At 54.1% G+C, this 56,662-nt stretch carries 53 protein-coding genes (1 of these 53 cut by a window edge); 41 read left to right on the top strand and 12 right to left on the bottom strand.

Annotation, left to right across the window (positions count from 1 at the left end; all coding sequences use genetic code 11):
* The 6 genes from gltB to FE848_RS15855 form a co-directional block, all read left to right on the top strand.
* A protein-coding gene (gltB, locus tag FE848_RS15880) for a glutamate synthase large subunit (protein ID WP_200204840.1) crosses the window boundary here: on the top strand, positions 1-159 show its 3' end. 4,290 nt of this gene lie to the left of the window's left edge; 159 of the gene's 4,449 nt are visible here — the last part of the coding sequence; its start codon lies beyond the left edge, outside the window; it ends in the stop codon at positions 157-159.
* A 90-nt stretch (positions 160-249) separates the two neighbouring features.
* A complete protein-coding gene (locus FE848_RS15875) occupies positions 250-1,668 on the top strand; it encodes an FAD-dependent oxidoreductase (protein WP_200204839.1) in 1,419 nt (472 codons plus the stop codon).
* Between the two features lie 128 nt (positions 1,669-1,796).
* Positions 1,797-2,861, top strand: coding sequence for a uroporphyrinogen decarboxylase (gene hemE / locus FE848_RS15870; RefSeq protein ID WP_200204838.1), 1,065 nt, complete (start codon positions 1,797-1,799; stop codon positions 2,859-2,861).
* A 15-nt stretch (positions 2,862-2,876) separates the two neighbouring features.
* Positions 2,877-3,389 carry a hypothetical protein gene (locus tag FE848_RS15865; protein WP_200204837.1) on the top strand — a complete coding sequence of 171 codons (513 nt, stop codon included), beginning with the start codon at positions 2,877-2,879 and terminating at the stop codon, positions 3,387-3,389.
* Positions 3,352-3,555, top strand: a complete 204-nt coding sequence (locus tag FE848_RS15860; protein WP_200204836.1) for a hypothetical protein — start codon at positions 3,352-3,354, stop codon at positions 3,553-3,555. The genes FE848_RS15865 and FE848_RS15860 overlap by 38 nt, the downstream gene beginning before the upstream one ends.
* Positions 3,556-3,669: 114 nt before the next feature.
* Positions 3,670-4,038, top strand: a complete 369-nt coding sequence (locus tag FE848_RS15855; RefSeq protein WP_227715397.1) for a PilZ domain-containing protein — start codon at positions 3,670-3,672, stop codon at positions 4,036-4,038.
* 173 nt (positions 4,039-4,211) lie between these two features.
* Here FE848_RS15855 and radA read toward each other — a convergent pair whose 3' ends face one another.
* Together radA and ettA are read right to left on the bottom strand one after the other, a co-directional pair.
* On the bottom strand, positions 4,212-5,588 hold the full coding sequence (radA, locus tag FE848_RS15850) for a DNA repair protein RadA (protein WP_200204834.1): 1,377 nt from the start codon (positions 5,586-5,588) through the stop codon (positions 4,212-4,214).
* On the bottom strand, positions 5,588-7,249 hold the full coding sequence (ettA, locus tag FE848_RS15845; protein WP_200204833.1) for an energy-dependent translational throttle protein EttA: 1,662 nt from the start codon (positions 7,247-7,249) through the stop codon (positions 5,588-5,590). Before ettA ends, radA begins: the two co-directional genes overlap by 1 nt.
* A 304-nt stretch (positions 7,250-7,553) precedes the next feature.
* Here ettA and glyA point away from each other — a divergent pair, with 304 nt between their 5' ends.
* The 8 genes from glyA to FE848_RS15805 all read left to right on the top strand — a co-directional run bounded on the left by glyA (position 7,554) and on the right by FE848_RS15805 (position 14,185).
* Positions 7,554-8,807 carry a serine hydroxymethyltransferase gene (gene glyA / locus FE848_RS15840; protein WP_200204832.1) on the top strand — a complete coding sequence of 418 codons (1,254 nt, stop codon included), beginning with the start codon at positions 7,554-7,556 and terminating at the stop codon, positions 8,805-8,807.
* 71 nt (positions 8,808-8,878) lie between these two features.
* The gene (gene nrdR / locus FE848_RS15835) at positions 8,879-9,397 is read left to right on the top strand and encodes a transcriptional regulator NrdR (protein WP_200204831.1); all 519 of its coding nucleotides are present in this window, start codon (positions 8,879-8,881) and stop codon (positions 9,395-9,397) included.
* The gene (ribD, locus tag FE848_RS15830; RefSeq protein WP_200204830.1) at positions 9,394-10,509 is read left to right on the top strand and encodes a bifunctional diaminohydroxyphosphoribosylaminopyrimidine deaminase/5-amino-6-(5-phosphoribosylamino)uracil reductase RibD; all 1,116 of its coding nucleotides are present in this window, start codon (positions 9,394-9,396) and stop codon (positions 10,507-10,509) included. Before nrdR ends, ribD begins: the two co-directional genes overlap by 4 nt.
* Before the next feature lie 76 nt (positions 10,510-10,585).
* Positions 10,586-11,701: a bifunctional 3,4-dihydroxy-2-butanone-4-phosphate synthase/GTP cyclohydrolase II gene (gene ribBA / locus FE848_RS15825; protein WP_200204829.1), complete on the top strand. Its 1,116-nt coding sequence runs from the start codon at positions 10,586-10,588 to the stop codon at positions 11,699-11,701.
* Between the two features lie 47 nt (positions 11,702-11,748).
* On the top strand, positions 11,749-12,225 hold the full coding sequence (gene ribE / locus FE848_RS15820) for a 6,7-dimethyl-8-ribityllumazine synthase (RefSeq protein ID WP_200204828.1): 477 nt from the start codon (positions 11,749-11,751) through the stop codon (positions 12,223-12,225).
* Entirely contained in the window at positions 12,225-12,701 is a 477-nt protein-coding gene (gene nusB / locus FE848_RS15815) for a transcription antitermination factor NusB (RefSeq protein WP_200204827.1), read from the top strand. The genes ribE and nusB overlap by 1 nt, the downstream gene beginning before the upstream one ends.
* 3 nt (positions 12,702-12,704) lie before the next feature.
* Positions 12,705-13,661 carry a thiamine-phosphate kinase gene (gene thiL / locus FE848_RS15810; protein ID WP_200204826.1) on the top strand — a complete coding sequence of 319 codons (957 nt, stop codon included), beginning with the start codon at positions 12,705-12,707 and terminating at the stop codon, positions 13,659-13,661.
* The gene (locus tag FE848_RS15805; protein ID WP_200204825.1) at positions 13,658-14,185 is read left to right on the top strand and encodes a phosphatidylglycerophosphatase A; all 528 of its coding nucleotides are present in this window, start codon (positions 13,658-13,660) and stop codon (positions 14,183-14,185) included. Before thiL ends, FE848_RS15805 begins: the two co-directional genes overlap by 4 nt.
* 45 nt (positions 14,186-14,230) lie before the next feature.
* Here FE848_RS15805 and FE848_RS18805 read toward each other — a convergent pair whose 3' ends face one another.
* Complete coding sequence (locus FE848_RS18805) at positions 14,231-14,434, bottom strand: DUF6316 family protein (protein ID WP_200371757.1); 204 nt, start codon at positions 14,432-14,434, stop codon at positions 14,231-14,233.
* Between the two features lie 249 nt (positions 14,435-14,683).
* Between FE848_RS18805 and FE848_RS15800 the strand changes: the two genes are divergently transcribed.
* Positions 14,684-15,376, top strand: a complete 693-nt coding sequence (locus FE848_RS15800) for a DUF2057 family protein (protein ID WP_200204824.1) — start codon at positions 14,684-14,686, stop codon at positions 15,374-15,376.
* Positions 15,377-15,399: 23 nt separating this feature from the next.
* Here FE848_RS15800 and FE848_RS15795 read toward each other — a convergent pair whose 3' ends face one another.
* Together FE848_RS15795 and FE848_RS15790 are read right to left on the bottom strand one after the other, a co-directional pair.
* Positions 15,400-16,929 carry a WS/DGAT/MGAT family O-acyltransferase gene (locus tag FE848_RS15795; protein ID WP_200204823.1) on the bottom strand — a complete coding sequence of 510 codons (1,530 nt, stop codon included), beginning with the start codon at positions 16,927-16,929 and terminating at the stop codon, positions 15,400-15,402.
* Positions 16,930-17,054: 125 nt separating this feature from the next.
* Positions 17,055-17,966 (bottom strand): LysR substrate-binding domain-containing protein, encoded by a 912-nt coding sequence (locus FE848_RS15790; protein ID WP_200204822.1) that lies wholly within the window; start codon positions 17,964-17,966, stop codon positions 17,055-17,057.
* A 118-nt stretch (positions 17,967-18,084) separates the two neighbouring features.
* On the opposite strand from FE848_RS15790, the gene FE848_RS15785 reads away from it, so the two are divergent.
* A complete protein-coding gene (locus FE848_RS15785) occupies positions 18,085-19,068 on the top strand; it encodes a glutathione S-transferase family protein (protein ID WP_200204821.1) in 984 nt (327 codons plus the stop codon).
* A 7-nt stretch (positions 19,069-19,075) separates the two neighbouring features.
* Here the strand turns inward: FE848_RS15785 and ispB are convergent, their stop codons facing one another.
* Positions 19,076-20,044 (bottom strand): octaprenyl diphosphate synthase, encoded by a 969-nt coding sequence (ispB, locus tag FE848_RS15780; RefSeq protein WP_200204820.1) that lies wholly within the window; start codon positions 20,042-20,044, stop codon positions 19,076-19,078.
* Positions 20,045-20,294: 250 nt separating this feature from the next.
* Here ispB and rplU point away from each other — a divergent pair, with 250 nt between their 5' ends.
* From rplU to proB, 4 genes are all read left to right on the top strand, one after another.
* The gene (gene rplU / locus FE848_RS15775) at positions 20,295-20,606 is read left to right on the top strand and encodes a 50S ribosomal protein L21 (protein ID WP_071265462.1); all 312 of its coding nucleotides are present in this window, start codon (positions 20,295-20,297) and stop codon (positions 20,604-20,606) included.
* Positions 20,607-20,641: 35 nt separating this feature from the next.
* Entirely contained in the window at positions 20,642-20,905 is a 264-nt protein-coding gene (gene rpmA, locus FE848_RS15770; protein ID WP_200204819.1) for a 50S ribosomal protein L27, read from the top strand.
* Positions 20,906-20,994: 89 nt separating this feature from the next.
* A complete protein-coding gene (gene cgtA, locus FE848_RS15765) occupies positions 20,995-22,194 on the top strand; it encodes an Obg family GTPase CgtA (RefSeq protein WP_200204818.1) in 1,200 nt (399 codons plus the stop codon).
* 58 nt (positions 22,195-22,252) lie between these two features.
* Positions 22,253-23,377 carry a glutamate 5-kinase gene (gene proB, locus FE848_RS15760; RefSeq protein WP_200204817.1) on the top strand — a complete coding sequence of 375 codons (1,125 nt, stop codon included), beginning with the start codon at positions 22,253-22,255 and terminating at the stop codon, positions 23,375-23,377.
* A gap of 85 nt (positions 23,378-23,462) precedes the next feature.
* Here the strand turns inward: proB and rpsT are convergent, their stop codons facing one another.
* Positions 23,463-23,732, bottom strand: a complete 270-nt coding sequence (gene rpsT, locus FE848_RS15755) for a 30S ribosomal protein S20 (protein WP_200204816.1) — start codon at positions 23,730-23,732, stop codon at positions 23,463-23,465.
* 310 nt (positions 23,733-24,042) lie between these two features.
* Here rpsT and murJ point away from each other — a divergent pair, with 310 nt between their 5' ends.
* From murJ to FE848_RS15690, 13 genes are all read left to right on the top strand, one after another.
* On the top strand, positions 24,043-25,623 hold the full coding sequence (gene murJ / locus FE848_RS15750) for a murein biosynthesis integral membrane protein MurJ (protein ID WP_200204929.1): 1,581 nt from the start codon (positions 24,043-24,045) through the stop codon (positions 25,621-25,623).
* 83 nt (positions 25,624-25,706) lie between these two features.
* A complete protein-coding gene (ribF, locus tag FE848_RS15745; RefSeq protein ID WP_200204815.1) occupies positions 25,707-26,696 on the top strand; it encodes a bifunctional riboflavin kinase/FAD synthetase in 990 nt (329 codons plus the stop codon).
* Positions 26,683-29,502: an isoleucine--tRNA ligase gene (ileS, locus tag FE848_RS15740; RefSeq protein WP_200204814.1), complete on the top strand. Its 2,820-nt coding sequence runs from the start codon at positions 26,683-26,685 to the stop codon at positions 29,500-29,502. Before ribF ends, ileS begins: the two co-directional genes overlap by 14 nt.
* Positions 29,502-30,026, top strand: coding sequence for a signal peptidase II (lspA, locus tag FE848_RS15735; RefSeq protein ID WP_200204813.1), 525 nt, complete (start codon positions 29,502-29,504; stop codon positions 30,024-30,026). The genes ileS and lspA overlap by 1 nt, the downstream gene beginning before the upstream one ends.
* Before the next feature lie 5 nt (positions 30,027-30,031).
* The gene (fkpB, locus tag FE848_RS15730) at positions 30,032-30,484 is read left to right on the top strand and encodes an FKBP-type peptidyl-prolyl cis-trans isomerase (protein ID WP_200204812.1); all 453 of its coding nucleotides are present in this window, start codon (positions 30,032-30,034) and stop codon (positions 30,482-30,484) included.
* Between the two features lie 2 nt (positions 30,485-30,486).
* The gene (gene ispH, locus FE848_RS15725; protein ID WP_200204811.1) at positions 30,487-31,440 is read left to right on the top strand and encodes a 4-hydroxy-3-methylbut-2-enyl diphosphate reductase; all 954 of its coding nucleotides are present in this window, start codon (positions 30,487-30,489) and stop codon (positions 31,438-31,440) included.
* Positions 31,441-31,581: 141 nt separating this feature from the next.
* Positions 31,582-32,157, top strand: coding sequence for a GspH/FimT family pseudopilin (locus FE848_RS15720; protein WP_200204928.1), 576 nt, complete (start codon positions 31,582-31,584; stop codon positions 32,155-32,157).
* Positions 32,158-32,194: 37 nt separating this feature from the next.
* Positions 32,195-32,713 (top strand): type IV pilus modification protein PilV, encoded by a 519-nt coding sequence (gene pilV / locus FE848_RS15715; protein ID WP_200204810.1) that lies wholly within the window; start codon positions 32,195-32,197, stop codon positions 32,711-32,713.
* Positions 32,714-32,723: 10 nt separating this feature from the next.
* Positions 32,724-33,794: a PilW family protein gene (locus FE848_RS15710; RefSeq protein ID WP_200204809.1), complete on the top strand. Its 1,071-nt coding sequence runs from the start codon at positions 32,724-32,726 to the stop codon at positions 33,792-33,794.
* An 8-nt stretch (positions 33,795-33,802) separates the two neighbouring features.
* Positions 33,803-34,402 (top strand): PilX N-terminal domain-containing pilus assembly protein, encoded by a 600-nt coding sequence (locus FE848_RS15705; RefSeq protein ID WP_200204808.1) that lies wholly within the window; start codon positions 33,803-33,805, stop codon positions 34,400-34,402.
* A 30-nt stretch (positions 34,403-34,432) separates the two neighbouring features.
* Entirely contained in the window at positions 34,433-34,759 is a 327-nt protein-coding gene (locus FE848_RS15700; RefSeq protein WP_200204807.1) for a hypothetical protein, read from the top strand.
* 31 nt (positions 34,760-34,790) lie between these two features.
* Positions 34,791-39,590 carry a transcriptional regulator gene (locus tag FE848_RS15695; protein ID WP_200204806.1) on the top strand — a complete coding sequence of 1,600 codons (4,800 nt, stop codon included), beginning with the start codon at positions 34,791-34,793 and terminating at the stop codon, positions 39,588-39,590.
* Between the two features lie 44 nt (positions 39,591-39,634).
* Positions 39,635-40,054, top strand: a complete 420-nt coding sequence (locus FE848_RS15690; RefSeq protein WP_200204805.1) for a type IV pilin protein — start codon at positions 39,635-39,637, stop codon at positions 40,052-40,054.
* Positions 40,055-40,084: 30 nt separating this feature from the next.
* On the opposite strand, the gene FE848_RS15685 is transcribed toward FE848_RS15690, so the two are convergent.
* The 3 genes from FE848_RS15685 to FE848_RS15675 all read right to left on the bottom strand — a co-directional run bounded on the left by FE848_RS15685 (position 40,085) and on the right by FE848_RS15675 (position 43,803).
* Entirely contained in the window at positions 40,085-40,648 is a 564-nt protein-coding gene (locus FE848_RS15685) for a GspH/FimT family pseudopilin (RefSeq protein WP_200204804.1), read from the bottom strand.
* A 111-nt stretch (positions 40,649-40,759) separates the two neighbouring features.
* Positions 40,760-42,142, bottom strand: coding sequence for a sigma-54-dependent transcriptional regulator (locus FE848_RS15680; protein ID WP_200204803.1), 1,383 nt, complete (start codon positions 42,140-42,142; stop codon positions 40,760-40,762).
* 20 nt (positions 42,143-42,162) lie between these two features.
* On the bottom strand, positions 42,163-43,803 hold the full coding sequence (locus tag FE848_RS15675; protein WP_200204802.1) for a sensor histidine kinase: 1,641 nt from the start codon (positions 43,801-43,803) through the stop codon (positions 42,163-42,165).
* A gap of 93 nt (positions 43,804-43,896) precedes the next feature.
* Between FE848_RS15675 and FE848_RS15670 the strand changes: the two genes are divergently transcribed.
* The gene (locus tag FE848_RS15670; protein WP_200204801.1) at positions 43,897-45,561 is read left to right on the top strand and encodes an NAD+ synthase; all 1,665 of its coding nucleotides are present in this window, start codon (positions 43,897-43,899) and stop codon (positions 45,559-45,561) included.
* Positions 45,562-45,573: 12 nt separating this feature from the next.
* On the opposite strand, the gene FE848_RS15665 is transcribed toward FE848_RS15670, so the two are convergent.
* A complete protein-coding gene (locus FE848_RS15665) occupies positions 45,574-46,407 on the bottom strand; it encodes an outer membrane protein assembly factor BamD (protein WP_200204800.1) in 834 nt (277 codons plus the stop codon).
* Positions 46,408-46,572: 165 nt separating this feature from the next.
* On the opposite strand from FE848_RS15665, the gene rluD reads away from it, so the two are divergent.
* From rluD to clpB, 3 genes are all read left to right on the top strand, one after another.
* Positions 46,573-47,550: a 23S rRNA pseudouridine(1911/1915/1917) synthase RluD gene (gene rluD / locus FE848_RS15660; protein ID WP_200204799.1), complete on the top strand. Its 978-nt coding sequence runs from the start codon at positions 46,573-46,575 to the stop codon at positions 47,548-47,550.
* Positions 47,540-48,307, top strand: coding sequence for a peptidoglycan editing factor PgeF (pgeF, locus tag FE848_RS15655; protein ID WP_200204798.1), 768 nt, complete (start codon positions 47,540-47,542; stop codon positions 48,305-48,307). The genes rluD and pgeF overlap by 11 nt, the downstream gene beginning before the upstream one ends.
* A 134-nt stretch (positions 48,308-48,441) precedes the next feature.
* Positions 48,442-51,018, top strand: coding sequence for an ATP-dependent chaperone ClpB (gene clpB / locus FE848_RS15650; RefSeq protein ID WP_200204797.1), 2,577 nt, complete (start codon positions 48,442-48,444; stop codon positions 51,016-51,018).
* A gap of 74 nt (positions 51,019-51,092) precedes the next feature.
* Here clpB and FE848_RS15645 read toward each other — a convergent pair whose 3' ends face one another.
* Positions 51,093-51,557 carry a DUF4124 domain-containing protein gene (locus tag FE848_RS15645; protein WP_200204796.1) on the bottom strand — a complete coding sequence of 155 codons (465 nt, stop codon included), beginning with the start codon at positions 51,555-51,557 and terminating at the stop codon, positions 51,093-51,095.
* A 461-nt stretch (positions 51,558-52,018) separates the two neighbouring features.
* Between FE848_RS15645 and FE848_RS15640 the strand changes: the two genes are divergently transcribed.
* The 4 genes from FE848_RS15640 (at position 52,019) to pssA (ending at position 56,256) form a co-directional block, all read left to right on the top strand.
* Complete coding sequence (locus FE848_RS15640; protein ID WP_200204795.1) at positions 52,019-53,737, top strand: acetolactate synthase 3 large subunit; 1,719 nt, start codon at positions 52,019-52,021, stop codon at positions 53,735-53,737.
* A 2-nt stretch (positions 53,738-53,739) separates the two neighbouring features.
* Positions 53,740-54,231, top strand: coding sequence for an acetolactate synthase small subunit (gene ilvN / locus FE848_RS15635; protein ID WP_200204794.1), 492 nt, complete (start codon positions 53,740-53,742; stop codon positions 54,229-54,231).
* A gap of 67 nt (positions 54,232-54,298) precedes the next feature.
* Positions 54,299-55,315, top strand: a complete 1,017-nt coding sequence (gene ilvC / locus FE848_RS15630) for a ketol-acid reductoisomerase (protein ID WP_200204793.1) — start codon at positions 54,299-54,301, stop codon at positions 55,313-55,315.
* 89 nt (positions 55,316-55,404) lie between these two features.
* On the top strand, positions 55,405-56,256 hold the full coding sequence (gene pssA, locus FE848_RS15625) for a CDP-diacylglycerol--serine O-phosphatidyltransferase (protein ID WP_200204792.1): 852 nt from the start codon (positions 55,405-55,407) through the stop codon (positions 56,254-56,256).
* Positions 56,257-56,662 lie beyond the last annotated feature (406 nt).

Genomic DNA, 56,662 nt, shown 5'->3' with positions numbered 1-56,662 from the left:
CGCAGCGTGATTCGTGAGCACATATCGGAAACCGGCAGTGTTTGGGCCGAGCATATTCTTGAAGATTTCGACGACTACATTGGCCGCTTCTGGCTGGTGAAACCCAAGGCTGCAAGTTTGCGCAGCTTGTTGGCAAGTACCCGTGCGCGCCCTGAATAAGCGCTGTGTTTTTAAGCTGGTTACTTGCGAGGGTTCAGGGTTGCCGAGTGGTGCAGCCCCTGTCGAAATTGAGTTGATGAGAGCGCCAACATGAAAGAAAGACTTAGTAACGATTTTCAGTTTGTAGAAGTAGGGCGGGCAGATCCGAAAAAAGTCCCTGCGAAGAAACGCAAAAAGGAGTTTGGTGAAATCTACCACCCGTTCACTGCCGATAGCGCAGCATCCCAGTCCCACCGGTGTCTGGAATGCGGCAATCCCTATTGTGAGTGGAAGTGCCCGGTTCACAACTACATTCCCAATTGGCTGAAGCTGGTTGCGGAAGGCAACATCATGAAGGCGGTTGAGTTGTGTCATCAAACTAACTCACTACCCGAGGTCTGCGGCCGTGTTTGCCCGCAAGACCGCCTGTGCGAAGGTGCTTGCACCCTCAACGACGGCTTCGGTGCCGTGACCATTGGTTCGGTTGAAAAATACATCACCGACACGGCGTTTGCTTTGGGCTGGAAGCCGGATATGTCTGCGGTCAAGTGGACGGATAAAAAGGTGGCGGTAATTGGCGCTGGCCCGGCAGGCCTTGGTTGTGCCGATGTGCTGGTTCGCCACGGTGTGAAGCCAGTGGTGTTCGATATCTACCCGGAAATCGGCGGTCTGCTCACATTTGGCATTCCCGAATTCAAACTGGAAAAGTCCGTTATGGCCCGCCGGCGCCAGGTTTTTGAAGAAATGGGTGTAGAGTTCCGCTTGTCCACCGAGGTGGGTAAGGATGTGCAGATGCAGGAACTCCTTGATGACTACGATGCCGTGTTTATGGGTATGGGTACCTATAACTACATGAAGGGCGGATTCCCGGGGGAAGACCTTCCGGGTGTTTACGATGCTTTGCCTTTCCTTGTCTCCAATGTGAATCGTCGTCTAGGTTTCGAAAGAGATGCTGCTGACTTCATTGATATGAAAGGCAAGAGGGTGGTGGTACTCGGTGGCGGTGATACCGCGATGGACTGCAACAGAACCTCCATCCGCCAACAGGCGGAGAGTGTGGCCTGTGCTTATCGTCGCGACCAGGCAAATATGCCGGGCTCACGCCGAGAGGTGTCCAACGCCAAAGAAGAGGGGGTAAAATTCCTGTTCAATCGCCAGCCCATTGCCATTGTTGGTGAGGGTCAGGTTGAAGGTGTAAAAGTAGTATCGACGCAGCTCGGTGAACCGGATGAAAACGGCCGTCGCCGCCCGGAAGTGATTCCCGGTAGCGAAGAAGTCATTCCAGCCGATGCCGTGCTCGTGGCTTTCGGCTTCCGGCCCAGCCCGGCCGACTGGTTTGCTGACCATGCAATTAACATCGACGAATCGGGCCGGGTCACCGCCCCGGAAAAGGCAGAGTTTGGTTTCCAGACCAGCAATCCCAAGATATTCGCTGGTGGCGACATGGTTCGGGGTTCTGATCTGGTGGTTACGGCAATCTGGGAAGGTCGCCAGGCAGCCGAAGGCATCATGGATTATCTTGATATTTGATTAAGGCTGTATCATGACTCGACAGGCCGGCTGACTAAGGGTAAGCCGGCCTTTTTTATTATGATAAACGGGGTATCATTGCATCCGTTCTACAAAGACCATCTGAAAGAGACAACGTTGGGATCCCTATGACCGAGTTGAAGAATGACCGCTTTCTGCGCGCCTTGATGCGCCAGCCTGTTGATCGTACCCCGGTATGGATGATGCGCCAGGCCGGACGCTATCTACCCGAGTATCGTGCTACCCGGGAGAAAGCTGGCGATTTCCTCAGCTTGTGCAAGAACACGCCGCTGGCATGTGAAGTAACACTTCAGCCCCTTGAGCGTTTTCCGTTGGACGCCGCGATTCTGTTTTCGGATATTCTCACCATTCCGGATGCTCTCGGCCTGGGGTTGTATTTTGAAACGGGTGAAGGCCCCAAGTTCAAGCACCCCATACGCTCCAAAGCAGACTTGGATGCCCTGCCAGCTATCAAGGCAGAAACCGACCTCGACTACGTAATGAATGCGGTCTCCACCATCCGTGGCGCACTCAATGGCCGCGTTCCTTTGATTGGATTCTCCGGAAGCCCCTGGACACTGGCAACCTACATGGTTGAAGGCGGATCCTCCAAAGACTTCCGCGAAGCCAAAAAACTGATGTACAGCGAGCCTGAGGTTATGCACCGCCTGCTGGACATGCTTGCCGATATCGTAATTGATTACCTCAATGGCCAGATTAAGGCAGGCGCCCAGGCTGTTCAGATATTTGATACCTGGGGCGGACTCTTGAGCACTTGGGCCTATAAAGAGTTCTCGCTGAATTACATGCAGAAGATCGTGGATAACCTGATCCGTGAACACGATGGTCGCCGCGTTCCAGTGATTCTGTTCACCAAAAATGGTGGTCAGTGGCTGGAGTCCATCGCAGATACAGGAGCCGATGCTGTTGGGCTGGACTGGACCACGGATATCGGCGACGCCCGTGCCCGTATAGGCGACCGTGTCGCTCTGCAGGGCAACATGGACCCGACTATGCTGTACGCTTCACCGGCACGGATCCGCGAGGAAGTGGGTGACATCCTGCGTCGTTATGGTTCAGGCCCCGGGCACGTCTTCAATCTTGGGCACGGTATCACTCCTGAAGTGAAGCCCGAGAACGCCAAAGCCTTCATTGAAGCCGTTGTTGAATTGAGCCCGGAATACCACAGCTAAAAAAGAGCTGAGCCAATGGGTGACTACCGGACAATGGTGCGAAGCGTAAGCGAGATTCTTGTCTCGGTACGTCCCCTATTGGGCGGTACGGCCGCCCTGATCGTGTTGTCTCTAATACCCGTTGCCATGACCAGCCTGGGAGAGCCAAATCTCAGCGAAAGCCGCGCACTCAATCTGAAAACTCTTTATGCAGCATCACCGGTTGGCATGGTCGGGGCAGTGGTGTCGGGGGTAATGATTGGCTCCTTCTACGCTTTGGGCGTGGTCTTCGCCCGTAGAATCGGCCTGAGCGTGGCTGAATCCGCCATGTTCATGAGCGTGGTAGTTCTGGGCGGCTTGGTCTTCCAACTACCCATTGGCGCGTTGGCAGACAGGCTTGACCGGCGACTGGTTATGTCGGTTGCGCTTATATTGGTTGGCGGCTCCTGGGCCGTATTGCTGAGCCTGCTCGCTTCAGGCGTACCCTTTGCCACTACTCGCAGCAGGACTCATGGCAGTTTCTGGCCCCTTCAGTTTCTTCGTGTTTGAGTCGGCAGTGGCATTGATCTACGCCATGTATGTGCTCATGCGCGTATACAAGAAACCGGCCGCACCCGAAGAACAAAAAGAAAAAATCGTCCCCCTGCCAGATGCCGCTCCCATGGCAACAGACCTCGACCCACGATGCCAAGAGGAAAACGGAGAGGATTGTTAATCCATCCTCCTGCTTGAGCTCCGATTGCCGCTGCCATTAAAGCCTGTATGGATGCGTGACCCCGTTCCGGCTATAGTCGTATCAGACGTACCGACAATAAAAAGGAGCAATCCCTTGCCTGCCAAAGCATCCGAAAAACGGAAGTTCCACCGCATAAGCTTCGATGCCCCGTGCGAGCTCCATGCTCTCGAAAGCCAGTGGACAACCGAAGTGCTGGATATCTCCCTGAAAGGCGTGCTGGTCAAACGCCCGCAAAGCTGGGATGTGCCCCTGAATCAACCCTGCGAAGTGGTTGTTCATCTTGATGGGGAGAAGGTAGGAATTGTTATGGCGGTTGAGCTAAAACACATTGAAGCCCACAGGCTGGGCTTCAAATGCCAGTACATAGACCTGGAGAGCGCAACGCACCTGAGGCGTCTTGTTGAATTAAACCTGGGGGATCAGGTTCTTCTTGAGAGGGAGTTGGCCCACTTAATTGACTAGTTTGATCAGCGACTAAGTTGGAGGTTTTGCGTCTGCGTCTGCAGGCGGGGTTAGGCTTTACCGTCCAAAAATGTCGTAGGCCAAGGACGGCCGAAGACAAGCGCACATGGATGTGCTCGTAGCGGTTTTTGGACGGTAAAGCCTAACCCTGCCGTAAACTCAGAAGATCGAGGTCAAAGCTCTTCCAGGGCAGTAATCGCCTCACTAAGCTTGGTCACCGGAATCACCTTCATACCCGCAATAGCCTTACGCGGCGCATTGGCTTTAGGCACCAGGGCGCGAGTAAACCCATGCTTCGCCGCCTCATTTATCCGTTCCTGACCACTGGGTACCGGCCGAATTTCCCCCGATAACCCAACTTCCCCAAAAATCACCAAATCTTGCGGCAAAGCCCGATCACGAAACGAAGACACAATGGCAGCGAGCAACGCCAAATCCGCACTGGTCTCATTCACCTTCACGCCACCCACCACGTTCACAAATACATCCTGATCCGATACATGCAAGCCGCCATGCCGGTGCAAAACAGCAAGAAGCATCGCAAGGCGATTCTGATCCAGACCAACCGCCACACGCCTCGGGTATCCACCCTGAGCCATATCAACCAACGCCTGAATCTCCACCAGCATCGGCCGGGTGCCTTCCCACACCACCATGACCACACTGCCAGGCGCGGCCTCTTCACCGCGGTTCAGGAAAATCGCACTGGGGTTTTTAACTTCCTTCAGGCCCTGCTCAAGCATGGCAAACACGCCCAGCTCATTCACGGCGCCAAAACGATTCTTGATGCCTCGCAGCGTCCGGTAACGGCTGTCACTGGAACCTTCCAGCAGGATAGAGCAGTCAATCATATGCTCCAGAACCTTGGGTCCAGCCAGGCTGCCATCCTTGGTAACATGACCCACAAGGAACAGAATCGTGCCCGTTTGCTTGGCAAAACGGGTCAGAAATGCAGCGCTTTCACGAACCTGAGAAACAGAGCCGGGAGCAGATTCAATATCTGCAACATGCATCACCTGAATACTGTCCACCACCAGAATTCGTGGTTTCTCAGCTTCAGCCACCTGAATCAGTCGCTCGACACTGGTCTCAGAGAGCATTTTCAAATCTTTGGTGGGCAAGCCAAGGCGCTTGGCGCGCATGGCTACTTGCTGCAGTGACTCTTCACCAGTTACGTATAACGCGGGAACGCTGGCGGCCAGATGACACACTGCCTGAAGCAGCAAGGTGCTTTTGCCGGCGCCAGGGTGACCGCCCATTAGCACAGCAGAACCTTCTACAAGCCCGCCGCCTAAAACCCGGTCGAACTCCTGCATGCCAGTACTGATGCGTTCCTGCTCGGCAAGGCTAACGTCATCCAGGCTCTGGACGGCCGACAGGCTGCCGGCGAAACCTTCAAAGCGAACCCCGCGAGCGCCTTTGGCATTACTGCTAACGCCACGAACTTCACTGACAGTGTTCCAGGTTTGGCAGGACGTACACTGACCCTGCCATTTGGAATAGTCTGCACCGCACTCGGTGCAGACATAAGCGGTTTTGGCTTTTGCCATCAGGCCAGCTTCTTGTACTTCATGCGCTGGGGCACCATGGCGGAATCCCCTTTACGCTTCTTGTGGTCTTCGTCGTATTCGGCGAAGTTACCCTCGAAGTACACCACCTCACCATCATCCTCAAACGCCAGAATGTGCGTGGCTACACGGTCAAGGAACCAGCGGTCGTGAGAAATAACCATGGCTGAGCCAGGGAAACTCAGCAGGGCTTCTTCCAGGGCACGCAGGGTTTCTACATCCAGGTCGTTGGTAGGTTCGTCCAGCAGCAATACGTTGCCGCCTTCCTTCAGCAGCTTGGCCAGGTGCAAGCGGTTACGCTCACCACCCGACAAATCGCCCACGCGCTTCTGCTGATCCGAGCCCTTGAAGTTAAAGCGGCCGGCATAGGCTCTCGAAGGGGTTTCATAGTTGCCTACTTTAATCATGTCCTGCCCGTCACTGAGCAGCTCCCACACGGTTTTCGAGCCATCCAGATCGCGGCTTTGGTCTACATAGGCCAACTGTACCGTTTCGCCCACGGTAATACTGCCCGAGGTCGGCTCGTCCTGGCCGGCGATCATGCGGAACAGGGTGGATTTACCCGCACCGTTACCACCGATAATGCCCACAATAGCGCCTGGCGGCACAGTGAAGGACACATCTTCGTAGAGCAAGCGGTCACCAAAGGCTTTACTGATACCTTCCACTTCGATGACCTTATCGCCCAAGCGGGGGCCGGGTGGAATGTAGATTTCGTTGGTTTCGTTACGCTTCTGGAACTCCTGAGAGCTCATTTCCTCGAAGCGGGCAAGGCGGGCCTTGCTCTTGGACTGGCGGCCTTTTGCGTTGCTGCGCACCCATTCCAGTTCCTGCTTCATGGCTTTCTGGTGTGAGGCTTCCTGTTTGGCTTCGGTGCTCAAACGCTGCTGTTTGTTCTCAAGCCACTGGCTGTAGTTGCCTTCAAACGGGATGCCCTGGCCCCGGTCGAGTTCCAGAATCCAGCCAGCCACGTTATCAAGGAAGTAGCGGTCGTGAGTGATGGCAACCACAGTGCCTTCATAGTCGTGCAGGAAGCGCTCCAGCCAGGCTACGGACTCTGCGTCCAGGTGGTTGGTGGGCTCGTCGAGCAGCAGCATGTCCGGGCCGGAGAGGAGCAAGCGGCATAGAGCCACACGGCGGCGTTCACCACCCGAAAGGTTCTTTACCGGCTGGTCCCAGGCGGGTAGGCGCAGGGCGTCTGCCGCAACTTCCATTTTGCGTTCTATGTCATGGCCGTCGGTGGCCTGAATCAGTGCTTCCAGTTGGCCCTGCTTCTTGGCCAGAGCGTCGAAATCCGCATCCGGCTCAGCATAGGCTGCATAAACCTTGTCCAGTTCGGCAAGTGCGTCATGAACTTCAGAAACCGCCTCGTCGACAATCTCTTTCACGGTTTTGGTATCGTCCAGTTCCGGCTCCTGAGGCAGGTAGCCCACCTTGATGCCGGGCTGGGGGCGGGCTTCACCGATGTAATCCTGGTCCACACCCGCCATAATGCGTAGGAGGGTGGATTTACCAGAACCGTTCAGGCCGAGTACGCCAATCTTGGCGCCCGGGAAGAAGCTCAGGGAAATATCCTTGAGGATTTCGCGCTTGGGCGGAACCACCTTGCCAACGCGATTCATGCTGTAAACGTACTGAGCCATAAAGGCATTACCCTCTTTTCAAACAGGATGTGGCAGGTTTCGGAGGCGCTTTTCGCTGTTTTTCGCTATAGCTCCATGGAACCTTGTAAACAGGAATAAATAGTTGGGTTTGTAAGGTATCGAAACAAGGGGGCTATAGCAATTTCAGGAAAACCGCCGATATATGCATGACGGTATCTGCGCACAGCATAAAGGATGATTTCCAACCCGGTAATGGGCTAGAATAGCGGCCCGAATTTTAAGGGATTCCGGAGGCATTCCCAAGACCCTCCGGGCCAGTCAAGCACACAGGGGCAGCGCACCGATGTTTAATCGTGATATGAAGATCGCCGGTTTCGACGACGAACTCTGGAACGCCATGCAGGCGGAAAGCAAGCGTCAGGAGGCTCATATTGAGCTGATTGCATCAGAGAACTACACCAGCCCCAGGGTTATGGAAGCACAGGGTAGTGATCTGACCAACAAATACGCCGAGGGTTATCCCGGCAAGCGCTACTACGGTGGCTGCGAGTTTGTTGATATTGCTGAGCAGTTGGCGATCGATCGCGCCAAGGAACTGTTCGGCGCCGCTTATGCCAACGTGCAGCCACATTCTGGTTCCCAAGCCAACTCTGCCGTTTTCATGGCGCTGGTTGAACCGGGTGATACGGTTCTGGGTATGAGTCTTGCGCATGGCGGCCATCTTACCCACGGCGCCAGCGTTAACTTTTCCGGCAAGATCTACAATGCTGTGCAGTATGGTATCAACACAGATACTGGCTTGATTGATTACGACGAGCTGGAAGCTATGGCCGTTGAGCACAAGCCGAAGATGATCATTGCCGGCTTCTCCGCCTATTCGCAGGAACTGGATTTCGCCCGCTTCCGCGCCATTGCCGACAAGGTTGGTGCTTACCTGTTCGTGGATATGGCCCATGTGGCCGGTCTGGTTGCGGCGGGCGTGTATCCCGATCCGATGCCCCACGCACACGTGGTAACTACCACAACTCACAAAACTTTGCGTGGACCCCGTGGCGGCCTGATTCTGGCCTGCGACGACGAAGCTCTGCACAAGAAGCTGAACTCGGCTGTTTTCCCGGGCGGCCAAGGTGGCCCTCTGATGCACGTGATTGCCGCCAAGGCAATTTGCTTCAAAGAAGCCATGAGCGACGAGTTCAAAGCCTATCAGCAGCAAGTGGTCAAGAATGCGTCAGCCATGGCGAACGTGTTTGTTGATCGTGGCTACGATGTGGTTTCCGGCGGTACCATGAACCATCTGTTCCTGGTGAGCCTGATCAAGCAGGACATCACCGGTAAAGATGCCGACGCCGCCCTGGGTCGTGCGCACATTACCGTCAACAAGAACGCGGTTCCCAACGATCCACGCTCGCCGTTTGTGACCTCTGGCCTGCGCATGGGTACGCCCGCGATCACTACCCGTGGTTTTGGTGTGGCGGAATGCCGTGAGCTTGCAGGATGGATCTGCGATATCCTTGATAATCTGGAAGACGAAGCTGTTAGCAGCCGTGTTCGTGGACAGGTTGAAGCCCTGTGCGCGCGCTTCCCGGTATACAGCTAAACGTCTGGTAAGACCTGCCGGGTAGGGTGCGTAAACATCGCACCTCCCGGTTCCCTCTCCGGAGTACCGTTATGCATTGTCCTTTCTGTGGTGAAGCAGATACCAAAGTTATTGACTCGCGTCTTGTGACCGAGGGTGATCAGGTGCGCCGCCGCAGAGAGTGTCTTTCCTGCCATGAGCGCTTCACCACGTTTGAGTCCGCCGAGTTGGTCATGCCACGGGTGGTCAAGCAGGATGGTATTCGTCAGCCTTTCGATGAAGAAAAGCTGCGCTCCGGAATAATGAAAGCGTTGGAAAAACGCCCGGTGAGCATTGAGCAAATTGATGCTGCACTGAATCGCATTCGCTATCGCCTGAGAGCGACCGGCGAGCGTGAGGTAAAGTCCATGCAGTTGGGTGAGGAAGTGATGACAGAGCTGCGTCAGCTCGACAAAGTGGCCTACGTAAGGTTTGCCTCTGTTTATCGCAGCTTCCAGGATATCAACGAATTTAAAGAAGAAATCGAGCGGCTTTCGGCAACTAACGGCGAAACTGCGGTTGATGTTGCAAAAGTCCTGGTGGGCAAGCAGCCCCCGGAAAGAAAGAAATGACGGAGCTTCGGGACCGGTCCATGATGGCCCGAGCCGTGCAGCTTGCGTGGCGGGGCCGCTATTCAACGCACCCCAACCCTCGGGTTGGCTGCGTGATAGCCCGTGGCGACAGGATTTTGGGCGAGAGCTGGCATGAACGGGCCGGCGAAGCCCATGCGGAAACGCGGGCATTGAGCCAGGCTGGCACGGATGCCCGTGGCGCTACAGCCTATGTCACTCTGGAGCCATGCAGTCATTTTGGGCGCACACCGCCCTGCGCCCGAGCGCTGATTGATGCGGGCATATCCCGCGTGTTTGCGGCCACGCAAGATCCGAATCCGTCGGTCTCCGGAAGGGGGCTCGACATGCTCCGCGAAGCCGGTATCAGGGTTCATGTAGGGCTGCTGGCAGAAGAAGCGGCGCGCCTGAATCGTGGCTTTATGAAGCGCATGAATACGGGGCGCCCCTGGGTCAGGCTTAAAATGGCTTCCAGCCTCGATGGCCGCACCGCCATGGCGTCCGGAGAGAGTCAATGGATTACCGGTAGCGAAGCCCGTCGTGATGTACAGCGGCTCCGTGCCGAGAGCGATGCAATTCTAACCGGTGTTGGCACCGTGCTCGCGGACGACCCTTCTTTGACCGTTCGCCGTGAAGAACTCGGGGATATTGGCGCTGCTACCGAGCCCTCGCGGCAACCATTGCGTGTGATTGCAGACAGGGACGCCAGAACGCCTCCCTCCGCAACCATTTTGCGGGGCGGAAAAGTTCAGGTTTTTTGCGCATCTTCGACGCTGACAACCGCACCGGCGCAGGATCTTGCCGCACTGGGAATTCGCCTGAAGGGCGTCGCATGGAAGGATAATGGTATTGATGTCTCCGAGCTTTTGGATTCGCTGGGGGAAATGGGCATTAATGAATTGTTGGTTGAAGCTGGGCCGACGTTGGCAGGCACATTTATCAACGAACAGCTAGTAGACGAGCTCTGGCTTTATCAGGCACCAGTTTTTCTGGGAAGCAACGGTCGACCGACGGCGCATCTTCCACTGGAGACGATGGCAGACAAGATCGAATGGACCGTACAAGACAGGCGACAGGTTGGAGAAGACCAGCGTCTGATCCTGGTTCGCCGCTAAGCGATTAAATTCACGGTGCGCACCATGGCAGCTTCTGAAAAGTGGCAATGGGCGCATTGAAAGGGTGCAAAACAGTATGGCACTGAACAGCGTTGAAGAAATCATAGAAGACATCCGCCAGGGCAAGATGGTTATCCTGATGGACGATGAAGATCGGGAAAACGAAGGTGATCTTGTGATGGCAGCCGAACACTGTACCGCCGAAGACATCAACTTCATGGCACGTTTTGGTCGCGGTCTTATCTGCATGCCTATGACACGGGATCGTTGTGAGCAGCTGGGCTTGCCATTGATGGTTCAGCAGAATGCGTCAGGTTTCGGCACCAAGTTTACCTTGTCTATTGAAGCGGCCACCGGCGTAACCACCGGTATTTCAGCGGCGGACCGTGCACGTACGGTTCAAGCGGCAGTGGCTCGCAATGCCAAGGCGTCAGACCTGGTTCAGCCCGGGCATATCTTTCCGCTGATGTCTGATCCTGGCGGAGTGCTTAGTCGCGCAGGTCACACGGAAGCCTCCTGTGATCTGGCCGCCCTTGCAGGTAGTGAGCCCGCAGGTGTCATTTGTGAAATCATGAACGATGATGGCTCCATGGCGCGTCGGGAAGACCTTGAACGTTTTGCCGAAGAGCATAACCTCAAGATTGGCACCATTGCTGACCTGATTCATTACCGCACGACGCACGAGCGCACGGTCGAGTGCATTGAAGAGAACTTGCTCGATACCGAGTACGGTGTGTTCAAGCTGCGCACTTACCGGGATATTATTCAGGGCTCCACGCACTTGGCTATGATTTACGGAGAGATTCCGGCAGATGAGCCTGTGCACGTACGAGTTCATATTACCGACACGCTCAGGGATTTGCTGGGTGCGCGCCGCAAGGATTCCCGCAGCTGGCCGTTGCACCATGCGCTTGAGAAAGTGGCCGCTGAAGGCAGCGGCGTTGTAGTCCTGCTCAACAGTGCAGAGGACAGCTACAACCTTGAAGACCGAATCCAGGAATTCTTTGACCAGGGGCAAGGCCCCGCTGGCAAGGGCAGCTCCGGTGTGTATTTCACCGTGGGTACAGGCTCTCAGATTCTGCGGGATCTGGGTGTAAGCAAAATGCGCTTGCTTAGCCCGCCCGTAAAATACTCGGCGATTTCCGGATTTGATCTGGAAGTGGTTGAGTACATACCCTACACCCCGGAATGATAAACCTGGTTGCAGCATAGTGGCTGCAACCCGAGAAGGAGCCACCAATGGCGGATATCAAAGTAATTGAAGGTGATTTTACCCAGTGCACTGGGCGTTATGCGCTGGTGGTTGGTCGTTTTAACAGTTTTGTTGTGGAAAGCCTGGTAGAGGGTGCTATCGACACCTTGCGCCGCCACGGCATTCCCGACAGCGACATCACCATTGTGCGGGTGCCAGGTGCCTATGAAATGCCACTGGCCGTCAAGCGTGTGGCAGAAACTGGTGGCTACAGTGCCATTATTGCACTGGGCGCCGTTATACGTGGCGGTACGCCGCACTTTGAGTATGTGGCTGGTGAAGCGTCCAGTGGCATTGGGGCTGTGAGTCTGGAAACAGACGTGCCGGTTACCTTTGGTGTGCTGACTGTAGATTCAATCGAGCAGGCCATTGAGCGTTCCGGTACCAAGGCTGGTAACAAGGGCGCCGAGGCGGCTATCACAGCGCTGGAAATGGTTAGCCTGTTCAACAAGCTGGGTGAGTAATGAGCGATATTGACAGTACGACACCCCGCCCGGCGCCGTCAGGCCAGCCAAAAGCTGGCGATCGTCGCCGTGCCCGGATTCTGGCAATGCAGGGGCTTTACCAGCGCCACTTTACCAAGAGTCCGATTACGGATATTGAAGCGGAGTTCATGGTCGATAACGACATGACCAAGGTTGATTCCTTGTATTTCCGTGATGTTCTGCGAGGCGTTCACCGTGAACAGGCCGAGTTGGACAAGCTGATTGAACCGTTCCTTGATCGCCCGCTACTAGAGGTGGATCCTGTGGAGCTTGCCATTGTGCGGGTGGGTGCCTATGAGCTTCGCCACAGGGTTGATGTGCCCTACAAGGTCGTTATCAATGAGGGTATCGAGCTGGCGAAGCGATTCGGGGGCACGGAAGGGCACAAGTTTGTTAACAGTGTGCTTGATAAGCTGGGCCGTCGTTTGCGTCTTGCCGAGACCCGCTCACGCTAACCGATGGGTGAATTTGAGCTGATCCGGCAGTATTTCATGCCGTTAGCGCGTCTGCACGGTTCTCGCTCTGTTCTGCTGGGGCCGGGCGACGACTGTGCAATTCAAAGTATTCCTCCCGGCTCTGATCTGGTTTTTTCTATCGACACCTTGGTTGAAGGTGTGCACTTTCCCATTGGCTATCGCCCGGAATTTCTTGGTTGGAGGGCGCTTGCAGTTGCTGCGAGTGACCTGGCCGCCATGGGTGCCGAGCCTGCCTGCTTTACCCTTGCACTGACACTCCCTGAAGTCGACGAACCCTGGTTGCGGGGCTTCGCCCGCGGGCTCGGTCGTGCGGCCGAATCCTTCGGTTTGGTGCTTGCCGGAGGGGATACAACTCGCGGCCCACTCGCATTGAGCCTGCAAGTGCATGGTTTGGTGGAGCAGGGGCTGGCCATCCGGCGTGCCGGAGCCAGTGTTGGCGACCTGGTTGTAGTGTCTGGCACACTGGGCGATGCAGGGGCAGCCCTGGATTATCTTGATGCCCTCAGTCCTTCGGAAGACGAACAGTGCGTGTTGGAGCAATACCATCATCCGCAACCGAGGCTGAAATTAGGCATAGCCCTGAGAGGTCTCGCTACGGCTGCCATTGATGTCTCTGATGGGTTGCTTGCGGATCTCAATCATATTCTCGAATCGTCCGGTGTAGGCGCAAATATAGTGCGGGCCCAGGTGCCAGTGTCGCTGGCGCTTGCTCGCCTGAAGGGCGACGCAGCCGTGGATTATGCGCTGAACTCCGGCGATGATTACGAACTATGCGCGACCATCCCGGAGGCAACTTGGGCAACTGCGCCTGAGGCGCTGAAGCAGCATTTCACGGTAGTTGGTGCGATTGAGCCTGCCCCAGGCTTGCGCCTCGACGGTATTGATGTAGCTTCGGGCTCAGAAGCGACAGGTTTTGACCATTTCAGGAGAAGAGCATGAACCAGGAAGATCAGTGGCCGGATCCAGATATACCGCAGGCTATTTTGCCGCCGGGTTTTCTGAAAGATCCCGTGCACCTTTTAGCTTTCGGCTTTGGCAGCGGTGCAGCCCCAAGGGCGCCGGGAACCTGGGGAAGCCTCGCCGCCATTCCACTGTGGTACTGCTTTGCATGGATGCCGCCGGCTGCTTACTGGCTTGTTGTTGCACTGGCATTTGTGGCCGGTATCTGGATATGTGGCAAAACTGCTGCGGATCTGAAAGTGCACGACCATGGCGGTATCGTGTGGGATGAGTTTGTAGGGATGTGGATAGCTCTGGGGCTGTTTCCGGAGCACGTTTACGGCGTATTACTGGCGTTTCTGGTTTTCAGGTTGTTCGATGTTTTGAAACCGTGGCCAATCAACTGGCTGGATGAACGGTTGCCAGGAGGGTTGGGTATCATGGTGGACGATGTCGTCGCTGCAGTCATGGCACTTCTTTGCCTGCTCGCAATCGACACCTGGCTGATGCCATTCATCCAATAGAAGAGGCATTTGGGCCCGGCTTGGGTGGCTGGCCCGCAACAGACCCTAATGCACCTGCGACTCTTCCGGAAGCAGCTTGACCACATGAAGAAAGCGCTTCAGCCCGATTTCAGCGCGCTCCCTTGATGCGAAGGGGCCGCTGTCAAAGCCCTCCCTGGTCGTGAAGTACCATTTATTTCCGACGCAAAAGTACCGACTGCTGCGAAAGGGGATGTGCCTGTCTTCTCCTGATCTGACCTGGGTGTTCATGGCCGGCTCCGGTGCCTGACTTCTGATGTTGTGTGTCGGGCGCAGTGTGATTGATGATGTTCTGTTTAAAATTAAACCAATTTGGGGCAAATTCAACAATTATTAACAATTAAATTGAAGTTGCCATGGCCGGTCTGCCTGCTGCGCATGTTTGCGCATTTGGTTGCGCTTGGTAGTCTTGATGTTCAAAATGCGCCATAGCAGGTCGCACCCTCGCACCGGGCTTCCTCTTACCCTCAAGGAGATAACATGAGTATGGTTCACATTTTACGTGTTGCAAGGTTGGAGATGCGCTGTCTGAACCGGTGGTCGCAGATGTGCCGGTTTGTGTTTGCATCGTTGTTGCTGACAACTCTGGTTGGTTGCTCAATGGCAGTAACCAAGCTCGAAACCTGGGAGGGTGAGCCGGCAGGTGCAGAGAATGCAGCAGTCTTGAAGGCGCCGGGTGTTATTCACGTTAGCCAGGTTAACGGGCGCGAGATGAAGAGTTATTTGATGGACGACCTGGCATTGGATTATGCACTGCTGCCGGGTGAAAACGAGGTAGTGTTCACCTACAAAACCATTTGGGCCAAATCCGGTGTTGTGGATAACGGTGAGTCAAAGGTCCACGTGATTGAAAGCAAGCCGCAAGTCGTGCGCTTTGAAGCAAGCCCTGATGCCATATACCAGTTTGAGTTCTCCAAGCCGGAATCCCGCAAGCAGGCCGAAAAAGAGATGCCTGAGTTTTCCGCAGCGATTGTAGGCGCTGAAGGCGCAGCGCTTGCTTACTCCACAAACTGGTCACCCGCCGATAGCCCCCGCGCAGATCGGGCTCCAATGCTTTCAGATGGGAATGCTGTCGCTGATGATGGCGTGGATGCACTTAGCCGTCTCAAGTCGGTCTGGGAAACCGCGAGCGATGAAGACAAAAAGGCATTTCTGCGCTGGGCCTTTGAGTAAGAACCCAGCGTTAATATTGCTCGCTATCGCCTGAAGCGCGCGGTCAGTTTCTGCAGCGCGCCTTCAAGCAGATTCATGGCATCGTCTGCCAGTGTCTGGCTCCGGGATTCTTCGAGCGGGGTGTACATTTCCTCGGGGGCAAGCTTGTTGGCGGCGATTTCTATGGCGTCAAGGCTGTCACAGACATGACTTCGGAGAGACTCTCCATGAGCGACCACATCCGGGCAGATGGTGAAGTTGAGGGTGAGGCTACCTTGATAGCTTACGGCCACAATAACCAGCCCCAAACTGTCGAACAGTGGAGCGGCATTGTACTGTTGAACCAGTCTCGCACCTTGTAAGTAAAGGGGAACCTGTGGCCCGGGCACATTGGTAATGGGCAGGTTGAATACCGGTTGGTAGCGCTGAGCAATCTGTAGTTCCGAATACAGTCGTGCTGACAACGCCAGCATCGTTGAGGGCAATAATTCAGTAAGTCGATCTGCAGCAATGGCCTCCCGGTATGGCTCGGAGGCGACAGCGTTCCAGTGAATCCGGCGAATACGTTGGGCCGGGTTACGCTCATCGGTTGCCAGATCCAGAAGCATGGCAGACATTTGGCTGCCGGTGGCTTTGTTCAATGTACTTGAACGCACGGAGATGGGCGTCATGGCAATCAACGACTCACTAGTGCTTGCACCCTGATCATCCAGGTATCGACGCAGGGTTTCTGCACAAAGCCCCAGCACCACATCATTAAGTGTTACATCCACCAGGGATGCCTTGATTGCTTTCAGGCGAGATAAGTCTACCTTCGCTGAGATTATCTGGCGATTGGCTGTGATCTGGCGGTTGAATGGGCTGTGGGGAGCTGAAAACAGCGGGAATGGCAAAGGTATTTTCCGCAGTTGCTTCTGGATCAGGCCGCGAACTGTTGCCTCTGCCGCACCAACGGCGAGAGACGTCGCGCGCCAGGGGGTTCGCAGCATGTTGACGCCTGCCTGTATAACAACACGCTCTTCTGAAGGTTTCGGCCGTGGTTGCCAGGGGCGTGGCGTACGGATGGGTTGTGGCTCAGGAGTGTATTCCATCAGTTTGCCCATGATTTCAGCACCGCTGAAGGCATCGATGGCTGCATGGTGCAGTTTTACAATGAGAGCGAAGCCGGCCTTGCCTTCTTTATCGTCACCCAAGCGGAAACCGTCCACGAAGGTAATGTGCCAGAGTGGGCGATCACGCTTCAGAGGATCTTCGAGTATCCTGGATGCAAGAGTCATCAGATGTGATTCACGGCTGTTTTCGCCGAGGCTGACATAGGCCAGGTGTCGCTCAATACTGAAATCCGGATCATCTATCCAGTAGGGCCGACCCATGCGCAGCGGGATTTCTTTTAGTAGCTGGCGGAACACCGGGACGACGTGAAGTCGGCTCCGTAGATAGGCAATAAAGGTGCTGAACGCCAGGGGTGTTTCCCGTTCGCTGGCGTCAAACACGTAAATGCTGCCGATGTGCATCGGTGCATTGGCTGATTCCAGGTACAGGAAGGAGGCATCCAGTTCCGATAGCTGCCGCATCAATGAGCTCCGTTCGTTAGTGTGGTTCGCTGCAGTATAAATGAACTGTCTGTTGATGCCGTTGACTCATTTGCCTGCCAGAGTTCTGCTGCGGAGCCATTTCGCCCCATGCCTTGCGCGTACGCTCAGGTGGTGAGCCAGTCTGCTATTGCCGGATCGTCGATCAGCCGGTCCCAAAACCACATCAGGGCCTTACCCTTGTTCTCCGCGTGCCTGGCGGCCTGGAGCGAAACGGATTGCCTCGCCTCTCTCACCTGCTTTTCGATGAGTTCGCCGTTGGCAACCAAGGTGTTCACTCGGGATCTGGGCAGCCAGCCTACGGCGAGGCCTGCTTTCTGCAAGGCGATTTTGTGATCCATGTTGGTGCCGGTCAAGGTGCGCTGTCGGTGGAAGATGCCTGCGTGACCAACGGGAAGAGATCGAGACGAGTCAGCGGCAACGGCAGCGGGAAAGCGTAAGATATCTTCCTCGCTCAGAGGTTCTTCCGCGTTCGCCAGAGGATGGCCGGGTGAGACGACGAAAATGAAATCCATTACTCCAAGGTTTTGACACGTAAAGTTTCCGGCGGGCTTGCTGATGTCGTCGGCTCCCACAACAAGGTCCACCCTGCGGCTTTGAAGCGCATCCCAGGTGCCGGCAAACACTTCTTCAACAATCTGAACATCGACAGGCACGCCCAAGGCGCTGAAGTCTTTGATGGCCGGGAATAGGCACTCCGCTGGCAGTAATGAGTTGAATCCGATCCGCAGCCTGGTTTCCCAGCCTTGCGCGACCTGCCGGGTTGAGTGCGCAAGGTTCTCGGCGGCATCAAGCAGAATGCGGCCTTCCTCGAGTAGGTAAAGGCCTGCAGGCGTGAGCACGGCGCGATGACCACTTCTGTCGAACAGGGTGACGTTCAGGTCTTCCTCGAGCTTTTGCACCGTGTAGCTGATCGCCGATGGCACCCGGAATAGTTCGCCAGCAGCACCGGCGAAGCTGCCTTTGCGGCTGATGGCATCGAGGACTCGCAGGGCGTCTATAGTAATGGCTGTGTGCATGTTCGAATTATCTGAAGTTGTTGGCCAGAATTGGTTGCTTGTGAGGTTAGCAGGCTAGCCGCTATTCTTCTCTGCATATGTTGGCACATAAATTCAGTTTTTTTGAGGGGTATTCATTATGGGTCTTCTTGTTGACGGAAAATGGCAGGACAAGTGGTACGACACCAGTAAAACCGGTGGAAAATTCGAGCGCGAAGCAGCGCGGTTCCGGAACTGGGTAACGGCAGATGGTTCGCCGGGGCCTGACGGTGAAGGTGGTTTCAAAGCCGAGTCCGGGCGCTATCATTTGTATGTGTCTTTGGCTTGCCCCTGGGCCCATCGCACGCTGATTTTCCGGAAGCTGAAAGGTCTTGAAAAGCACATTTCCGTGTCAGTTGTGCACCCGGATATGGTCGAGAATGGCTGGGAATTCCGACCTGGCGATAGTGCGCACAAGGATGATCTGCATGATTTCCGATTTATGCATCAGGTGTATACCAAAGCAGCGCCGGATTATTCGGGACGGGTCACGGTTCCTGCGTTGTGGGATAAGCACCAGAATACCATCGCCAGCAACGAGTCGGCGGAGATTATCCGTATGTTCAACTCGGCGTTTGACGGGCTGGAAGGTGTGAACGCTGATCTGGACTTTTATCCGGAAGCGCTGCGGGCAGACATTGATACGGTGAACGAGCGGGTTTACAACACGGTTAATAATGGTGTGTACAAGGCAGGGTTTGCAACGGCTCAGGATGAGTATGAAAAAGCTTATGTCGAGCTGTTCGAGTCTCTGGACTGGCTGGAAGCGAAGCTGTCGAAGCAGCGGTATCTGACGGGGAATACGATAACAGAAGCGGACTGGCGCCTGTTCACAACCCTGGTTCGGTTTGATGCGGTTTATTACAGCCACTTCAAATGTAATCGTCAGCGCATCAGCGATTTTCCGGCGCTTTCAGGTTATCTGAGGGAGTTGTACCAGGTGCAAGGTGTGGCCGGTACCGTGGATATTGGGCAGATCAAGCAGCACTACTATGTGAGCCAGCGCACTATCAATCCCACACAGGTCGTGCCTGTGGGGCCGCAGTTGGATTTCACCGCACCCCACGGCCGCGACGGTCTGTAAATGGTCTCTAGCTGACTCGCGCTACAGCAACCTGGGCCAATAGCTCCAGGGCGGCTTTGTGGGGTGAGTCAGGAAGAACAGCCAGGGTGTCAGAAGCTTTTGTGGCTTCGGCCCTGGCTCTCTCCATGGTGTACTCCAGTGCGCCGGATCTTTCTACCAGTTCGAGAACCTTTGGCAAATCATCCAACCCACCTTTGCGGATGGCCTGGCGTATGAGCTGGCGGTCTGCTTCGCTGCTGTTCGCCATTGCGTGAATCAGTGGCAGGGTAGTTTTACCTTCCGCCAGGTCATCGCCCACATTTTTGCCCATGGTTTCGGCGTCACCGCGATAATCCAGAACATCGTCCACTAGCTGGAAGGCCAGCCCCAGGTGTTTGCCGTAGTGTTTCAGCGCCTGCTCCTGAGCCTCGCTCGCATTGGCGAGTATGGCGCCGGAGTGTGATGCTGCTTCGAACAGCATGGCGGTTTTGTTGTGAATCACAGTCATGTACTGATCTTCGGTGAGATCCGGGTTTTTCACGTTCATCAGCTGCATTACTTCGCCTTGGGCGATCACGGCTGTGGCGTGCGACAGAATCTCCATAATAGGCAGGCTCTTCAGCTCGACCATCATCTCGAATGCGCGGGCGTAGAGGAAATCACCTACTAATACACTGGGGGCGTTTCCCCAGTTGGCATTTGCTGTGCTGCGGCCCCGGCGCATATCCGATGTATCCACAACATCGTCGTGAAGCAGGGTGGCGGTGTGCAGGAATTCAATCACCACAGCCAGCTTCAAGTGTTCGTCTTTACTGTAACCAGCAGCTCGGCTGGAAAGTAAAACCAGTAAGGGTCTCAACCGCTTACCGCCGCTTTCAATGATGTGCTGGGCTATTTTTTCTACCAGGGGGACATCGGAGGAAAGCCGCTGGATGATCAGGTCATTAACGCGGCTGAAATCGTCTGCCACGGTGTCGTAAATGCGCTGGGCTGTCATGCGGCTTGTGGATCCCTTGCTGATGTCGTGGTTAGATAGCTGTCTGGTGTACTGTTAATACAGGCAGGTTGCGGCAATGCTAGGTATTGCGGCGGTTAGTGTCAACTTGGCTTGTATTGCTGGCTGCCTTTTCGTACAATCACGCGCCCAACTCATCCCAACCTGCGCTCCCTGCTATAGGGTTGCCGAAGCGCTTCCCTTAGAACCAGGTGGATAAGAGCAGGGATGGGTCAATCGCGGAGTAAAGTTAATGTACGCAGTTATTGTTAGCGGTGGTAAACAGCACCGTGTTAAAGAAGGCGAAACGCTGAAGCTGGAAAAGCTGGAAGTGGAAACAGGCGGCAACATCGAGTTTGACCGCGTTCTGCTGATCGCTGATGGCGACAACTTCAAAGTTGGCGCGCCGGTAGTTGATGGTGCCAAAGTGACTGCGGAAGTGGTTAGCCACGGTCGTCACGACAAGATTAACATCATCAAATTCCGTCGTCGTAAGCACTCAATGAAGCGTCAGGGCCACCGTCAGTGGTTCACTGAAGTCAAGATCACGGGTATCCAGGGCTAAGGTCTGGAAAACACCCCTTAATCAGGAGGCTTGTCATGGCTCACAAAAAAGCAGCAGGTAGTACCCGTAACGGTCGCGATTCCGAGTCGAAACGACTTGGTGTCAAGCGCTACGGCGGCGAATCAGTATCTGCAGGCAGCATTATCGTTCGTCAGCGCGGAACCCGTTTCCACGCCGGCACCAATGTTGGCCTGGGCAAAGACCACACGCTGTTTGCGAAAGCAGACGGTCAGGTTGTGTTCGAAGTGAAAGGTCCACAGAACCGCAAGTTCGTAAGTATCGTTCCAGCTGCTGCCTAAGCAGCGGCGATCCGGTTCTGTTGAGCCCCGCGTCTTCCTTGAGGCTGCGGGGCTTTTTAGTTTATGCGCCATGCGCAAAGGGTTGATTCATGAAATTCGTAGACGAAGCCACAATCATCGTTGAAGCCGGTAACGGCGGGAATGGCTGCCTCAGTTTCCGGCGTGAAAAGTACGTTCCCAAGGGCGGCCCTGATGGGGGCGATGGCGGGGATGGTGGCTCCGTGTATCTTGAGGCGAGCGATTCGCTTAACACGCTGGTTGATTATCAGTTTCAGCGCAAGCACAAAGCGCCAGGCGGTGAGCAGGGTTCGGGGCGTAATTGCACCGGAACCAAGGGTGAGGATCTCATACTGCCTGTGCCTGTTGGCACCACAGTGGTTGATGTCGATACCCACGAGGTGCTTGGCGACCTGACTCGCGTAGGTCAGCGCTTGAAGGTGGCTCAGGGTGGTTTTCATGGCCTCGGCAACACTCGGTTCAAGTCATCCATAAACCGTGCGCCCCGCCAAACCTCAAAAGGTTCTGAAGGCGAGCTCAGGAACCTGCGGCTGGAGCTGAAAGTTTTGGCCGATGTGGGTCTTCTAGGGTTGCCCAATGCGGGTAAGTCGACGTTTATACGGTCGGTATCTGCTGCAACGCCCAAGGTGGCAGATTATCCGTTTACCACCCTGGTGCCGAATCTGGGCGTAGTGAGTGTGCAGGCGCATCAGAGTTTTGTTATTGCCGATATCCCCGGTTTGATTGAGGGTGCTGCTGAAGGCGCAGGCCTCGGCGTGCGCTTTTTGAGACACCTGGTGCGCACTCGATTGTTGTTGCACTTGGTGGATGTGGCGCCTTACGACGGTTCATCGCCGGCACATGCGGTAAACGTGATTGCCCACGAACTTGAGAAGTTCAGTGAAACCCTGGCGAGCCGGGATCGATGGCTGGTGTTGAACAAGGTCGATATGGTGCCGGAAGAAGATCGGGAGGCTCATTGTCAGGCGATCGTTGATGAGCTTGGCTGGCAGGGGCCGGTGTTCCGGATTTCAGCGTTAAGTGGTGAGGGCACCAAGCCGCTGACTCAGGCAGTTATGCGTTGGATTGAAGAGCGTGCTGAGGAAGAGGCAGAGAATCCTGAGGTTGCTGAGCAGGAAGCGGCAAGGCGTCGGAGGATGGACGAAGAAGCACGGGCTGGCGTAGAGGAAGAGCGGCGTGCTCGTCGGGCTGCTCGCGAGGCCGCTGGCGATGATGATGACTTTGACGACGATGATGATTACGACGTTGAAGTGGTGTATGTGAAGGATTAGATTTCGGCTTTTTGATGTCTGAGTTATCCCGTTTGACCGAGAGAGACAAGCCAGTATCATGACGCAACGCACCCAGCTGCAGCAGGCTCGCCGCCTGGTGGTTAAAATTGGAAGTGCCCTTCTGACCAATGACGGCCAGGGCCTGGATGTGGAGGCATTAGGTCTTTGGGTAGACCAGATGGCAGCATTGGTCCGCGAGGGCGTTGAGTTGGTCGTGGTTTCTTCCGGGTCAGTGGCGGAGGGGATGAGTCGGTTGGGCTGGAAAAAACGCCCGGAACAGCTGCATGAACTGCAGGCGGCTGCGGCTGTTGGCCAGATGGGGTTGGTGCAAACCTGGGAGGCACAGTTCAAGCGCCACGGTATTCACACCGCCCAGATCCTGTTGACCCATGATGACCTCTCCGATCGCAAGCGCTATTTGAATGGCCGTAGCACACTCAGGGCCTTGCTGGATTTTGGTGTTGTGCCCATCGTAAATGAAAACGACACAGTGGTTACCGACGAAATCCGTTTTGGCGATAACGATACTTTGGGTGCGCTGGTCACGAACGTGGTTGAGGCCGACGGCCTGATTATCCTCACCGATCAGCTGGGGTTGTTCGACAAAGACCCCCGCAAGAACCCGGATGCCGTTATGGTAACCGAGCGGTTTGCCGGAGATCGCGCCCTGGATGCTATGGCAGGCGGCGGTGCTGGTGAGCTTGGCCGCGGAGGAATGTTGACCAAGTTGCGCGCTGCGCGCCTGGCGGCACGCTCCGGAGCTTTCACAGTGATTGTCGGTGGTCGTATTGAATCCGTGCTTACCCGCCTGCGGCAAGGTGATGTATACGGCACCTTGTTGCTCCCGGAACAGGGCCGTATTGCGGCACGCAAGCAGTGGCTGGCAAGCCATCTGCAAACTCGAGGAAAGCTAACGCTGGATGATGGGGCAGTAAAGGTGCTTCGCCAAGGTGGTCGCAGTTTGTTGCCGGTTGGAGTGAAAGGCGTTGTTGGACGGTTCCGGCGTGGCGAGATGGTGTCTTGTGTCGGAGAGGATGGCGCTGAAGTTGCGCGTGGCTTGGTGAATTACGATGCGGATGAGGCCGTGGCGATAGCGGGCCGTTCCAGTAATAGCATCTCTGATATTCTGGGGTATATCTCAGAAGAGGAGATGATTCATCGGGATAACATGATCATTATCTGAAGCTATAGAATCTGAATCAAAAAAAACCGGCTCATGAGCCGGTTTTTTTTGATTCACAGTAAGAGCGTTCAAGCGTTAGACGCTATCAGGCGCTCTTCAGGGCCTTGATCTTGGAGACCATGCGGCTCTTCTGGCGGGCAACTTTGTTCTTGGTAAAGATGCCTTTGTTGATCATGCTATCCATGATCGGTTGGGCGGCCTGGAAAGCAGCCTGAGCTTCTTCATAGTTGCCAGCTTCGATCTTGGCCTGAACTTTTTTCATGTAAGTGCGGGTCATGGAACGCAGGCTGGCATTGTGCTTGCGGTTCTTCTCGTTCTGACGTGCGCGCTTTTTGGCTTGCGGGGAATTTGCCACCGTAAAACTCCTGAAAGTACTTAAATTCGTTACTGAATGATTCGTACGGGAAACTCTGGGCAAAATACCATCCAGAGGGACCCTGAAATCGCGGGCGCGCCCATAACCAGCGCGTCGAAATAAATGACGCGGAACTATGCCGCTCAAACCCGGAAATGTCAATACCAAACCCCGTCAGGGTGACAGATAGTCCCCCGGTATAAAAGGCCTGTGCTAAACTCGCGGCTCGCCGGATAAGGGTATGGCGGGGAAGCAGGTAATTCCCGAGACACCCGACCGAAAACAATGCATAACCCGGATACGAACCCGCATGTCGTCGCAACCCTCAATCCCGCCTGAAAACAAGCCGCCGGTTAAAGCGCCCGGGCTGCTGCGCTCGTCTGGTCTGGTCGGCGTTATGACCATGCTTTCCAGGGTTCTGGGGCTGGTTCGGGATATGGTCATTGCGCGCTATTTTGGTGCGGGCGCGGGGGCTGATGCTTTTTTTGTAGCCTTCAAAATCCCTAACTTTCTGCGCCGGCTTTTCGCCGAGGGTGCGTTTTCTCAGGCGTTTGTGCCGGTGTTGTCATCCTATCGCGAGAATCAGTCGGCCTCGGATGTAAAACAATTGGTGGATGCGGTTGCGGGCTCGCTGGGGTTGGTTCTGCTGGGTATCACGCTGGTGGCCATGCTGGGCGCGCCGCTTCTGACTGCGGTATTTGCCCCGGGGTTTCTTGGTGATGACGTAAAGTTCGCGCTGACCAGCGACATGCTGCGCATCACCTTTCCTTATTTGCTGATGATTTCCCTGACGGCTTTTGCTGGCGGCATTCTCAACAGCTACGATCGTTTCGCAGTGCCTGCCTTTACGCCAGTGCTGCTAAATCTCGCGATGATTGGTGCCGCTGTTTACCTTACTCCCTTGATGAGCGAGCCAGTTATGGCTCTGGCCTGGGGTGTGTTTATTGCAGGTGCTTTGCAGCTGTTTTTCCAGCTGCCATTCCTGATGCGCCTTGGGCTTCTGCCTCGGCCTCGGGTTGATTACAGACATGAAGGCGTCAGCCGTATTCTCAAACTTATGGTGCCGGCGTTGTTTGGTGTATCGGTCAGCCAGATCAACCTGTTGCTCGACACGGTTCTGGCGTCTTTTCTGCAAACCGGGAGTGTATCCTGGCTGTATTATTCAGACCGGCTTTCCGAGTTGCCTTTGGGTGTATTTGGCATTGCCATCGCTACGGTTATTTTGCCGAGTTTATCCCGCAAACACGCCGCTGCCTCGACTGACCAGTTCTCCGCCACTCTGGACTGGGCCGTTCGTGCGGTGTTGATTATCGGGGTGCCTGCCGCGCTTGCGCTTGCGTTGCTGGCAGAGCCTCTCATTGCAACGTTATTCCACTATGGTGAGGTGACCGACAGGGATGTGGCTATGTCGGCCCAGAGTTTGAGAGCCTATTCTGCAGGGCTGCTGGCCTTTATGGTGATAAAGGTGCTTGCTCCGGGCTTTTTTGCGCGTCTGGACACCCGCACGCCGGTGAAGATTGGCATTATTGCCATGGTTGCCAATATGATCTTCAATCTGGCACTTATTGTTCCTCTGGCCCACGCTGGCCTGGCGCTGGCTACGTCACTTTCGGCCTGGCTTAACGCGGTTTTGCTTTGGCAGGGCCTCAAGCGCCAGGGTGCATGGAAAAGCCAGCCAGGCTGGGGCAAATATCTCCTGCAGATAAGCCTGGCTAATGCTGCCATGGTCGCGGTTATCCTTTGGCTGAACTACCCCGTTATGCGCTGGCTGTCGGCAGATGGTATCGAGCGTTCTCTGTATATGGGTGTAATAGTCGTGGCGAGTGCCGGTGCCTACTTCACTGTTCTGGCGCTAACCGGGGTGCGGGTAAGACATTTTCGCCAGAGGTAAGGTATAATCGCGCGTTTTCTCACCAGCGCTTTGCGCATAGATTGAGCGCGGAAAGCCACTTGGCAAATGAAGGTTCGCATTGCATGCGTCTGATCCGGGGCCTGACCAACCTGAAAATGCTTTCAAGGCAAGCGGATTCCCCGCTGGCACAAGGCTGTGTTGCCACAATTGGCAACTTTGATGGTGTTCATCTGGGCCATCAAACCATTATCGACCAGGTAAAAAACAAGGCAAAGGCGTTGAGCCTGCCTTCGGTCGTAATGATATTCGAGCCTCAGCCACGGGAATTCTTTCAGGGAATGGAAGCGCCTCCCCGGTTAATGGGGTTTCGGCAAAAGTTTGAAGCCCTGCGTGCGGCGGGTATAGATATCGTACTTTGCCTGAGGTTTGATGGAACCTTTCGCAGCTATTCCGGCATGGGTTTCATCGACGACGTGCTTATTGGTGGCCTTGCGGTGCGCCACCTTGTTGTCGGCGATGATTTTCGCTTTGGCTGTGACAGGGCCGGGGACTTCGCACTTCTGGAGAAGGTGGGTAAAACGGCCGGGTTTTCAGTGGAGAATACCCGTACTGTAACCGTTGCCGGCGAACGCATAAGCAGCACCCGAATCCGTAACCTGCTACTGGCGAACCAGCTGGAAAAAGCCGAGGCTTTGCTGGGGCGCCGTTACCATATTCAGGGCCGGGTGGTTTACGGCCGTCAGCTGGGCCGACAAATTGGCTCGCCCACGGCAAATATCCTGCTCTATCAGATGCCTGCGTTGCGCGGTGTGTATGTGGTCGACGTTACGCTTGAAAACGGAACCAAGCAGGATGGCGTTGCCAACATTGGCCTGCGCCCAACCGTGGATGGTAAGCAGCCGGCCCTGGAAGTGCACCTGTTTGACTTTACTGGCACACTTTACGGCCAGCGAATTGATGTTGTTTTCCGCCATGGACTGCGGGATGAAGAAAAATTTGATTCGATAGATGCGCTCAAAGCGCAGATTGCCAGAGATTTCGACGCTGCCAGAGCGTGGCTGGCCAAACCAACTGACCTGAAGAGTACGCACACAAACCATGAGCGACTATAAGCACACTCTGAATCTGCCGGAAACCGCGTTTCCCATGCGTGGTAACCTGGCCAATCGCGAGCCTGAAATGCTCAAGCGGTGGCAGGATCTGAACGTATACGCCAATCTGCGCAAGCAGCGCGAAGGGCGTGACAAGTTCATCCTTCATGATGGCCCTCCTTACGCCAACGGCAGCATTCACATTGGTCACGCGGTCAACAAGATTCTGAAAGACATGATCGTCAAATCCCGCGGTTTCATGGGCTTTGATGCGCCCTATGTGCCGGGTTGGGATTGCCACGGTCTGCCGATTGAGCACAAGGTTGAACAGGAAATCGGCAAAGCCGGTGTGAAGGTCGACCACAAAACCTTCCGCCAGGCCTGCCGCGATTACGCCACCAAGCAGATTGCCGGCCAGAAAGCCGACTTTATCCGCCTTGGCATCATGGGTGAGTGGGATAAGCCCTACCTCACCATGGATCCGAAAGTGGAAGCCGGCATTGTGCGTGCGCTGGGCAAGATCGTCGCCAAGGGGCATGTGGTTCGTGGCTTCAAACCGGTTTACTGGAGTGTGGTGGGTCAGTCCGCGCTGGCAGAAGCCGAAGTGGAGTACCAGGACAAAACCTCAACCCAGATTGATGTGCGCTTTACCGCCGTCGACCAAGCCAAAGCCCTGTCGCTTTTTGCAACGGACAAAGGCGAAGGTGATGTGTCCGTGGTGATCTGGACCACCACACCCTGGACTATTCCGGCTAACCAAGCGGTGTCTCTCAATGCAGATCTGGACTATGCACTGGTGCAGGTTGACGCAGGCAACGGCCCCGAGCGGATGATTCTGGCTTCCGCCATGGTCGAAGGCATCATGGCACGCTGGGAAATCGAAAAATACGAAGTGCTGGGCCACTGCCTCGGTTCGAACCTTGAACACCTGGCTCTACATCACCCGATCTACGACAAGCAGGTGCCTGCGATTCTGGGAGACCACGTCTCGATCGAGGCCGGTACCGGAGCCGTGCATACGGCACCTGATCACGGCATGGAAGACTTCGTGGTTGGCAAAGCCTATGGCATCGGCACGCTGAGCATGGTTCAGGCCGACGGTACCTACACCAGTGCGACTGGCGAGTTTGCAGGTATTCATGTTTATAAGGCCGATGAGCCCGTCTGCGACGCACTAGCGCGTGAAGGCAAGCTGGTGCGGAAGGAAAAATTCCGTCACAGCTTCCCCCACTGCTGGCGCACCAAAACACCACTGATCTACCGCGCCACGCCGCAGTGGTTTATCAGCATGGAGAAAGAAAACCTCCGCGCAGATGCGCTGGAAGCCATCAAGGGTGTGCGCTGGGTTCCGGCTTGGGGCCAAAACCGTATTGAGGGTATGTTCCAGCAGTCTCCGGACTGGTGCATTTCACGCCAGCGCACCTGGGGCGTGCCAATCACCCTGTTTATCCATAAGGAAACACAGGAGTTGCACCCGGACACCCAAAACCTGATCGAAAAAGTGGCTCAGGCTATCGAAACCGGCGGCATTGATGCCTGGTATGAGATCGATGCCCGCGATCTGCTGGGTGATGAGGCGGATCACTACGAAAAAGTGACGGACACGCTGGATGTGTGGTTCGATTCCGGTGTGACCCACGACTCCGTCCTGCGCGTGCGCCCGGAGTTGGGCCAGTTCCCGGCCGATATGTATCTGGAAGGTTCGGATCAGCATCGCGGCTGGTTCCAGTCATCATTGAAGACCTCTATCGCCATGAATGGTGTTGCACCCTATAAGCAGGTGCTGACCCACGGTTTCACGGTGGATGGCAAAGGCCTGAAGATGTCCAAGTCAATGGGCAACGTGATCGCGCCTCAGGAAGTTATGAACGAGTTGGGTGCCGACATTCTGCGCTTGTGGGTTTCAGCAACTGACTACAGCGGCGAAATGACGGTGTCCAAGGATATCCTGAGGCAAACAGCCGACGGATATCGCCGTATTCGCAACACTTCGCGCTTCCTGCTGAGCAACCTCACCGGCTTTGATCCCAAACAGCACATGGTTGCGCCGGAGGATATGATTGCTCTGGATCGCTGGATGGTGGATCGTGCCCTGCAACTGCAGAACGAACTGCATGAGGACTACCAGAACTACGCCTTCCTGCGGATCTACCAGAAGGTGTACAGCTTCTGTGAAGCCACACTGGGTGGGTTTTACCTGGATATCATTAAAGATCGCCAGTACACCACACAGGCAGACAGCCTGGCCCGACGCTCCTGCCAGACGGCGCTGTATCACGTTGCCGAAGCATTGGTGCGCTGGATCGCCCCCATCCTGAGCTTCACTGCCGATGAAATCTGGCAGCACCTGCCAGGTGAGCGCGGCGATACCGTGTTCTACGAAACCTGGTATGAAGGCCTCACAGCGTTACCTGAAGATGCCGAGTTGGGTCGTGACTACTGGCGCCGGATCTTCGGTATCAAGGAAGCCGTAAACAAGTGCATGGAAGAAGCGCGGGCTCGGGGTGAAATCAAAGGCTCTCTGAGCGCTGAGGTGACTCTGTATTGTGAAGGCGATCTGGCTGCTGACCTGGAGTTCCTGGGCGAAGAGCTGCGCTTTGTGCTGATTACCTCTGAAGCCGCCGTAAGGCCGGTGTCGGAAGCCGAGGGTGCTGAGATGACGAGCTACGAAGGCCTGCGCGTAAAGGTAACTCCGGCTTCCCATGCCAAGTGTGAGCGCTGCTGGCACCACCGGGAAGATGTGGGTAGCCATGACGAGCACAAAGACCTGTGTGGTCGCTGCATCACTAACGTGAGTGGAACGGGCGAAACCCGCTCGTTTGCTTGATGGATGCGGCAATGAGCGAGCAGATAACCGGAACCAAGCTCAAGTGGCTCTGGCTGGCAGTGTTGGTGATCGCACTTGATCTCGGCACCAAGGCCATGGCCACGGCCATGCTGACTTATGGCAACCCGGTACCGGTTGTTCCCATGTTCAACCTGACGTTGCTGCACAACACCGGAGCGGCGTTCAGCTTTCTCGCAGGTGCCGCTGGCTGGCAGCGCTGGTTCTTTGTGACTCTGGCGCTGGTTGTCAGTGTGGTGTTGGTAGGTTGGTTGAGAAACCTGCAGCGCCATGAAACCTGGACCGCCATCGCCATCGTTTTGATACTGGGCGGTGCGCTTGGCAACGTGTACGATCGGGTAGTGCACGGCTACGTGGTCGACTTCCTGCATTTCTATTGGCAGGACTGGCACTTTCCCGCATTTAATCTGGCTGACACCGCCATTACCATAGGTGCTGCCATGATGATTCTTGATATGTTTCGCAAGCCCGCTGATTCCGGCACGCCTGCGAACGGGAGTGAATAAAGCCCATGAAAGAACTGCCTGTAGATAAAGGTACCCGCGTAACCCTGCACTTCGCGCTCAAGTTCGAAAGTGGCGAAGTGATTGATACCACCTTCGACAAAGATCCGGCTTCTCTGGAAATCGGAGATGAAAATCTGCCTGAGAACTTTGAAGCCTACCTGATGGGCATGAAAGCCGGCGACAAGGCCAGTTACCAGGTGCCGCCAGAAAAGGCGTTTGGTCAGCGCAATCCGAATAACGTACAAACCTTCAAACGACACGAGTTCAGCGCCGATATGGTGCTGGAGCCGGGGGTGATGATCTCCTTTGCCGACGCGCGCCAACAGGAACTGCCTGGTGTTGTCAGCCGTGTGGAGGGCGACGAAGTGGAGGTGGACTTCAATCACCCGCTATCGGGGCGTACACTGACCTTCGATGTGGAAGTAATTGACGTAGAACCGGCAGGGCAGGCGCACTGACTATGCAGATAAGATTGGCAAACCCCCGTGGCTTTTGTGCAGGCGTAGACCGCGCCATCGAGATCGTAAATCGCGCCCTCGATGTGTTCGGTGCGCCTATTTACGTTCGCCATGAGGTGGTACACAACAAGTTTGTGGTCAATAACCTCCGCAACCGCGGTGCCATCTTTGTGGACGAGCTGGACGAAGTGCCAGACGACAAACTGGTCATCTTCAGTGCCCACGGCGTATCCCAGGCCGTGCAGAACGAAGCAGCGCGCCGGGGCCTCAAAGTGTTCGACGCAACTTGCCCGCTGGTCACCAAAGTACACATGGAAGTAATGCGCTACAGCCGCGACGGCCGCGAGTGCGTGCTCATCGGCCACCACGGTCACCCGGAAGTCGAAGGCACCATGGGCCAGTACGATCACAGTACCGGCGGCGATATCTACCTGGTGGAGAACGAAGAAGACGTATCAAAGCTGGAAGTAAAAGACCCGGCCCACGTCTCCTACGTTACCCAGACAACCCTCTCCATGGACGATACCGCCCGCGTCATCGACGCCCTGCGTGAAAGATTCCCGCTGATCGAAGGCCCGCGCAAAGACGACATCTGCTACGCCACCCAGAACCGCCAGGATGCTGTAAAGCAATTGGCTGGCGACTGCGACCTGATGTTGGTAGTTGGCTCGCCCAACAGTTCCAACTCCAACCGCTTGCGCGAGCTGGCGGAACGCATGGGTACACCGGCCTATTTGATCGACGAAGCCTCCCAGATTGATCCGCAATGGCTGGAAGGCAAAGAATCTGTTGGCGTGACTGCCGGGGCTTCTGCTCCGGAAGTACTGGTAAATGACGTGATCAACCGCCTGCGGGATCTTGGTGGTGATGTGCCGGAGGAGATCGCTGGACGTGAGGAGAATATTGTTTTCTCCATGCCTAAGGAGTTGCGGATTGATGTGGTTGAGGTCAACTGACCTCAACCGAATTTGAACAGCTTCACATATTTCCCTTCCCTAATACCGCTCATCTCTTAAGAAGCTCCGTTTGTCGCCAGAAACTGGCGGCTTTGGTTAACGTTGGTTAACCTTCTCAGTACGTGATAATGGACTCGGGATATGACAGCTATTACCAAGCTTAAGAACACTAATGGGTTTACCCTCATTGAACTCGTCGTCACTATTTCCATACTGGCAATTTTGATCACAGTTGCAGTGCCCAGCTTTATATCGTCCATAGAAAGCAATCGCATTAGTTCCTACCTGCAGGAAGTGTCGGGCGCGGTGCGTTATACCCGTTCCGAGGCTATAAAGAGCAATAGGACCGCTACGATCTGCGCCAGTTCGAACCAGACCAGCTGCGCAGGCAGCTGGAATCAGGGTTGGATTATTTTCGATGATCTGAATGGCGATGGTAGCAGGGCCGGTTCTGAACCGCTCTTGCGCGTGAAAGATGCATTCGAGCCAGGCTATGCAATCACCTGGAGTGGCACGAATTCTGGGTTTGTCAGGTTTGACGGGCGCGGCTACACGGTCAGCCAACAGGGGACCTTCAAGGTCTGCGGCAAGCAGAAACGAGCCAGTGATGCCCGTGCCTTGATTATTCAGAATTCAGGGAGTCTGAGGCTTGCAGCGGATACGAACTCAGATGGTATTCGGGAAGAAGGTCAGGGCAATAACCTGAGCTGTCCGTGAAGCCAGAAACGGCCCAACAAATGTAGAGTAGTTTGGCATGAAACATAGAAAACAACGGGGTATAAAAGGCGTAGCTGGCGTCGGACTCATTGAGGTGTTGGTCTCACTGTTGGTTTTGTCGGTTGGCATTCTGGGGATTGTAGGCTTGCAGACTCGTGCATTGCAGCTGAATCAGGGCGTGCTCTATCAGTCGCGAGCAAATGTTCTTGCATACGACATCATGGACCGGATGAGAAGCAATCAGTCCCAGATTGATAATTACCAGATTGGACTTACTGACCCAAAGCCAGCCTACACAAATTGCCAGCTGTCAACTGCCAACTGCTCGCCGGCTCAAATGACCGATTTTGACTTGGGTTCCTGGCGTGACGAAGTTGAAAACGTGTTGCCGTCAGGCACAAGTTCAATTGTCAGGACAGGCGGAGCTCAGCCGTCTTTTATCGTGACTCTTCAGTTCGATAGTTCGCGAGTTGAATCGGCGAGTGCAGCGGGCCAGGAAAAACTCGCGGCCGGTGAATCAATTATCCAGCAAGTTTCTTTCCGAACTGCGTTTTGAGGATTTTGTAATGAAAACAGTATCGAGACAGCAGACGGGCCTGAGCTTGATCGAGTTGATGATCTCTATCACCTTAGGGTTGCTACTGGTTCTTGGTGCGATCCAGGTATTTTTGTCCTCCAAGAACACATACTCCTATAACGAAGAAATCGGTTGGATGCAGGAAAACGCTCGCTTTGCAATGGATCAAGTGAAGCGGGACATTCGTATGGCCGGTTATTGGGGCTGCGCTGCAGATGGAAACTTTGTTGACACCTTGAATCCGGTAGGTTCCGGAAGTGGTTGGCAGCTTGACTTCAGTAGGGCTGTGCGTGGTTGGGATGGAGACGACGGTACTTACCCGACCCCAGAGTTTCCCAATCTGGGGGCGGTGGTTGTTGCAAGTGGGGGCACGGTTCCCGATAGCGATTTGCTTACGGTCCGACGGGCCGATGATTCTTCCGGACAGTACAGCGTTACGGGGCACAACACCAATTCGGCGGTGATCGACGTCGACGGTACTCACCATTTTGCTAAAGGCGACATTCTGGTGGTGACGGACTGCAGTAATACTGCCGTGATGCAACAAACTGGAAACGGAACAAACAAAGTCAATCACAATCCGGGCGGTTCAGTGAGTCCTGGGAATTGTACCAAATACCTTGGGCCGGCGCGTTGCGTGTCAGGCTCCTCCAATGCCTACCAGTATTTGCCAGGTAGCGGCGCTTACGTAATGCGCGCGCAAGCCTACGCCTATTATGTGGACACTGCGCCTAATGGAGTCCCCTCGCTTTATAGGCGGGAATTGGCCAGCGGGTCAGCCGCAACGGTCAGCAATGAGCTGGTTCAGGGGATTGAAAATGTTCAGGTTTTCTATGGTGAAGACCTGAGCGGAAATGGGGCTCCAGAGCGATATGTAGATGCCAGTGATGTAGGCGACTGGGATAGGGTCACGGTAGTAAGGCTGTATATGCTGGTGCGGTCGTTGGTGGAGGTAGCCCTTGAGCCCCAGCAGTTCAGGTTCGCAGGCGCAACCTATACGCCATCAGACAGGTTTCTGCGGCAGCAGTTTGTATCAACGATCAAAATTCGTAATAAGTGAGTGATGCCATGATGAAGGCACAGAGCGGAAATACTTTGTTGGTCAGCCTTTTGTTACTGCTCATTCTGACTCTTGTAGCTGTTGGGTCTATTGAGGGTGTATCCCTGGGGCAGAAAATGGCGTCCAATTATGAAAATCGTGGCAAGGCCTTTCAGGCTGCAGAAGCAGTGCTGGCAGAGGGAGAAAGAGCTGCTGACCTTTTGAGCCAAGGTTTTGATGAGGCTCACTTTGCCTCAGGATGTTCAGGTGACGACTGTTTTACTGCCGCGTGTAACAAAGGCAAGTGCTTCAGCGGAACATACTCCGCAGGGAATCTCTGTACTCTGGATAACACCGCAGCTGGCCCCGCCACACTGGATGCAACCTGGGCTTCAAATGCCTTGTCTACGGCATCCACGCAAAACTTTCCCGATCTGTCTGTGGCGCCAAGGTACATTATTGAATTTCGGTGTTTTGTTGTTGCGGATCCATTAGCTGCCGGCACGCCCAGTGTGCCGCCACCCTACGATGCTGATTGGGCATATATGTATCGCATCAGCAGTCTCGCTGTGGGTGCAAACGGTGGTGCACGAGTGTTACTTCAGTCCACGTACAAAGTTATTCAATAATCTTGCAGGTTGATTTAAAGGAGAACAGGCATGACCTATCTGAAACTGTTTAAGCGAGTCACCCTCTGTTCGGTTCTAGTGGTTTTATGTGCTGGCATGGCCATGCCAGCCAGTGCCGTGACAGTAACATCCCAGATCGATGCCGCGCCGTCGACTTCTGGTGAGCGTTACCTACGCGGTGAATTTATACGACTAACTGAGGGCCGGAAACTGGTCACCTCGGTGGGTACGTTTGATATCCCCGCCAACGCTGAAGTGATTGATCACAGAGAGAAAAGTGATGAAGTGCCAGCCAGCGCTGTTCAGGTTGTTCTTAAATTCAGGAATGATTACCTGATCGAAGTCACGATTTATTAAGTCTGGGATGCACAGCGTCTCTGGAGGCCATATGTCTTATTTTAAGCGGGTTCAAACCGCCAGCACACATTTATTTCTGTTCCTGATTTCGGCAGTTAGTCTTCTGCTGTTGTCGGGGTACTCCTACGGCGAGGACGCCTCCAGTTTTGTGGCGGTGCCGCCCCTGATTAATGCGACCGCATCCGGGGATAAACCTAACATCATGATTGTTCTTGATAACTCGAACAGTATGGATGAGGCGCCCTCGGGACAAGCAGTAGGAAGCGCTAACGCAGGCAGTAAGTCGGAGATTGCCAGGAATGCTGTTAAAAATATCATTAATAGCTTTGGTGACCGCAGCCGTCTGGGGCTTATGGCATATAGACAGTCGGGAGTTTCGAGTCGGCGTCTTCATGATGCCCAATACGATGCCAGCTTTGACCCGAGCAACTATGACCCTAACTTTACTGGGGATCGAGCCTCGAAAACGAAGAAATATCGGGTGATTAACCCGACGGACCCAAATAACTATATTTATTATAACGTCGCTTTACCTTTATATTCGACAAGCAATTTACAGACTACATTTTGTTATTCCAGTTCAGCTGACTTTGATAATGGCTCCGAAAACGCAGGCACTGGACCTTGGGACACCTACAAATGCTATCGAACTAAAACAGGCATAAGCGACAATCCTAACAGCGGATTTAGTGGCTACTGGCTAAACACTCAGTTTACGCCAACTGATAGTGATTATGCCCAGAATATTCTTGATTTTGGCACCTATCTCAATTGGCAGTATGTAGGCCGGACTTGGTATTCAAATACGTCACCAGGGCAAGGTTACTTGCACGTAGCGATTGACGATGTCGATGCAACACATAAGAGTGCGCTTCTGAATAAACTGGGGACCTCACAATTCACGACAACTACGGATACCCCCTTGCGTAACGCTGGGCTTACGCCCATAGCCGGGACGTTGGAAAGCGCCAGTAAGTACTTTGGTGGTACCTTGCCGAGCTCGAATGCTGCTTCAGGGGTGGATAGGGCTATGCCTCCAGCCAACCTATGCGGCGTGCAGAATTTCGTGGTGATGGTGACGGATGGTTTGCCATCAGTAGACAAGAATGGCAACACGATTACTGATACTGCAGCGGCTATCCAGGCGTCGGCTGATGAAGCCGCTGTTTTGCTGAGTCAGGGCATCCGCACCTACGTGGTTGGTTTTGCTCTGCCGTCGGGTGTTGACGGGACTCTACTGGATAAAATTGCCGAAGCGGGTGGTACAAAGAAAACACTGCTGGCGAACGACTCGGTCACACTGAACAATGCCCTTGGAGGAATCTTCCTTGATATCTTCAATCGCACGTCCAGTTCCTCTGCAGCTGCAGTGCTTGCCAATAACGCCCGTGGCGAGGGTGCTGTGTTTCAAGCACTTTATAGCCCTTCGGTTCAGGACTCCAGCGGCGCGGAGGTAACCTGGACGGGCAGTCTATTTGGCCTGTTTATAGATGAGCTGGGCCTCCTCCGGGAGGATACCAATGGAAATGCCAAGCTGGATGGTTACAACGTTGACAGGACGGCCAACTATATTTACGACGCTGTTGAAAACAAAACCAAAGTTGAGCTGTTTACAACAGCGGACGCGACAACCCCGCCGGATATCGAAAACGATACCCCGGTTGCAACCGTGGCGCTTAACGACATCAAACCTCTCTGGCAAGCGCGTGATCAACTTAGTGCTATTTCCGACCCGGTCACTCAGCGCAGCTACAACACCTCCGCCGCAAATGGCCGGTACATCCTTACATCTATCGACGGTATCAATACGCTGGATTTCAAGCCGCTTCCCAGTGGCGATCTTGTAGCGCTGACCAATGCGGAGCAGCAAGCGAAGACTGCTCTGGACACTGCAAGGGCAGATTTCAGCGTCGCTCAGGCCCAATATAACGGAGCCGAAAACAGCGTGGCGGACCAACAAATTATTGTGGCAAATGCCGAAGGTACGTTGGTGGTTCGCGAAAACAATGTTGTTGCGAGAACGGATGATCTGGCTCAAGCAAGTGCAAACACAGGAACAGCAAAGACTGCTTATGAGAATACGCTGAGTGGCTATTCCGCCAACGAACTCGGTTTTTATAACGACTCGTTAGATGCAACAAATGACTTTTTTAGTAATGTAGCGGCGTACAATGCACAGAAAACGCAGTCAGATGCTTCTTTTGATACTTACGTTGGGGTCTTGCTTGCCGAGGGTGGCCAGCCCACTGATACTGATGTACAGGCAGCAAAGACTGCTTATGAGGCAGCTCTGAGCGCTCTTGAACTACGCATTTCCTCAGGTGTTGTAGATGGCCTGAATACTTACCAGTCTAAAGAAAGCGACTTCTACTCAGAATCTGCCGATACGATTGGTGACTGCATCCAAACGGATCTTTACCGTGGAACTGCCTGCGAGTCTTTGTATGAGGCCGAAAAGTTGGGCGTAGAAAATGCGCTTACAAACGTAAACATTCATGCTGACCAAGTCATGCTCAAGCGTAATGACGTGAAAGTTGCTCGGGATGCCTATGTGAATGCGCTGCTTAGTTCTGGAGCTGACGCAGCCAAGCTGACAGTGCAAGACGCCAGGAATGACTATATAGGTAAGATGTCAAGCAGTGATGCCCGCGCAGCCAGTACTTTTGATTTCTACAACGCCGGCAGTGCAGCTGCAGAGTTCAAGGCTGAATCCGATAAATTTCGAGGCCTCGTGCAGGGTGTAGTAGGCACGTACCTTGACTACCAGGTTCGTCAAGACAGCGAAGCTGCTGCCCAAAACGCTTTGAATAATGCTGTTGCAGAGCGCGCTCAGGCTGTCGCGGATATTGCGAGTGAAAAGCAAGTCCTGGATCTTAATAAAATTGATAGGGACACGGCTTCTAGCACGCTGTCTAACAGGGCTGCGACGTTAGCCGCCGCCGAGGCAACCTATAGAGAAGCATTCAACAGCACGTTCCTGAATTACCTCGATACGAGTAGTGGTACGACAGCCAATAACGTGGTGCGCTTTATTCGCGGTGAAGAGGGAATTAGCGGATTCCGGAATCGAACCATTGATTATAATGGCGACGGTACTTCGGAAGTTTGGCGCTTGGGAGATATCGTGAACTCTACCCCGGCCCTTGTAGCCAGTCCGGACAGTGGGTATGACGTGCAATACGGCGACGATACTTACGCAGAGTTCCGTGAGAAATACAAAAATCGCCGCAATGTTGTATATGTTGGTGGTAACGATGGGATGCTGCACGCGTTTAACGCCGGTTTCTGGAATGGTTCTGACCGAAGCTTTCAGACCACCAATTCGTTCACAGGCGCTTCGGGCACCGCTGTTGCTCACCCTCTGGGCTCCGAGCTGTGGGCATACATCCCCAAGCCTGCACTGCCGCACCTCCAGTGGCTGACTAATCCCAGCTATGCACATACATACTATGTCGACGGCCAGCCTCTGACGTTTGATGCAAAAATTTTCCCCGACGATGCGACACATCCAGGTGGCTGGGGTACGGTGCTGGTAGTGGGCATGGGGCTTGGCGGCGGCACCACGCAGGTTGATTCCGATGCGGATGGTGTGGATGATCAGACCCTTCGGTCGTCCTATATCCTTCTAGACATAACAGATCCTGAGCAACCGCCGGCACTCCTCGCAGAGATCACTCACCCTGACCTAGCGTTTACTACAGGTACTCCTGCGTTGTTCAAACAGAGAGTGAGAGGAACAAGTTTCAGCTCGCCCACCCAGGACAACTGGTATCTGGTGTTCGGCTCTGGTCCAACGGATATTACGAAAGTGACTAGTGATCAGCCAGCAAGGATCTATGTTTATGATCTTGAAGCTAAATCGTTTAAGTCGGGCTATCCGAGAGTAATGGCTGGATACCCAAATAGCTTTGTTGGCGATGTGGGTGTTGTCGACTGGGATGACAATTACTTGGACGATACGGCTTACTTTGGCATTACTTCCGGTGATCCTGCATCCTCTTCATCTGGCGCCGTTGGGCGACTGCGGTTAAGTAGCAATGGCACGGGAACAATCAGCACGCTGTTGACTACTGGCCGCCCGGTAGGTGCAAAGCCTCATTTGACGAAGGATGGTCAGGGGCGTCATTGGGTATATTTTGGCACTGGTCGCCTGCTTTCTGCTGCGGATAACGTGACCAAAGCTCAGAATCGATTTTACGGGCTTTATGAGCCGGTGGATTCCTCTGGAAACGAGACTAGTGCAGAGGTAAGTCTTGCCAGCCTATTTGATATAACAGACGTTGTGGTAAAGGACACTGGAGCGGTGTCTAAGGGCGGCAGTGCCGTTGCCATGCCAGATTCGACAAGTGTTGATACTTTCAACAAGCTCAAATACGAGCTGCCACGCCAAAGGCAAGGGTGGTATCGAAACCTTGAGAATGACGGTACACACCCAACGGAACGGAATGTAAGCAGGGCCGACTCTATTCGTTCAGTCCTGTTTTATACAACCTATAAGCCTTCTACCAATCAATGCACGCCGGAGGGTACAAGCCGTCTGTTCGGTGTTGACTTCCAGACAGGGGTCGCACCACCTTTCAATGTGTTTTCTCCACAGAGCAGTAGTCTGGCACCTACGGATCAAGTAGTTCCGTCTTCTATACTGCTGGGGCAGGGCTTAGCCTCCGCGCCGACTATTGTCAGTAACAGATCCGGAGGAAGGCTGCAGAATAGTGATGACAGCATTGTGACCATCGTCACGCAAAGTTCGACAGGCCAGCTTCAGTTAACGGAGGCTAAAGTAGGGGCGACAACGAGTTCGCGCCAGTCCTGGCGAGAAATTACCAAGTAAGAGCAAGAGCGGGGCATGTTGCCCCGCCTACTCAGGAGATTCGAATGATCAATAGACGTCGTGGGTTCACGCTCATCGAGCTTATGATCGCGATTGCTGTCGTTGGTATCATCGCTGCAATTGCATTGCCGAGCTATATGGGCACAGTCCGTAAGACCCAGCGTTCAGATGCAAAGGTGGCTCTTTCAGAGGCGGCGGCCCGCCAAGAACAGTTCTTTGCAGAGAACAACTCCTATGCAACGAACGCTGATAGGGACGTTCTGGTAACCAACAGTGATGGCAAAAGTTCACCAGAGGGGCACTATGAATTGTCGGTTGACAACTCAGCGTGTTCGGGCCCACCTTTCATGTGCTTTTCGATCACAGCGACTGCTGTTGGTGGGCAAGCAGCAGATACAGACTGCGCTACATTTACCATAGATAACATTGGTCGAAAAACAGCCACGAGCAGTGACTGCTGGTAGCGTTCGGAAGCGGTGCTACGAAGTTTGGAGTTAACACTCAACAGGCGCTCCGTTGCTGCGCTCGGCGATACCGTCGCCATTCAGGTCTACGCTTGTTCGGACCCTGCCTGATAGGTTTATAACGATTTGCTTAGATGAGTAAAGAGCATTGCCCGTGTTGCAGATAGAGAGGTTGCCCATACTCCCATGAGATGCCCCGAGACCATCGAACTGGAAGTAGCTTTTTTGCAGGGGGGCGACCGACAGGATGACATTCCTGGTTGTCGGAAGTACCCGGATCAGACGGGTGTCGCCTGTCAGCATTCTTTGGTTTTTCGGGTCGAGGAACAGGGTGATTGGGTGGTCATTCCAGTTTTTTACGCATTGGTTTTGTTCGTTGAGCGGGCACACAGTTGCCAAAGAGCCTTCGTTGACTGCGGTGCTTCTGGCCAAGTGTAGCAATGACAGAAGGTCACGGGTCTTTCTCTGGGTTTTGTTTTTAGCTAGGCTACCCTGGAAATCGGGTAGAGCACTGGTGACAAGTATAGAAATGAGTGTGAGCGATATCGCCAGTTCTAGAAGTGAAAGCCCCATTTGTTTTGGGAATACAGGCATGTGTGACCTCCGTGTCACTTGATGTGATAAAACAAATAACCCAAGCTGATCCGTAGCTGGGTTGCTGCCGGGAATTTTACAAATTATTTATACTTTAAAGCAAATAGCTGCTCACTCCATCCCCAACTTCTTCAACCTATACCTCAACGCCCGAAAACTGATCCCCAGTTTCTTCGCAGCCGCCGTCTTATTCCAACGGGTCGCTTCTAACGCCTTCTCAATAGCCTGGCGCTCAATGGATTCAAGATAGCCCTCCAGGTCAATATCCCCATCCGGCACTAATGTCGGGCAAGCCTCGGAGATAGCCGTGCGGGTAGTGTGTTCTGATCCGTCTGCGCCCGCGCCACTGCCCAGATGCAGGTCCGAAGCACTGATACGGTCCGCATCGCAGAGCGTGAAGGCCCGTTCAAGAATGTTTTCCAGTTCCCGCACGTTGCCGGGGAAGTCATGCTCTTTCAGTCGATCTATGGCGTCCTGGGTGAGGGTAGCTGCATCACATTCGTATTCCCGCGCGATGCGCTCAAGAATGTGGTTTGCCAGTAATTCAATATCATCTTTGCGGTCCCGCAATGGGGGCACTGCCAGCTCAATCACGTTGATACGGTAAAACAGATCCTGTCGAAAGGTTCCTTCCTGAACAAGTTCCGCCAGGTTTTGGTGGGTCGCGCTCAGCAATCGTATGTCGACGGGCAGTTCTTTGGTATCACCTACCGGTCGCACGGCTTTTTCCTGAATGGCGCGCAGCAGTTTTACTTGCATCGCCAAGGGTAAGTCGGCCACTTCATCCAGAAACAGCGTGCCACCGTTTGCAGAGCGAAAGAGCCCGTCCTTGTTATCAACGGCGCCTGTAAAACTGCCTTTTTTATGCCCAAAAAATTCACTTTCCATCAGCTCGGAAGGAATGGCCCCACAGTTAACGGCTATAAAAGGGCCGTCGCTGCGCGGGCCCTGTAAGTGAATCATACGGGCCACGAGTTCTTTACCGCTGCCGGATTCACCGTTGATAAACACCGGTGCCTGGCTTCTGGCGAGTTTGCGAGTCTGGTTCCTGAGTTTCTTTATCTGCGAGGAGTTGCCAAGCAGAAGCCCCGGCTCATCCGAAACATCGTCAGCGTCTGGCTCGGTTTTGGTAAGTTTAAGTGCGCTGTTTACCAGTTCTCTGAGTCTCGACAACTCAACCGGCTTGGAAACGAAATCGAATGCACCAGCCTTGAGCGACTCGATGGCTGTATCCATGCTGCCATAGGCCGTGATGACGGCTACCGGTGTGGCTGGCTTATGTTTCTGGATCCATTGCACCAGTTCTATACCGTTACCATCTGGCAGGTTCATGTCTGTCAGGCAAAGCTGGGGGTTGTGGGTTTCCAGCAATTTGAGTGCGCTGGTAATATCTGGAGCAGTCAGGGTTTCTATACCCATGCGGGTAAGGGTAATCTCAAGAAGATCTCGGATATCCGGTTCATCATCAACAATCAGCGCGGTATAAGTGGTCATCTTGTCGTGCTCGTTCCTTGTCAGATCATTCGCCCCGGGTGGGCAAAGGTGATACGAAAACAGCAGCCGGGTTGATCGTCTTCGATCAAGGACAAGTGGGCCTGGTTAGCCTCGCACAGTTCTCGGGCCAGATAAAGCCCGAGGCCAGTACCACCTTTGTCCGTTGTATAAAATGGCTCGAAAACTGAATGGCTGAATTCAGGAGCTATGCCGGGGCCAAAGTCCCTCACATCCAAATAGGTGCGCTCTCCATCAGCAGTGGCTCCCGCGCGTAGCTCGATCCTTCGTTCGCCAGAGTGCTGCTGGCTGTACCGCAAACCGTTGTCACACAAGTTTACCAGTACCTGCTCAATCTGGCTTTTATCAAATCGCGCATCGGGAATGTGCGGTTCAATGCTTAAAACTACATCGGTAGGTGGGTCGGATTCTTTCTGGGTCTGCAGAAAGTCAGCCCGATACTCTTCCAGCCACGTGGCCACATCAACCAAATCCGCATTTGCTGGTCTGCGACGGGAGAGGCTGAGAACGTTTTCTATAATGCCATTGACCCGCCGAGAGTGTCGCTGGATTATGTCCAGCATTTGCAGGTCGCTTGCATCAAGGTGAGGCGACTCTTCCATTAGTTGGGCCGCGTGGCTTATGGCGCCAAGCGGGTTGCGAATTTCGTGAGCAATGCCTGCAGTCAGGCGCCCCAGAGAGGCCAGTTTCATTTGCTGTGCCTGCTGGGTCACTTTGCTCATATCTTCAATAAATACAAGAATCTGTTCCCCGGGTTCCTGATCAAGCTGGGTGAAGCTTACCTGTAAAAGTGGCGAGGTAGGCGCCGGTTGAAACGGTTTTGTGCGCATTTCAGGGTGCTTTAGCCAAGCGTCCAGCCCCGATTTCAGCGCCTGGGGAAGGGTTCGGGAGCGCGTGGTGTGTCGGGCTAGATCTGTTGGGATTCCGAAAAGTAACTCCTCTGCGGCAGCGTTTGCGAGCCTCACCTGCCCATATCGATCGAGCACAAGAATGCCGGTACGCATGCGCTGAATAATCTGTTGGTTGATCTGCTCCAACTCTACAATGCTCTTGGCGCGGCTGGTGGCGAGCGCTTCGCTGCGCATCATTCTCCGAGAAATGTTTTGTAGAACGAATGCGGCCGCAAAGTACAGAATGCCGAAGGAGCCGGCGCGGACTATGTCATCGCCGTTCCCATCAACAGTCAGAATCGCCCAGCCTGAAATACCGAGTGAGCAAATTGCGGCAAGAGCTGCGTAGAAGGTGCCCATTCTGCTGGGTGTAAGAATATTACCCGCTGCAACCGAGATGATCACAAGATTAGCCAAGCCGCTGGTGATGCCCGTGCTGGCAAATAACAGCCCGTGCATGATCAGGATATCCAGAAGAATAGATATCGTGATGTGCTGCTGCCGCGGCTGAAAGCCTGCGAGCATGATGAATGCAAGAAAGCCGTTTAAAGCAAAATAACCCATCACTCCAAACTGGTAGTAGTCAAGGAACCGAAAGCGGGTGTCAAAATTAACCGGTTCAACAAACAGCAGTGCCACCAGCATCAGGCTGATTACAACCCGATAATGATTGTAGATGCGGAATAGCTTGGCCTGTTGGATCCCCGGGGATCGTTTGCCGGTCTTGACTGCTGATACCGAGTCTGTAGCCATGGTTTTTGGAAATCCGTTGTCGAGCGGAAGAAATCCGGGTCTTTGGGAGGGTATAATAGCCTTTTCGTGGCAATGAGTTACAGGAGCCAAAGTATGTCTGTTTCCGGGAACACCCCGTTTTCACCTTCATCCCCCCGTAACCTGCGGGTAGTGATGGCGCAGTTGGATTTTCTTGTGGGGGACATTCCAGGAAACACCGGTCGGATCATTGAGGCAGCAAAGCGTGCCTACGCCGAACAAGAAGCCGACATTGTTGTCTTCCCGGAGCTCTGTATTACCGGGTATCCGCCGGAAGACTTGTTGCTTCGGCCCAGTATGGATCTTCGGGTAAATGAGGCTTTGGAGCGCCTGCAAGGTGCAGATCTGGGGGCAGCCATTGTTGTTGGTCTTCCGTTTCGGAAGGATGGCAGGCTTTTCAACGCCGCGGTAGTGATTGAGGGCGGCGAAATAACAGGGCGTTACTTCAAGCGGTTCCCGCCAAATTATCAGGTATTTGATGAGAAACGGTACTTTGCTGAAGGTAATGGTGCCGTCGTAGTCAATATCTGCGGCGTGCCAATTGGCCTGACTGTTTGTGAGGACATTTGGGCCGACGGGCCTGTTGAAGACTCTGCGGCTGCCGGTGCACGTCTGATCATCAACCTGAATGCATCGCCCTATGATATCGACAAGCAGGCGCGCAGAAAGGCGTTGCTTGAGCGCAAGTCTCGGGATAACCGGGTGAGCATTGTTTACGCCAACCTGGTGGGCGCCCAAGACGAGCTGGTGTTCGACGGTGGTTCGATGGTCTACGACCATTCCGGTTCCCTGGCGGTAGAGGCCCCTCAATTTACCGAGGGCCTGTTTTCGGTGGATTTCCTGTGTGAGCACCACTGCCAGCCGGTCTCCCAGCCCCTGCCGGCAGAACCCACCCTTGAGGCAAACGTTTACAACGCACTGGTGACAGGCGTTCGCGATTATGTAAACAAGAACGGTTTCAAGTCTGTGGTGCTTGGGCTCTCCGGCGGCATAGATTCTGCAGTCGCTTTGGCGGTGGCGGTGGATGCCTTGGGGCCGGAGCGTGTTCGTGCTGTGATGATGCCTTTCAGATATACATCGGATATCAGTCTGGAGGATGCGGAGGCTCAGGCGGTGACCATGGGCGTTCAGTATGATGTTTACTCGATCGAGCCTATGTATGAATCCTTTATGACTGCTTTGGCGGAGCCGTTTGAGGGCACAGCAATCGACACCACCGAGCAAAATCTGCAAGCCCGTATTCGCGGCGTTATGCTCATGTCGCTTTCCAATAAATTTGGATCCCTGGTGCTGACCACCGGTAACAAGAGTGAGTTGGCGGTAGGCTACTCAACCCTTTATGGCGATATGGCGGGCGGTTTTGATGTGCTCAAGGATGTTCCCAAGACACTGGTCTTCCGTCTTGCCTGGTATCGCAACTCCGTCTCTCCGGTGATTCCCGAGCGAGTCATCACGCGGCCACCTTCTGCGGAGTTGGCCCCGGACCAGAAAGATGAAGACAATCTTCCAGGTTACGATGTGCTGGATAAGATCCTGAACTTGTATGTAGAGCGGGATTTCAGTGCGGATGCGATTATTGCGGAGGGCTTTGATCCGGCGGATGTTACCCGTGTTGTCCGTTTGGTGGACCTCAACGAATACAAGCGCCGCCAGGCACCTATTGGCATTCGCATTACTGAGCGCGGGTTTGGCAAAGATCGCCGCTATCCCATCACCAGTGGATGGAAAAGCGGCAATTGACCGGGCGGGGTGTTATTCGTCGCCCAGGATCCCGAAGGTAACTACGCTGGAGAGTGAGCGGTTTTCGCGTTTCAGCAAGTTGGCTTCAAACTCGCCATCGCTGTTGAAGGCGTCGCTTTCGGGGAAGTTCTGGCGCAGCAGAGCGATAGCGTCCTGAGAGCCTTTTTTGAATTTAAGAAAATCAAAGGTTTCTGCGAGGATAACCAGAGCTTCTTCAACCGCGGGTGATGTAGGGTAGTTCTCTGCGATGTAGCGTGCCCGGTTGTTGGCTGCCACATAGGCTTCCCGCTTGATGTAATAGCGCGCCGCGTGAAGTTCCAGTTCCGCCATGCGGTTGCGAACGGCGATCATGCGCTGGCGAGCGTCTGCTGCGTATTCGCTTTCCGGATAACGGTTCAACAGTTCACTGAAGTCACGGAAAGACTGGAGCTGCTCCCCGGCATCCCGGGCAGCAACGTCAATCGCAAAGTAGCGAGCGGCCAGGCCGATATCCAGGTTATACGAGGCGAACCCGCGCATGTAGAGTGCATAATCCGCGTGATCACTTTGAGGGTTCAGGCGCAGGAAGCGGTCTGCAGCAGCTCTGGAGCCTTCAAGATCCAGGTTTTGGTAGCGGGCATATATGAGGTCAAGCTGAGCCTGTTCCGCGTACCGGCCGAAAGGGTAGTAGGTCTCCAGGGAGTCAAGATTTCGTTCGGCTTCATTGAAGTTGCCGGAGTTCATTGCCTGGCGCGCATTATCATAATAGGTTTTTTCCGGAAGCACTTCCTCTGGCCCTTTAGAGGCGCAGGCACTGATCAGCACAACCAGTGTTGAAAGTAGCAATAAACGAACACCTGATCTCATGCCGGAATCCCGTATAATGTCGATAAATTCAAGGGCGCTATTGTAGCGGGGAACTCGCCTTATGTGCAGCCTCACATGATTACATGTGGATAAATGTGCAAAGCACAGCCCGACTGTTTCAAATATACTGACCAAAACCTAACACTTACCGGCCCCGGGGGCTTAATGTCATCTGAAAACCGAATAGTTGCCAGTTTTGCTGTGCCACCCGCTTTGAGCGATCGGCGCCTGGACCAGGCGGTGGCAGAACTTATGCCCGAACACTCGCGCTCGCGCCTGCAATCCTGGATTCGCAGTGGTGCGTTAACAGTAAATGGGGAAGTTCGCAGGCCGAAAGACAAGGTGATGCTCAGCGACCGGATAGAGCTGGACGCAGAGCCTGAAGCTCAGGTGACCTGGCAGGCCGAAGCCATCAGCCTGGATATTGTCTATGAAGATGAGCATCTGCTTGTGATCAACAAGCCGGCGGGCTTAGTTGTTCATCCTGCAGCTGGCCACGCAGATGGCACCTTGGTCAATGCGTTGTTGAACTATGCACCGGAGGTGGAAAACCTGCCAAGAGCTGGCATTGTCCATCGTCTCGATAAGGATACTTCAGGGATTATGGTGGTTGCCCGAAGCCTGATTGCCCACACATCGCTGGTTGATCAGCTGCAAACCCGCAGCATGGGTCGGGAGTACGAGGCGGTAGTTGTTGGTACCCTCACAGGTGGTGCCACGGTGGATGCGCCCATTGGCCGTCATCCCCATGAACGAAAGAAAATGGGTGTTGTCAAAAGTGGCAAGCCCGCGGTAACCCATTATCGCCTGATTGAGCGCTTTGCGGCTCATACTCATGTGCGCTGCAAGCTTGAAAGCGGTCGTACCCACCAGATTCGAGTCCACATGGCTCATGTCAAGCACCCGTTGGTGGGTGATCCCCTCTATGGCGGCCGCCTTCGATTACCGAAAGGCACAACAGAAGAGTTGCGCCAGGTACTCTCGGCATTTCACCGGCAAGCGTTGCATGCGCGACAGCTCACGCTGGAACACCCGGAAACCGGTGAGATCCTGAGCTGGGAGGTGCCTTTGCCGGAAGACTTCCTGGGTTTGTTAGCAGCGTTGCGCAAGCATGTTAAGGATTTGGAGAGCGATGAGTTCTGACTGGGTTTCAGAAGTGCCGCTGATCCGTCCGGATTGGCCTGCTCCCTCGAACATCCATGCAGTGTGTACTATCCGGTTGGGCGGCGTTAGCATGCCGCCTTGGGCTAGTATGAACCTTGGGAGTCATGTGGGCGATGAACCTGCACGCGTGGCGGAAAATCGCCTGAGGCTGGCCCGTGCCTGTAGCCTTCCGGCAGATGCTTTCGTGTGGCTCAACCAGGTCCACGGTACTGACGTTGTCCGCCTTCCTCCAGCAGAGGGTGTGAGTATTCCTGATGCGGATGCAAGCTGGACTCAGGCGGCTAATAACGCCTGCACTATCCTTACGGCAGATTGTTTGCCGGTTATGCTCTGTGACCTGAATGGGACTACCGTGGCAGCTGCCCACGCAGGCTGGCGCAGCTTGTGTGGTGGCGTTCTGGAAAATCTGGTCTCCGCTATGGGGTTGCCCGGCAACACCTTGATGGCCTGGTTGGGACCAGCCATAGGCCCAGGGACATTTGAAGTAGGCCCGGAAGTGAAAGCGGCGTTTATGGCGCATGATCCAGAAGCCGAAAGTGCATTCAGTTCTGAGGGTGCTCGAGAGGGACATTATATGGCCGATATCTATCTGCTTGCCCGGCAGCGCCTGCAGAATATGGGCGTTACAAAGATTTTCGGCGGCGGCTTTTGTACGGTTACCGATAAACAGCGTTTTTATTCCTATCGCCGCGATGGCAAGACCGGTCGCATGGCCACCGCCATCTGGAAAACCTGAGCTCTGTCAATTTTCTGACGGTTTTGTCCGTGGTGACCTTGAACTTCCCCTGATAGCCCCTACATTAGTTCCCAAAGCTAATCGAATGTGCAATAACTGATCGCATTCGCTGGACAAATCGGGGAAACGAATTCATGAGAATCGATAAACTCACCAGTCTGTTACAAACCGCACTGGCTGACGCGCAATCACTGGCGGTTGGCAAGGATCATAACTTTATTGAGCCTCTCCACCTCATGCAGGCCATGCTGGATCAGCAAGGCAGCTCCATCACCCCGCTTCTTAAGCAGGCTGGCGCTGAACCTGGTCGTGTGCGCAAGGCTGTCGCGCAAGAAATAGAAAACCTGCCTGAAGTGAGTGGCAGCGCAGGCGATGTCGCTATGTCGAACGACATGGGGCGACTGTTCAATATTGCCGATAAATTGGCGCAGAAGCGAAAAGATCAATTTATATCCAGTGAGTTGATGCTTTTGGCCGCTCTGGAAGACCGTGGCACGCTTGGTCGTGTGTTGCGTGAACAGGGTGTAGATAAAGCTGCCCTGGAAAACGCTATTAATACCGTTCGAGGTGGTGAAACTGTGGATGATGCAGGTGCAGAGGAAAGCCGTCAGGCGCTCTCCAAATATACGATTGATCTGACCGAGCGGGCCGAAGCCGGGAAACTTGACCCGGTAATTGGTCGTGATGACGAAATACGCCGCACTATTCAGGTGCTGCAGCGCCGCCGTAAAAACAACCCGGTACTTATCGGCGAGCCGGGCGTAGGTAAAACCGCCATTGCCGAAGGCTTGGCCCAACGGATTGTAAACGGCGAAGTACCCGAAGGTCTGAAAAATAAGCGAGTGTTGTCTCTGGATATGGGCTCGCTTATAGCTGGCGCCAAGTTTCGTGGCGAGTTTGAGGAGCGTTTGAAAGCGGTGCTCAATGAACTCGCCAAACAGGAAGGTCAGATCATTCTGTTCATCGATGAAATCCATACGGTGGTGGGTGCAGGTAAAGCCGAAGGCTCCATGGACGCGGGTAACATGCTCAAGCCGGCGCTGGCCCGGGGCGAGTTGCATTGCGTGGGTGCCACCACGTTGAACGAATACCGTGAGAACATTGAAAAAGACGCCGCTCTGGAGCGCCGTTTTCAGAAAGTGCTGGTGAATGAGCCGAATGAAGAAGACACCATCGCGATTCTCCGGGGTCTGAAAGAGCGCTACGAAGTACACCACGGTGTTGAGGTGACGGATGGAGCGATTATCGCCGCGGCCAAGTTGTCTCAGCGCTACATTACAGACCGCCAGTTGCCGGACAAGGCGATTGATCTGATCGATGAAGCGGCGAGCCAGATCCGGATGGAGATGGACTCCAAACCGGAGCCCCTGGATCGCCTGGAGCGCAGGCTCATCCAGCTAAAAATCGAGCGAGAGGCTCTGAAAAAGGAGACCGATGCCGCGTCAAAGAAGCGCCTTGAAGAGCTTTCCAGTGTTATCGGGGGTGTGGAACGCGAGTACGCTGATCTTGAGGAAATCTGGAATACGGAAAAGGCTGCCTTGCACGGCTCCCAGAAAATAAAGAGCCAGCTTGAGCAGGCGCGTATTGATCTGGAGACCGCCCGTCGGGCAGGTGACTTGGGCAAAATGTCCGAGTTGCAGTATGGCCGCATCCCGGAGCTGGAGCGTCAGCTCGATATGGCAAGCCAGGCAGAAATGATGGAAATGAAGTTGCTGCGAAATCGTGTCACCGACGAGGAGATCGCAGAGGTTGTTTCGAAATGGACAGGTATTCCTGTATCCAGAATGCTGGAAGGCGAGCGCGATAAGTTGATGCGTATGGAAGAGGCCCTGCACAAACGTGTGATTGGTCAGAGTGAGGCGGTAGAGGCGGTATCGAATGCCGTACGCCGTTCCCGGGCCGGCTTGGCAGATCCGCAGCGGCCTAATGGTTCCTTCCTGTTCCTTGGGCCAACAGGAGTCGGTAAAACCGAACTGTGCAAGGCGCTTGCTTCGTTCCTCTTTGATACCGATGACGCTATGGTGCGAATCGATATGTCGGAGTTTATGGAGAAGCATTCCGTTGCCCGGCTGATCGGTGCGCCCCCAGGGTATGTGGGTTATGAAGAGGGCGGCTACCTTACCGAAGCCGTTCGTCGGCGGCCCTATTCCGTGCTGTTACTGGACGAAGTTGAGAAAGCGCACCCGGATGTCTTCAACATACTGCTTCAGGTTCTAGATGACGGTCGTCTTACAGATGGCCAGGGTAGAACGGTGGACTTCAGCAACACAGTTATCGTGATGACCTCAAACCTGGGCTCAGACATCATTCAGCAAAAAGCGGGAGCTGAAAATTACGAAGCCATGAAGGCTGCGGTTATGGTGGAGGTAGGAGCTCACTTCCGGCCTGAGTTTATTAACCGTGTGGATGAAGTGGTTGTGTTCCATCCGCTGGCTGGAGACCAGATTCATGGAATCGCCAAAATTCAGGTTGAGATACTCAACAGGCGCCTGCAGGAACAGGGAGTGAAGTTGGAGCTGGATGATGCTGCGATGAATCTTCTGGGCGAAGTCGGCTACGATCCCGTATACGGAGCCCGGCCGCTGAAGAGAGCCGTTCAGCGGATGATTGAAAACCCGTTGGCGCAAAGATTGTTGCGGGGAGACTTTGTCTCTGGTGACACTATTCGTGCCTCTGCGGACGGCAGTGTGCTGGTGTTCGAAAAAGCATGATTAAAAACCAGGGAAAAGTGGGCATGGCTTCGGCCCTGCCCACTTTTTGCTGTCTTGGCGTTTGGGTTTAAGGCCTATTTTTGGGGCTCTGGGCCACAGTTCTCAGCGACAACTTCTTCGAACTTCATTTTTTGTTCAGCGATTTCTTCAGGTGCAAGGTAGCGTTGCTCGCCATTTTCCTCGATCCGGATACGCGCGTTGCTCTCGATGATTTCCAGGTTTGCCCGTGCTGTCTCGCAATTCGCCTCACGCTGCTTGCGGCGCGCCGCTTCAACCGCAGTCTCATTTTCCCGCTCGGCTTTTTTCTGCTGTTGCTCTTGTAACTCGTTCAGGCGTTGCTGGGGACTAGTGCGGCTGCTGTCAGATCCAGAAGATGTGCCAGAGCGAACGTTGACAGTCTCGGAGCTGGCTCCAACCGGCTGACGGTCGCCATAATGGGTAACACCATTGTCGTCCGTCCATTTGTACACAGAGGCGCTCATTGCCATGCCGGGTGCTACGGAAATTAATAATGTCAGCATCAGGGATTTTCTGTTCATGGCTCTACTCGTTGTGTTGTACGTGCGTCCATCATGCCACCTGGGTACGGATTTTTCTTCCGCCTGGTTCAAAACTCCGCACCTGAGTTTCAGTTAATTATGGCAGAGCATCCGTCAGTATGGGTACAGAAAGCAACTGTGGCTATTGACAGGGAGTTTCGCGCTGTCAGAATTACGGATTGCCTGAAGACTGGGGCTAACGGCAGGCAATCCCTTGCAAGTATCCCCCGTTATTTACCACACTGAGCGTGCCGCGCATCTGTCGCGGAATGGTTGTTGCTTACGTGCAACCCGTCGATTGGCCGTTCTCCGCAACCCTCAGGAGGGCGGCTGGCCAGGAGACAACCTCTTAACAAAGTGTGGAGCAGCCGGTTCCGCTTTCAAAAGAAGCAGGGAAACCGTGAACCCAGGCAACCGGGCGTGTGCCCGGCTCATTCACTCGTAAAAGAGGGTAGAAAATCGTGGAGTTATTGTCTGGCGCCGATATGCTGATCCGCTCCCTGCAGGATCAGGGGATCGAGTACATATATGGCTATCCGGGTGGTGCAGCCCTTCATATTTATGATGCGCTGTTCAGGCAGGACGAAGTCAAACACATTCTGGTAAGGCACGAACAGGCGGCGGTACACATGGCTGACGGCTATGCGCGCGCGACTGGCTTGCCGGGAACCGTGCTTGTGACCTCCGGCCCTGGAGCCACCAATACCATTACCGGTATTGCAACTGCATTCATGGACTCCATCCCCATGGTGGTTCTGTGCGGGCAGGTTGCATCCACTCTGATTGGCGAAGATGCCTTTCAGGAAACCGATATGATGGGTGTTTCCAGGCCTGTCGTTAAGCACAACCTCAGTGTGCGTCATCCGTCAGAGATTCCGGAAATTATCCGCAAAGCGTATTACATCGCCTCTACCGGTCGCCCTGGTCCTGTTGTTGTGGATATTCCCAAGGATATGACCGCGCCTAATGAGCGCTTCGAGTACGCTTATCCGAAAAAAGTAAAGCTGCGCTCATACAATCCGGCTATCCGTGGCCATGCAGGCCAGATCAAAAAAGCGGTCGATATGATGCTGGCGGCGCGACGCCCTGTTATATATGCCGGTGGCGGTGTCATTCTGGGCAAGGCATCCGGTCAGCTAACAGAGTTGGTGCGCAAGTTGGGTTATCCGATTACTAATACCCTGATGGGGATTGGTTGTTATCCGGCCAGCGACAAGCAGCACCTTGGCTGGCTTGGCATGCACGGAACCTACGAAGCGAATATGGCGATGCACCACTCGGACCTTATTCTGGCGGTTGGTGCGCGGTTTGATGATCGCGTCACCAACGCAACAGAGAAGTTCTGCCCTGGTGCACGGATTATTCATATTGATATTGATCCGGCATCAATCTCCAAGACCATCGACGCCGACGTGCCGATCGTGGGGCCGGTGGATGCGGTTCTCAAGGAAATGCTCGCACTGGTAAAAGAGAGCAAGGAAAAGCCGGATGCAGAGGCTATCGCATCCTGGTGGAAGCAGATTGATGAATGGCGCGCTTTCCATGGTATGCGCTATGAAACCAGCCCGGATGTAATCAAGCCGCAAGAAGTCGTCGAAATGCTGCACCGCCTCACGAATGGGGATGCATTTGTTACCTCTGATGTGGGGCAGCACCAGATGTTCGCGGCTCAGTACTACAAGTTTGATAAGCCGAATCGCTGGATCAACTCCGGTGGACTCGGCACCATGGGCTTTGGCTTGCCAGCCGCTATGGGCATCAAGCTGACCCATCCGGATGACGAAGTGCTCTGTATTACAGGTGAGGGCAGTATCCAGATGAATATTCAGGAGCTCTCCACCTGTAACCAGTACAAGTTGCCGGTGAAGATTATCAACTTGAATAATCAGGCTCTGGGTATGGTGAAGCAGTGGCAGGACATGAACTACGAGTCCAGGCACTCTCATTCCTACATGGAGTCCCTGCCTGATTTCATCAAGTTGGCTGAAGCTTACGGTCATGTGGGTATCAGGATCGATAAGAAAGAAGATCTGGAGCCCAGGCTCAAGGAAGCTCTGGCTATGAAGGACAGGCTGGTTTTCGTGGATATTCAGGTTGACCGCTTTGAGCATGTATACCCGATGCAAGTAGCTCGCGGCTGCATGAAAGATATGTGGCTCAGCAAAACGGAGAGGGTGTGATCATGCGTCGAATCATTTCTGTCTTGCTGGAAAACGAACCGGGGGCTCTGTCCCGAGTAGTTGGTTTGTTTTCGCAGCGTAACTACAACATTGAGACCCTGACTGTTGCGCCAACGGAGGACGAGACTCTGTCTCGCCTGACGGTAACAACAACTGGCCCGGATCGAGTGATTGAGCAGATTACCAAACAGCTCAACAAACTCGTTGAGGTGGTTAAGTTGGTGGACCTTACTGAGGGCCCACACATCGAGCGAGAGCTAATGCTGATCAAGCTGAAAGCAACTGGTTCTCAGCGCGCTGAAATCAAGCGTACTGTGGATATTTTCAGGGGGCAGATCGTTGATGTGACCAGTTCGGTCTATACAGTTCAGCTGGCAGGGCCAAGCGATAAGCTGGATGGCTTTGTTCAGGCGATTGGAGCATCTGGCGTGCTGGAAGTGGTACGCTCGGGGATTTCCGGAATCGCCAGAGGCGAAAAGGTTTTAAGTCTTTAAAACGGTTTAGTGTTTAACGAAAGCTTTGGCCGCTTGAAAAGGCCATCACAAATCATAGAGGTTAGTCATGCAGGTTTATTACGATAAGGATTGCGATCTTTCTATCATCCAGGGCAAGAAAGTTGCCATCATCGGCTTTGGCTCACAGGGCCACGCGCATGCGTGCAACCTGAAAGAGTCCGGTGTTGATGTAACTGTAGGTCTGCGCCCGGGGTCCTCGTCCATCGCCAAAGCAGAAGCCTATGGCCTGAAGACCAGCGATGTGCCATCTGCCGTTGCGGCCGCTGACGTTGTAATGATTCTGACTCCAGATGAGTTTCAGTCCCAGCTGTACGCTGCCGAGATTGAGCCGAACCTTAAGCAGGGCGCCACTCTGGCGTTTGCTCACGGTTTTGCTGTTCACTACAACCAGATCGTTCCACGCAAAGACCTTGATGTAATCATGGTTGCCCCTAAGGCGCCAGGCCACACTGTTCGCACTGAGTTCGCTAACGGCGGTGGCATTCCTGACCTGATTGCTATCTTTCAGGACGCATCTGGCAACGCCAAGAACGTAGCTCTTTCTTATGCGAGCGGCATTGGTGGTGGTCGTACCGGCATCATCGAAACCACATTCAAGGACGAGACTGAAACCGACCTGTTCGGTGAGCAGGCTGTTCTTTGTGGTGGTGCAGTTGAGCTGGTTAAGGCAGGCTTCGAGACCTTGACCGAAGCAGGTTATGCTCCGGAAATGGCGTACTTTGAGTGTCTGCACGAGCTGAAGCTGATTGTAGACCTGATGTACGAAGGCGGTATCGCCAATATGAATTACTCCATCTCTAACAACGCAGAGTATGGCGAGTACGTGACCGGCCCAGAGATCATCAACGAACAGTCCCGTGAAGCCATGCGCAACGCGCTTAAGCGCATCCAGAGTGGTGAGTATGCCAAGATGTTCATCTCTGAAGGTGCACTCAACTACCCGTCAATGACTGCGCGTCGTCGTCAGAATGCTGAGCACCAGATTGAAGTGACTGGTGAGAAGTTGCGCGGAATGATGCCGTGGATTTCTGCGAACAAGATCGTAGATAAGGACAAAAACTAAGCACGTTTTCGCTTGGTTTAATAAAGCGCGGCCCGAGTGGCCGCGTTTTTCGTATATACTCCGCTCAAATACTTTCCGGAGTAATGGGAATGACTGAAGAAAGAAAAGATACTGACCTGGAATCCACGAAAGGAAATCCGGACCTCTCCGTCAAGGCAGAGAGTGAATGTGATATTGAGCCTGGAGAGGTTGTAGAGGAAGAGTTTGTTGGGGGTGCTCCGGTGAGAAAGAAGGGGATATACCTTCTTCCCAACGCGCTAACAACTGCCTCCCTGTTCTCGGGGTTCTATGCGATTGTTGCTGCGGCTGGCGGTGTTTTTGATAACGCAGCCATAGCAATTTTTATATCCATGATTCTGGATGGGCTTGATGGGCGCGTAGCCCGTATGACCAATACCCAAAGCAAGTTTGGCGAGGAGTACGATAGTCTCGCAGATATGGTTGCGTTTGGTGTTGCTCCAGGATTTGTTGCGTTTTTCTGGTCTTTGAATGGCTTGGATAAAATCGGCTGGGCTATTACGTTCATTTATGTGGCGGGTACAGCGTTGCGCCTTGCGCGCTTCAATACCCAGATCGGGTCAGTAGATAAGAAGTACTTTGTCGGTCTGCCTAGTCCAGCAGCAGCAGCTTGTGTTGCAGGGCTCGTGTGGTGCTTCCATACCTTTGAGCCTGCGGGTTGGCTCACCTTTTTGACTATAGTTGTTGTAGGTGGCGCAGGCGTGCTGATGGTGAGCAATGTATTGTATAGCAGCTTTAAGGATTTGGATCTCCGTGGCCGCGTGCCTTTTGCTGCAATACTGCTAGTAGTGCTAATACTTGTAGTGATTGCATTGGATCCCGCGACCGTTTTGTTTACCGGTTTTCTGATCTATGCGCTGTCCGGCCCAGTTCGAGCTTTGTTTCGTCGCAAGCCGCGCAGATCGGCTTCGAGCGTTAAATAAAGCTCAAGCTGTTGGTTTTTTGATCGGTTTCTGCCTTGGCTTGGTGTATTTATAGGTGGAAACCGAAGTTATTCAGAATTAATTGAAAATGGCCGTTGACAGTTTCGTGTGCGTCTGTAGAATGCGCATCTCCTTCGAGGGACACACCGCTGAGACGGGGTGGGTTGAGAAGGACAACTGTTTGAAAGTATTAAAGAAAACGAGTTTGAAGATTCTTTAATTAAACGGTTGACAAGGCGGCGAGACGATGTAGAATACGCCACCTTGATTGAGCAACGGCTCAACCGCTCTTTAACAAATTGACCAAGTAATTCGTGTGGGCGCTGGCTGGAGTATTTCGACAAGAAATACCAAGGCAAGCGACTCGTCGAAAATTGAGTTTTGTCTTGAGCAAAGGTTATAAGGT

It is taken from the genome of Marinobacter sp. 1-3A (assembly GCF_016597775.1).
In the GTDB taxonomy this organism is placed as follows: Bacteria; Pseudomonadota; Gammaproteobacteria; order Pseudomonadales; family Oleiphilaceae; genus Marinobacter; species Marinobacter xiaoshiensis.
Note: the sequence above shows the minus strand (reverse complement) of the source record. Positions and strands in the feature narration are given on the sequence as shown.

What these genes read in the sequence shown, in the direction of transcription:
- FE848_RS15875 (WP_200204839.1), top strand. Translation starts at nt 250, where the DNA reads ATGAAAGAAAGACTTAGTAACGATTTTCAGTTTGTAGAAGTAGGGCGG.
- hemE (WP_200204838.1), top strand. Translation starts at nt 1,797, where the DNA reads ATGACCGAGTTGAAGAATGACCGCTTTCTGCGCGCCTTGATGCGCCAG.
- FE848_RS15865 (WP_200204837.1), top strand. Translation starts at nt 2,877, where the DNA reads ATGGGTGACTACCGGACAATGGTGCGAAGCGTAAGCGAGATTCTTGTC.
- FE848_RS15860 (WP_200204836.1), top strand. Translation starts at nt 3,352, where the DNA reads ATGGCAGTTTCTGGCCCCTTCAGTTTCTTCGTGTTTGAGTCGGCAGTG.
- radA (WP_200204834.1), bottom strand. Translation starts at nt 5,588, where the DNA reads ATGGCAAAAGCCAAAACCGCTTATGTCTGCACCGAGTGCGGTGCAGAC.
- ettA (WP_200204833.1), bottom strand. Translation starts at nt 7,249, where the DNA reads ATGGCTCAGTACGTTTACAGCATGAATCGCGTTGGCAAGGTGGTTCCG.
- glyA (WP_200204832.1), top strand. Translation starts at nt 7,554, where the DNA reads ATGTTTAATCGTGATATGAAGATCGCCGGTTTCGACGACGAACTCTGG.
- nrdR (WP_200204831.1), top strand. Translation starts at nt 8,879, where the DNA reads ATGCATTGTCCTTTCTGTGGTGAAGCAGATACCAAAGTTATTGACTCG.
- ribD (WP_200204830.1), top strand. Translation starts at nt 9,394, where the DNA reads ATGACGGAGCTTCGGGACCGGTCCATGATGGCCCGAGCCGTGCAGCTT.
- ribBA (WP_200204829.1), top strand. Translation starts at nt 10,586, where the DNA reads ATGGCACTGAACAGCGTTGAAGAAATCATAGAAGACATCCGCCAGGGC.
- ribE (WP_200204828.1), top strand. Translation starts at nt 11,749, where the DNA reads ATGGCGGATATCAAAGTAATTGAAGGTGATTTTACCCAGTGCACTGGG.
- nusB (WP_200204827.1), top strand. Translation starts at nt 12,225, where the DNA reads ATGAGCGATATTGACAGTACGACACCCCGCCCGGCGCCGTCAGGCCAG.
- thiL (WP_200204826.1), top strand. Translation starts at nt 12,705, where the DNA reads ATGGGTGAATTTGAGCTGATCCGGCAGTATTTCATGCCGTTAGCGCGT.
- FE848_RS15805 (WP_200204825.1), top strand. Translation starts at nt 13,658, where the DNA reads ATGAACCAGGAAGATCAGTGGCCGGATCCAGATATACCGCAGGCTATT.
- FE848_RS18805 (WP_200371757.1), bottom strand. Translation starts at nt 14,434, where the DNA reads ATGAACACCCAGGTCAGATCAGGAGAAGACAGGCACATCCCCTTTCGC.
- FE848_RS15800 (WP_200204824.1), top strand. Translation starts at nt 14,684, where the DNA reads ATGAGTATGGTTCACATTTTACGTGTTGCAAGGTTGGAGATGCGCTGT.
- FE848_RS15795 (WP_200204823.1), bottom strand. Translation starts at nt 16,929, where the DNA reads ATGCGGCAGCTATCGGAACTGGATGCCTCCTTCCTGTACCTGGAATCA.
- FE848_RS15790 (WP_200204822.1), bottom strand. Translation starts at nt 17,966, where the DNA reads ATGCACACAGCCATTACTATAGACGCCCTGCGAGTCCTCGATGCCATC.
- FE848_RS15785 (WP_200204821.1), top strand. Translation starts at nt 18,085, where the DNA reads ATGGGTCTTCTTGTTGACGGAAAATGGCAGGACAAGTGGTACGACACC.
- ispB (WP_200204820.1), bottom strand. Translation starts at nt 20,044, where the DNA reads ATGACAGCCCAGCGCATTTACGACACCGTGGCAGACGATTTCAGCCGC.
- rplU (WP_071265462.1), top strand. Translation starts at nt 20,295, where the DNA reads ATGTACGCAGTTATTGTTAGCGGTGGTAAACAGCACCGTGTTAAAGAA.
- rpmA (WP_200204819.1), top strand. Translation starts at nt 20,642, where the DNA reads ATGGCTCACAAAAAAGCAGCAGGTAGTACCCGTAACGGTCGCGATTCC.
- cgtA (WP_200204818.1), top strand. Translation starts at nt 20,995, where the DNA reads ATGAAATTCGTAGACGAAGCCACAATCATCGTTGAAGCCGGTAACGGC.
- proB (WP_200204817.1), top strand. Translation starts at nt 22,253, where the DNA reads ATGACGCAACGCACCCAGCTGCAGCAGGCTCGCCGCCTGGTGGTTAAA.
- murJ (WP_200204929.1), top strand. Translation starts at nt 24,043, where the DNA reads ATGTCGTCGCAACCCTCAATCCCGCCTGAAAACAAGCCGCCGGTTAAA.
- ribF (WP_200204815.1), top strand. Translation starts at nt 25,707, where the DNA reads ATGCGTCTGATCCGGGGCCTGACCAACCTGAAAATGCTTTCAAGGCAA.
- ileS (WP_200204814.1), top strand. Translation starts at nt 26,683, where the DNA reads ATGAGCGACTATAAGCACACTCTGAATCTGCCGGAAACCGCGTTTCCC.
- lspA (WP_200204813.1), top strand. Translation starts at nt 29,502, where the DNA reads ATGGATGCGGCAATGAGCGAGCAGATAACCGGAACCAAGCTCAAGTGG.
- fkpB (WP_200204812.1), top strand. Translation starts at nt 30,032, where the DNA reads ATGAAAGAACTGCCTGTAGATAAAGGTACCCGCGTAACCCTGCACTTC.
- ispH (WP_200204811.1), top strand. Translation starts at nt 30,487, where the DNA reads ATGCAGATAAGATTGGCAAACCCCCGTGGCTTTTGTGCAGGCGTAGAC.
- FE848_RS15720 (WP_200204928.1), top strand. Translation starts at nt 31,582, where the DNA reads ATGACAGCTATTACCAAGCTTAAGAACACTAATGGGTTTACCCTCATT.
- pilV (WP_200204810.1), top strand. Translation starts at nt 32,195, where the DNA reads ATGAAACATAGAAAACAACGGGGTATAAAAGGCGTAGCTGGCGTCGGA.
- FE848_RS15710 (WP_200204809.1), top strand. Translation starts at nt 32,724, where the DNA reads ATGAAAACAGTATCGAGACAGCAGACGGGCCTGAGCTTGATCGAGTTG.
- FE848_RS15705 (WP_200204808.1), top strand. Translation starts at nt 33,803, where the DNA reads ATGATGAAGGCACAGAGCGGAAATACTTTGTTGGTCAGCCTTTTGTTA.
- FE848_RS15700 (WP_200204807.1), top strand. Translation starts at nt 34,433, where the DNA reads ATGACCTATCTGAAACTGTTTAAGCGAGTCACCCTCTGTTCGGTTCTA.
- FE848_RS15695 (WP_200204806.1), top strand. Translation starts at nt 34,791, where the DNA reads ATGTCTTATTTTAAGCGGGTTCAAACCGCCAGCACACATTTATTTCTG.
- FE848_RS15690 (WP_200204805.1), top strand. Translation starts at nt 39,635, where the DNA reads ATGATCAATAGACGTCGTGGGTTCACGCTCATCGAGCTTATGATCGCG.
- FE848_RS15685 (WP_200204804.1), bottom strand. Translation starts at nt 40,648, where the DNA reads ATGCCTGTATTCCCAAAACAAATGGGGCTTTCACTTCTAGAACTGGCG.
- FE848_RS15680 (WP_200204803.1), bottom strand. Translation starts at nt 42,142, where the DNA reads ATGACCACTTATACCGCGCTGATTGTTGATGATGAACCGGATATCCGA.
- FE848_RS15675 (WP_200204802.1), bottom strand. Translation starts at nt 43,803, where the DNA reads ATGGCTACAGACTCGGTATCAGCAGTCAAGACCGGCAAACGATCCCCG.
- FE848_RS15670 (WP_200204801.1), top strand. Translation starts at nt 43,897, where the DNA reads ATGTCTGTTTCCGGGAACACCCCGTTTTCACCTTCATCCCCCCGTAAC.
- FE848_RS15665 (WP_200204800.1), bottom strand. Translation starts at nt 46,407, where the DNA reads ATGAGATCAGGTGTTCGTTTATTGCTACTTTCAACACTGGTTGTGCTG.
- rluD (WP_200204799.1), top strand. Translation starts at nt 46,573, where the DNA reads ATGTCATCTGAAAACCGAATAGTTGCCAGTTTTGCTGTGCCACCCGCT.
- pgeF (WP_200204798.1), top strand. Translation starts at nt 47,540, where the DNA reads ATGAGTTCTGACTGGGTTTCAGAAGTGCCGCTGATCCGTCCGGATTGG.
- clpB (WP_200204797.1), top strand. Translation starts at nt 48,442, where the DNA reads ATGAGAATCGATAAACTCACCAGTCTGTTACAAACCGCACTGGCTGAC.
- FE848_RS15645 (WP_200204796.1), bottom strand. Translation starts at nt 51,557, where the DNA reads ATGAACAGAAAATCCCTGATGCTGACATTATTAATTTCCGTAGCACCC.
- ilvN (WP_200204794.1), top strand. Translation starts at nt 53,740, where the DNA reads ATGCGTCGAATCATTTCTGTCTTGCTGGAAAACGAACCGGGGGCTCTG.
- ilvC (WP_200204793.1), top strand. Translation starts at nt 54,299, where the DNA reads ATGCAGGTTTATTACGATAAGGATTGCGATCTTTCTATCATCCAGGGC.
- pssA (WP_200204792.1), top strand. Translation starts at nt 55,405, where the DNA reads ATGACTGAAGAAAGAAAAGATACTGACCTGGAATCCACGAAAGGAAAT.